This window comes from Vibrio sp. ZOR0018, assembly GCF_963865925.1.
GTDB classification, from domain to species: domain Bacteria; phylum Pseudomonadota; class Gammaproteobacteria; order Enterobacterales; family Vibrionaceae; genus Vibrio; species Vibrio anguillarum.
Map to the genome: position 1 here is coordinate 28,680 of NZ_CAWMCN010000121.1, position 55,920 is coordinate 84,599.

Genomic DNA, 55,920 nt, shown 5'->3' on the forward strand with positions numbered 1-55,920 from the left:
AGTGTCGTTATAAATAAAAAGCCACATCCTGTTAACGCGCGATATGGCTTTTTTATTTCCATTTTCAACGCCGTTCGTTACATCCGTTGGCACCAGTCTCCAGAATCAATCACAGCAGTAAGACGGCTGTGATCTTGATAGAGATAAATCCACGCACGGCCAAATGGGGTTTCGATCGTTTCACGGCGATATTCGATGGGAATATCTTCTAAAAGATCGAGCTTTGCTAGTGTCTGCTCATCCACTCGATATACCTCACCGACTATCGATTGCTGTCCCTGAACCAAGCCAGGATATGGACCTAGATCATACAGCGCATAGTCAGCTGGCGTGTAGAACGATCCTAACATTTCGCTTGTCTCAAGCAGATGCGCATTACTTTCACCACGGCGTAATGTGCCGTAGACAAAAACCAGATGTTGCATATGACTGTCCCTAGTTAAATTCAAACTGATACAAAAGATCCACCGCGCTATCTAAGCCGGATACCGCTTCAACGTACAAATCCCTCATCAAGCGGTAACGCACGGTAAATTCGCCCACCGAGCTGAAAATACCAACACCATATTTCACTTGTAGCCCCGGTAAAATATAGCCGCTTACCGTCACTTGTGAATCATCACCGGAACCGGCCGTATCCAATTGCAGATCTTGCACACCGAAGGCTTGACCAATTTCGCCCACCACCTTACCGCTTTGTGCCAAGCTCAAACCAATCAGTGCAGTGGTCATCGCATTGCCACCCGCCTCGCCATCAATATTCTGACCACGAAGTAGGTAAGAAAGTGCATTGGCTTGTGGCATCGCGGGTTCTGAAAAAATGGAGACTGTCGGTTCATCGGCAGAGCCGGTCACTTTTACCCCTGCAATCACGCCATCTTGTGTGTTATCCGGGTTGCGCACCGCTTTAATCGAAACATAAGGTTGATCAACCGGTCCATTCATTAAAATTTTGCCTTCTTGGATCAGCAAATCTTGTCCAAAGGATCGATACGAACCATTTTGGATATTTACTTCTCCAGTAATAAAAGGGCCTTTATCCTTTTGCGCCACATTGAGGCGGCCAATCAAGCCGCCTTGCAAACCAAAGGCACTGAGCCGGAAATCATCACCAATCGAGATGTTGACATTCGTTTCAACGTTAAATGGCATGGCGCTTTGCTCGCTCACAGGCTGTAAAGCAGCGTCCAATATCACTTGATCTTTGGAGACACCAATCGCGCTCGGAGGCAACTCTTCTACCACGATACGTCCCCAAGGCAGGTTAATATTCCCTGTCACAGTGGCCAGTTGAGGTTCTAGTGTGATGCTCATGTCTGGGATAACTTTAATCTTGACGATAGGCGGCAGATCCACCAATAGCTCATCGGCCAACACGCGCAGGTTGGCACGCCACTGCTCCATTTTCTGCCAGTCGGCATCCCCCTTGATACTCAACTCGCCATCCGCAGTTTGAATCGCTGCATTGAGCAAGGCTTGGTAACCATTAAAGTCCATCGCCACTCGGCCCGAGGTAACATCCAGCGGCGAAATATCGCCTTTGACGACAATGTCATCCACCACCACGCTGCCCATTACTTTCGGGTGCAACATCGGCCCACTGAAGGCAAGTTGACTGCTAATCTTCGATTTCGCTTGGCTATAATCCCCAAGCAGCGGCTGTAGAAAATCAATATTAAAGGTGGAAAGCGTTAATGCGCCATCCATCATTTTTTCTTTTGCCATTAGATCCGAAATGGTGATTTGCCCCGACAGATCGCCATTATCGGTCACATCCACTAGCCAACGAGCAAACAGCTTGTTCTGTTCAAGCGTACTTTCAATAGTGACGCTATCCCAACCTAAAGTAATGGCTTGGTCGATGTGCTGCGTGACTGCACCTTGGCTTAAGCTGAGTGACACTTTCGCTTGAGGCGCAGTATTGGGCGCCCATTGAGCTGTGAGACTGACATCGGCTTGGCCTTTAAGTTGAGTCTCTTGCGGTAAAAACATTGCGATTTGCTGAAAATCAAAATGGTTGAGAGAGAGCTCGGCCGCGCCACTTTGCCCCACAGTCGCGTCTTTATCTAAGCAGAGCGATGCTCCCTCTTGCTGCCAACAATGCGCGGCAATCGTAGCTTGTTGTTTCTCGATATTAACCGCAACAGGTGTCGCTTGGTTTAATAGCCACGGCCCTTGTTCTGTGGACAGTTGTACTCGTTCCAGCGCACCTTGCCACTGCATCGTCGGCTTATCTTCAAAAGATCCGCTGATCGCCAAGCTGGTTGAAATCAGATTTGAAATGACGTCTAAGCTCAGTTGATGCTGCGCCTGCGTACCTGAAAAACGCAAGTCCACACTATCAACTAACTGCTGCTGGTAGCCCAACTGGCTCGCCTGCAATTTCACTTCGGCTTGTGGCACAGGAAGTGGCGTAACATCACCAGTTAAAGTCACCTGCTTTAAGGTCGCTTGTTGCTGCCAAGCAAGATCATTTGCATTGAGGCGCAGCTTGATTTGTGGCTGCTGCAAATCACCACGCAGATAAATATCGCCAATCACTTTGCCGTGCAAATCAGGAACACTTTTCACCAGATCCGTAAAATCAACCGATAAGCCCATACGCCACTCTTTATCCAGCTCACCTTTGGCCGTAATCTGGTTGGGTCCATGGGCTAACGTTAAGCCGCTGGTCGACACAGTAAAAGCGCCTTTCCCTGTCATATCTGATGCGTTTAATTGACCTTCAATATTCAGTGGGTAGCCACGCAACACACCCTCAATATCCAAAATAGGCAGCGCAACGTTCCAACCGCCCTGCTCGGTCAGCTCACCCGTGGTTTCGAGCTTACCGCTGATCACGCCTTCGGCTTGCGGCCACTGTAATCCCGGCTGAATCTGTTCTAAATTCAGCGCCGCTTGCCAGTGAATTGGGGCTTGCCAGTTGGCCATCACTTGGCCAGCAATTTGCCCCCCTAAGGTATCGATTAGCAAAGAATCTAAGTTGATTTGCTGTAAAGTACCTTTACCAGCAACATCCAGCGTCACATCGGGCAGATCTTTACCTTGCAGTTGGCCATTGAGCGCCACGCTATATCCGTCGAGTGAACCTTGAGTTTTTAAACTCGGTACGCGAACAAAATAGTCTCCTTGCCCAATCAATGGCCACTGTGCTTGAACATCATCCAACGAAATATCAAACGGGATCTCAGGTTGCAGTAGCGCCAATTGCGCATTTAAGTTTGCTTGCGCAAGCCCGCCCAGTTTCGCGTTGAGTGTTAAATCACCCAAGCTACCCGAAGCCTCTAGTGCCAGTGTTTGCCCCTGAGCTTCGGCCATTTTGAGCGTGCTTTTTAAAGAGAGATTGAGCGGATAGTCTCCCTTCAGCTGCGCATCAGCTTTTAGGTTGGCAATCAATTGTGGCAGCTCAAGCTCAAGTGATTTTAATGAAACACTGCTCTGATAAGCATTGGCGACCAAACCAAGATGCTTGACAACCAAAGGCTCAGCTTGCTGAAGAGTAAACTGATTGATATCAAAACGCTCCACTTCCAATTGCAGCGGAATGATCACTTCTGGCAAGGTGATGGGCGTTTTCACCGCAGGTGCCACCGTCGATGATACGGTTGTGGATGGAGTGGATTTGGATTGTGCGCTTGAGGCTGAATCGACATCTTCATTGGTCGCAAGCTTCAGTTGAATATCGCTCCAACTGGTTTTGCCAATCCGTAAGCGATTACCTTGAAATGAGGCATGAGTAGAAAATTGCTTCCATGCCAGCGTATTACCCAAAATATCCAGCTGAATATCATTGAGCTCCACACGGCCAACCTTAATTGGCACCGGTGTAGAGATTGACGTAATGGGATCAGAGGCAGACGAAGGCTCACCTTGCGTCGAAGGGGGAAGCTCTGGCAGTGCCAGCCTTAATCCACTGATCGCAAGTTCATTTAAGCAAATTGAAGGCTCCAATAAGCAGCTAGCACTTATGGCTAATGTCACGCGCTGCACATCGAGATCGAGCTTTAATGCTTCATCGGAAAAGGTGACTTGGTTGAGCGTGAAACGTGGAAAAATTGCACCTTGAGCGCTGGCAACCTGGAGTTGTGGCAGCGCTTTTTGTGCTCCCCACAACAGACCGTTAAGCCCTGTATTGGTAAACAACAAGGCTGCGAGTGCAATAAATACCGCACCCAACAAGGTGAATAAAATCGCCGATGCCCATTTGGTTATCTTCAACATCACTTTGGTCATAGTTCAGGCCCCAAGGTGAAATGCAGCTGAAATTCATCGCCGGGATTGGCGTCAAGCCCCCATGCAAAATCTAAGCGGATCGGTCCAACCGGAGAAGCCCAGCGAATCCCGGCTCCCACACCAGTTTTCCAATCCGGCGAGTCATTAAAGGCATCGCCGTAATCGACAAACAGTGCACCCCACCAATTTCCAACCAAACGATATTGATACTCCAACGAACTGGTGGCGATGTATTTGGCCCCAGTCAGTGCGCCACTGGCATCTTTAGGTGAGATAGATTGATAGCTATACCCTCGTAAATTGTTATCGCCACCAGCAAAGAAGCGCAGAGAAGGCGAGAGTTTGTCAAACTCTTCACTGAAGTTTGCGCCGCCGTCTAAACGCAATAAACCACGGTGGTTTTGCCCAGCGCTGCGTATCCAAGCCGTGCCCGCCAACAACCGCACCACACGCGTTTCAGAGACGAAATTTGGATCGCCATACTCAAGTGTGATGCTCTGTTTATCGCCCCACATCGGCATTGAACCACCACGAACACGCGTACGAGAATAGGTCGCTCCCGGTAATACAAACTGGCCGACATCGCTTTGCAAACCTTGTTCGTAGTTTTCTATCAAATAACGAACGAATAGGGTTCGATGCCAACCACCATCACGCAGCCAGTGGCGTTCAAACGATAAGTTAGACTCCAAACTCTTCGTATCACGGTTATCGACATTCTTCATTCCATACTGAATTCGATAATATTCACGCCGCACATCTTCTAGCGGTATTTTGTAGCCAGCGGTAATGGTCTGCTCTGGGGCAGAAAGGGAGAAGCTGCTATCAAAACTGTGGCCGAGGCTGTTAACCCAAGGTTTCTTCCACTTGAATGAACCACGCACTCCCACATCCGTTGAGTAACCTAAACCGGTTTCAAGCTGATTTCGAGCTTGTGGTGCAAGGGAAACCTTCATTGGCAGTTCGCGACCGTTCTCCAGTTGGCTAAGATCGGGTTCAACAAAAACAGAGGAAAACCAATCGGTATTGGATAAGTTTTGGTTATATTCCCCTACCTTGGAAACAAGGTAAGGATCATTGGTTTTATAGGGCTGAAGTGAGCGAACTCGCTGATCTTCAATTTGGCTGCCAGTAATGAGCGAGGGACCAAAATGGTAACGAATACCACTGTTAAAATGAAGGCGTACGAAAGCTTCATTCAACTCTGGCGCAACTTCCAAACGGCTTAATTCAAAATTCCCGTTAAAATAACCTTTTTGCAACGCTAAGTTACGGATACCCGATTTCAAAGCATCGTACTGGCCATGGTTAACCGCCGCGCCCACTTTAAGGGCATTGCGGTTAATGAGATTGGCAAAATCAGCATCAGATTCAGCTTCCCCGCTAATCACCACATCCATCTCTTTAATGGTTGTTAGCGGTCCAGGATTGATATTGACCATCAGCTCTTGCTCATCGCTCACCACCACAAACTCAAATTGAGGATGGTAGTAACCCAGCGCGACAAGCGCTTCCGTCATGCTTTTCTCTAAACGAGATTGAAAACGAAGATGCGTTGAATAGTCGCTCTCTGGAATCGACGATAAATAGGCTTCAACGTTGTTTTCTAATTCACCCTCTAAACCATTAATGGTTAACGCCACCTTGGCATACGCCGAAGTGGAAATAAGTAGCATCGTGAATAGAACTGGTAATGATTTTCGTCTCATGCTTAATTAAAGGAACAGTTGAGTAAACAGATCGTTAATGGATGGAAATCATACCGCCAATAGCAAGCTCCGTCTGTATGAAATCAGTCAATTATTCGGGCTGAATGTGAAACAGTGGCTCAACAACAACAATAAATAAAGCCAAAAATCGGTACACAAAAGGAAAGCTCATGCTCAATAAACAAACAATGGTCAGCGCACAAACAGCACTGAAAGGACGAGAAACCCCTATGTCAGTGGAGGAAATTCATTACGTTAACCACAGCAACATCACTGAGCAGCCTAATGAGCATCAGCAACAAATAGTGATTGGTATGGGCTGTTTTTGGGGCGCTGAACGCTTATTTTGGCAACTCGATGGTGTGGTGTCGACTTCAGTAGGCTATGCCGACGGCTTTACCCCAAACCCAACTTACGAAGAAGTATGCAGTGGTGAAACTGGTCATACTGAAGTGGTACGCGTAATCTTTGATCCACAGCGCTTGCCATTAGAAAAGCTATTAAGTCATTTTTGGGAAAAGCACGATCCGACCCAAGGCATGCGTCAAGGTAACGATAAAGGCACTCAGTATCGCTCCGCCATCTATACCTATTCAGAACAACAACAGCAAATAGCACAAACCTCAAAGCAGCGATACCAGCAGGCGTTGTCAGCCAGTCAACGAGCCTTAATTACCACCGAAATTGCACCCGCTGGTCCTTACTACTACGCCGAAAGCTATCATCAACAATATTTAGCTAAAAATCCGAATGGTTATTGTGGGTTAGGAGGAACAGGCATCTGCTTCCCACCCCAGCTCAGCGAATAAAGCGTGTAGAATTGAGGCTTTGTTAGCATTTTGTTAACCGCTTAATGGCCTCTTTTCGTGGTTTTATTGATTCTATGCTATACCTTTGTTGCTCAACTAAAAGGGACCCCTACAATGAAAAGTAAACGAGTGATCGCCATTCTAATGGCCTGCTGTCCAGCGCTTGCCATGGCACACAACATTACCCAAGGTCAGCAAGTTGCTGATGTTTCAGTGGAAAAATATGGTGAAATCATCCTACAAGATGATAAAACGGCCTTTCAAACTTGGGATACCAGCAAACTGCTAGGCAAAGTGCGCGTCATTCAAGCCATTGCTGGTCGCAGCAGTGCTAAAGCGTTAAATGCACCATTGATGGCTGCCATTACGGCCGCACAATTTCCCGCAGAAAGTTATCAAACCACCTCGATCATCAACCAAGATGATGCGATTTGGGGCACAGGATCGTTTGTCAAATCTTCCGCTCAAGACAGCAAGAAAGAGTTTCCGTGGTCTTCCATGGTGCTAGATGAAGCGGGAAATGTAGCCAAAGCGTGGGATTTAAAAGAGGAATCATCAGCGATCATCGTTCAAGATAAGCAAGGTAAGGTACTGTTTGTTAAGGAAGGTGCATTGAGTGATGAGGAAATTCAAACGGTTTTAGGCTTGATCAAACAGAATTTATAATAACCTTAGGTGGCCGATAACACGGCTGCCTTTGCTAAACATATCGTGGTGAAAGGTGCTTTTATAAAAATAAGAGTACGCTTTATTCTCACAATATTGTTATATTATAACAATTATCATTTTACTACTGTATTGGTTTGATGTTTACCCGTCTACGTTGCCCCCATTACCGAGCTCAAAGCATTGCATTATGTGCCATGCTGCTGATGCTATGGTTGAATGTCGCTTATGTAGATCATCACCTCGATACTAATCCTGCGCATCACGCGCAGCATCATTGCCAACTTTTTTCTGGCTTTCAAAATGGTCTAAGCAGTGCGCTGCCTATCCTTCCTGCCGTTAGTGGCTGCGAAATTCGATCATCAGTAGAGAAAACTCAACGTCGCCCCTCAGTTCATTACGCTTATCTTGCTCGCTCACCTCCTCACTTTTAGACGTCTTATCTAGTTATTTATGATTTGTTACCCAAAGCCAACGCGCTAAGGGCTATTTTGATGTTTAAAAGGAATCACCCAATGTTTATCCAACGTAAACTCGCTCTCTCTATCGGCCTAATTTTAAGCATGCCAGCACTGGCAAATGAAGAGTTTCGCCAACATGAGGCTCATGTACATGGCCACGTCGAGTTCAATATTGCTCAAGATGGGCAAGATTTACTGATTGAAATCACCGCCCCCGGCGCTGATGTAGTCGGCTTTGAACATGCACCACAAAATGATGAACAACAACAGCGCTTAAATAAAGTCCTTGAGCAGTTCAGCCACGCCGATGGCATTTTCCAACTGCCCGCTCCGGCCAAGTGTCATTTAGAAGAAAGTCGTATCGCGCATACGTTAAATGGTGAGCACCACGACCACGACCACGACCACGACCACGACCACGACCACGACCACGACCACGACCATCATGAAAAACATGATGATAAACATCAAGATAAAGATGCTCAACACGCAAACCATGACCATAAAAAAGATGTGCATGATGAAGGCGAGCACAGTGGTCACGGTGAATTCACGGTTCAGTACCAATATCACTGCGATAACATGCCGCAATTGCAGTACCTCGACACGCAATGGTTTAACTTGTTCCCAAATACCCAAACTATCTCTGCCAATGTACTGACAGACAAAGCACAATCTGCCTCTGAGTTGAAAACAAACAGCACTCGCATTACGTTTTAAGGCGTATAAGCAACAACCTGGAGTAAGCACATACTTACTCTAGGTTCATTGTCGTTAAAGGAATTCACAATGAGTGATTTGCATATTCTATCGCTGACGTCTGTCATTGAATTGAAAGAGGTCGAATTTCGTTGGCCGAATAGCTCACAACCAGCCTTATCTATCCAGGATCTTTGTGTAAAACGTGGAGAGCACCTTTTTATTAAAGGGCCAAGTGGTTGTGGCAAATCGACCTTACTGAGCTTACTGACTGGGATCAACCAAGCACAACGAGGGGAGGTCTCTATTTTAGGCACCAACCTGTCGACGTTAACTTCCCGTCAACGGGATCGTTTTCGAGCCGATCACATTGGCTACATTTTCCAACAATTTAATTTATTGCCTTATCTCTCAGTGATTGAAAACGTTACGCTACCTTGCCATTTTTCCAGCACTCGCAAGCAGAATGTTGCAGGCGATCTGATTGAGAAAGCAAAACAGTTACTCACTCGCCTACATCTTGCACCTGAACTACTGACTAAACCGGTTATCGAACTGAGTATTGGCCAGCAGCAGCGTGTCGCGGCGGCGAGAGCACTGATTGGAGAACCCAAGCTGATCATCGCCGATGAGCCAACCTCGGCGCTGGATCACGACAATCGACTCGCGTTTATCGAACTGTTATTGGAAGAGGCGAATCGGGCAGGTTCAACGCTGGTGTTTGTGAGCCACGATCCCACCTTAGAAGCTTTATTTGACCGCGCAGTTTACCTCCCTCAATTGAATCAGGCAGGAGTGACAGCATGAATGTAATTACCAATCTGGCGTGGAAAAGCGTACTTAACCGCAAAACCACAGCACTACTCTCCATTCTGACGGTTGCCATTTCAGTCATTCTGTTAATGGGGGTTGAACGCATTCGAACTCAAGCTAAAGAGAGCTTTGCCAACACCATTTCAGGGACGGATCTAATCGTCGGCGGCCGCTCTGGACAAGTCAACTTGCTGCTCTATTCGGTATTTAGAATTGGCAATGCCACCAATAATATCGACTGGAAAAGCTACCAAGCCTTCAGTGAGCATCGCAGCGTCAAGTGGGCGATCCCCATTTCCTTGGGTGACTCACACCAAGGGTTTCGCGTTATGGGCACCAATCACCATTATTTCGAGCATTTCAAATATGGAAGTAAGCAACCACTCACATTCTCTCAAGGCACTGATTTTCATGGTTTATTTGAAACGGTATTGGGTTCTGATGTCGCCGAAACCTTAGGTTACCATATTGGCAGTGACATCATTATTGCGCATGGGATCAGCGATGTGGGTTTTAGCCGCCACGACAACCTCCCTTTCAAAGTAGTGGGTATTTTAGCGCCAACGGGAACGCCCGTAGACAAAACGGTGCATGTCTCATTAGAAGCAATTGAAGCCATTCACGTGGGTTGGGAATCGGGTGCGCATTTAGGCAATTCGCCATCCAAAGAGCAGCTTGAACAACACAACTTTCAACCCAAGCAGATCACCGCCATGTTGATCGGTTTAAAATCGAGAATTCAAACCTTTGCACTGCAACGTGAAATCAATAACTATCGCCAAGAACCCTTGAGCGCCATTATGCCCGGCGTCGCTCTGCAAGAACTGTGGGGTATGATGTCGATAGCAGAACAAGCTTTAATGGCGGTGTCGGTCTTTGTGGTAGCAGCCGGGTTAGTTGGCATGCTCAGCAGCTTACTGACAAGCTTGCAGGAAAGACGCCGTGAAATGGCGATTCTGCGCGCCATGGGCGCACAACCTAAACATATTTTTGCTCTGCTTATCAGCGAAGCGACGACGCTGACCTTCATTGGCATCTGCGTTGGATTAGCGGGGTTGTATTCACTGCTCGCACTGGCGCAACCTTTCATTGCGCAGCATTATGGCATTCAAATCACACTCAGCACCTTAAGCGGCTATGAGTGGCAATTATTAGCTTATGTACAGCTGGCTGGCATTATTATTGGTATAATTCCAGCTCTACGAGCCTATAGACAATCACTTAGCGATGGAATGACCATTCGAATTTAGGACTTAACGATGAAAAAACTACTGCTTATCAGCGCGCTGCTGCTATCAGGCTTGTTACCGATATACGCACAGAGTAATGAACAAGTACTGACGCTCGATTGGATCGATCTGATCCCGGAGAACGAACGTAACCAATTCAACGCCGATGGCATGCCAGCATTGAGCCATGACGGTGACATGACGGCTGCACAATCAAAAATCGGCGGGGTTAGAAAAGAGCTCAATGGCAGCGTGGTCAAAATACCCGGCTTTGTGATCCCACTGGAAGGTGACGCCAATAACGTTACTGAGTTTCTACTGGTGCCCTACTTTGGCGCATGCATTCACGTGCCACCACCGCCACCAAACCAAATTATTTATGTGAAATATCCGCAAGGTGCTCCAATCCAGCAGCTCTGGGATGTAATTTATCTGATTGGGACACTGAAAACCGAAAGTGTTAGCCACGATCTGGCCGAAACAGGGTATGTAATCGAAGGCACTGCGATCGAAGAATACGACGACATGTAGTTAACAAAATAGCAACCTATTGATTCATCTAAACTAAACGATATATTTAGATAAATACGCTAGCAAAGCGACATATATCAACAATAGTAAAGTAATCGATAGGTGCTTTTTCAGTCTATTTTCTTTCCAACACTTCATAAGCGCCCCACAAATTCCGATAACAATTTTAACAAGTTATTATCATTAGGGATAGCGCAAATTTATGATCTAGAACGAATGTTTTTCCTAGATGGAAAATGCGTTACACGTTACATTTTAATCTATGAATGAAATGGGTGATTGAAGCGGACATAAAATGGCAGATACCAACAACCCTGTAGTGATTGAACATCAAGCCAACTCAGGTCAAAGCCACGAAAAAAAATCGAGCTATATCAAAGACAGTGGTAGTCGCATTTTGAATATTGCTCAATATCACGGCTTAGATGCGCTGCTACAAACGGATCCACCAGAAAAAACCTCGCTTGATCGCGCCTTATTTAGAGAACAGCAACGTAAAGAGCAGCGACAAAAAAACCTAGAGCAGATCGTCAAACTGGCGCATGTCTCTTGTAAAAATGAGACCGCGGGAGAACCTGATCAAGATTGGTTACACCGTTTTTTCGATATGGCGCAAGACATCCACAACTCTTCGATGCAGCGACTTTGGGCGCAAGTACTCAAACGCGAGGTGACCAACCCCGGTTCAACCTCAATGAAAGCGCTGCAAGTATTACAAGACATGACACCAAAAGAGGCGCAGATACTCCAAAAAGCCTCAGCGTTAGCCTGCTGTTTTGGTAGCGATAATAGCCGCAAGCTGTTGGTCGGCATTCGTGCTACTAACGGTATTTTTAGTTTAGGAAAACGCATCAGCACATTTGTCATCAATATGGGTAGTTTCCAATTACCCTATTCGAGCCTGTTGGTACTGATCGAGCTTGGCTTACTGCATGCCACTGAACTGGAATCTGGAGAAATTGAACTTGAACCGGCACTGCTGTTGACCTATCAAGGCAAGAATCTGTCACTGCAATCGATGAGTAAAGGAGTCAGGCTGCTCTATTACCGTTTCAGTCCCACTGGCAATGAGCTGTGTAAGCTACTGGGTAATAAACCGAATATGCAATACTACGATCAAATGTTGGCGGTGCTTAGCCAGAAATTCACTGTCCACACCGAAGTTGCCAGCAGCTCTTTTCATCACGCCGTCTAGCCTCAAAAATAAAGGGCTCAAGCTGATGAGCCCTCTTCTACATTAGGCGATAATCGCTCGTACTTGCAGCGCTGTTAGGCAAATTTCCACCAGCTCATCAATGCTTTTTTCGCCAGCCGCAAGATCGATCTCAGGGTTTTGCGGCGACTCATACTCAGAGTCAATACCCGTAAAATTACTGATTTCACCAGCGCGCGCTTTTTTATACAGCCCCTTCGGGTCGCGCTGCTCGCACACGTCCAACTTGGTATTGACAAACACTTCGATGAATTCACCTTGTGGCAGCATATCGCGCACTAATTGACGCTCAGCGCGATGCGGTGAAATGAATGCTGATAACACGATTAACCCAGCATCGGCCATCAGCTTCGCGAGTTCACCAATACGGCGAATATTTTCTCGCCGATCTTGCTCTGAGAACCCAAGGTCGCTGCACAAGCCGTGGCGTACATTATCCCCATCGAGTAAATAGGTGTGATACCCGAGTTGAGCTAAACGCTGTTCCAACGCACCAGCAATGGTTGATTTTCCCGCCCCTGACAGCCCCGTAAACCACAATACTGCTGGCTGTTGTTGTTTTAAGTTGGCGCGGAACGACTTATCCACCGTATGCTGATGCCAGACAACATTTTCATCTTTATTGGCCAAATTCGTACTCATTACTCAATCCTTTGTTGCCTCAAACTAGCCAATAGAGGGACGCTGTAAGCGGCAATCCCTCCCACTGAATCACCACAGTTAAGCCTTGAGTAACTGACGAAGATCTTTGGCTTCCCAGTGTGGAAAGTGCTTGCGGATCAAGGCATTCAATTCAACTTCAAACGCAGAATGGGCGCTTTGAGCATGAGCGATGTTTTGCAAACTATCTCGAACTAAGCCCGCCCCCACCGTCACATTCGTCAGGCGATCGATGATGATAAAACCACCAGTATTAGCACTGTCTAAGTATTTATCCAGCGCGATCGACTCTGTTAGCGACCATTCACACAAGCCAATGCCATTGAGCGGCAACTCTTCACTGTGATAAGTCGATAAATTATTAATATCGTACTGGTGACGCACCGCTTGCAACTGACCGACGGTTTTCTTACCCGCAATTTTGATGTTGTATTCACGCCCGGCTTTGAGTGGTTGTTCTGTCATCCAGACCACATCGGCTAATAGATGGTTAGTTGATTCAACCTGCGCTCCTTGCAGCACAATAAGATCACCACGGCTGATGTCAATTTCATCGCTGAGCGTTAACGTCACCGCTTGGCCTGCTTGCGCTTGCGGCAAATCTCCATCGAAAGTAACAATACGTGCCACGGTGGATGTTTTTCCGGACGGAAGTGCAGTGATTGCATCTCCAACGCTGATGCTGCCCGCTGCAATCGTGCCAGCAAAACCGCGAAAATCGAGATTCGGTCGGTTCACATACTGCACAGGAAAACGAAACTCACCGGCTCCTTTTTGCTGATCAACGTCAACCGTTTCAAGCAGCTCCAGCAGTGATGGGCCTTGATACCAACGCATATGTTGGCTTGCTTCGACCACGTTGTCCCCTTCCAGAGCAGAAAGCGGGATGATCTGAATATCAGTATCACCTTGCAGATGCTTTGAAAATTCCACGTAGTCTTGACGGATCTGCTCAAAACGATCTTGTGAGTAATCGACCAGATCCATCTTATTCACCGCCACCACAAAATGCTTCAAACCTAACAGATTAGCAATGAATGAGTGGCGACGCGTTTGATCCAAAATGCCTTTACGGGCATCGATCAAAATCACCGCGAGATCGCAAGTGGATGCGCCTGTCGCCATATTGCGCGTGTACTGCTCATGCCCCGGAGTATCGGCAATGATGAATTTGCGTTTTTGAGTAGAGAAATAGCGATACGCCACGTCAATGGTGATCCCTTGCTCACGTTCCGCTTGCAGGCCATCAACTAACAGAGCTAAATCGGGGCGCTCGCCCGTCGTGCCAACACGCTGGCTATCGGAATGGACGGCGGCCAGTTGATCTTCATAAATCTGTTTTGTGTCATGAAGCAAACGACCAATCAAGGTACTTTTTCCATCATCAACTGAGCCACAAGTCAGAAATCTCAGTAACGATTTGTGCTGGTGTTGCGTGAGATAAGCTTCAATACCGATCTCAGAAAGCTGAGCCTGAACTGCACTATTCATAATCTTTCCTTAGAGGCTTAGAAATAACCTTGGCGTTTTTTCAATTCCATCGATCCTGATTGATCGTGGTCGATCGCGCGGCCTTGTCGTTCACTGGAAGTGGCCACCAGCATCTCTTCAATGATGCCCGTTAGCGTATTGGCCTCTGATTCAATTGCGCCAGTAAGTGGATAACAACCTAACGTGCGAAAACGCACACTCTTGTTCTGAACTTCTTCTCCAGGTTGCAGCTTCATCCGCTCATCATCAACCATGATCAGCATCCCATCGCGTTCGACAACTGGGCGAATGTCCGATAAATACAGCGGTACGATCTCGATGTTTTCCAAATAGATGTATTGCCAAATATCCAATTCAGTCCAGTTCGACAACGGGAAAACACGAATGCTCTCACCTTTATTGATTTGGCCGTTGTAGGTTTTCCATAGCTCCGGACGCTGGTTCTTCGGATCCCACGTGTGGTTCTTGTCACGAAAAGAATAAACACGCTCTTTCGCGCGTGATTTCTCTTCATCACGACGCGCACCACCAAAAGCGGCATCAAAACCATATTGGTTCAACGCTTGTTTTAAACCTTGGGTTTTCATGATGTCGGTATGCTTTGAAGAACCATGCTCAAAAGGGCTGATCCCCATCGCGATCCCTTCTGGGTTTTTGTGTACCAAAAGCTCAAAACCATACTTGTGCGCCATACGATCACGAAATTCGATCATTTCACGAAATTTCCAATCGGTGTCCACATGCAGTAGTGGGAAGGGAATTTTCCCCGGATAAAAAGCCTTGCGCGCTAAATGCAGCATCACCGAAGAGTCTTTACCAATCGAATACATCATTACTGGATTATCAAATTCAGCGGCCACTTCACGTAAAATATGAATACTTTCGGCTTCGAGCTGTTGTAAATGGGTTAAGCGTTGTTGATCCATCTGCATGCTTCCTTTTCGCTCGCATTGCGAGCCTTGTGCAATGAGAAATTGGTTTGAGTATTGAGTTGGAACTAACTGACTAGCCTTGCAATCAGGCGTAATTCACTTGGTTTTGCTGCGCGGGTTGTTCACCAAACCAATGCAGTTTTTCCGACAGCGCCACCACTTCGCCCACCACAATCAAGGCCGGAGCCTGCGCCCGCGCCGCCAGTTGTGATAAGTCACGGAGCTGCCCTTTGAAGACTTTTTGCGAACGCTGAGTACCGCGTTCAATAATCGCGATTGGTGTGTTGGCTTGGCGTCCATGTTCAATCAACTGCTGCTGGATATAACTCGACTTCATCAAGCCCATGTAAATGACTAAGGTTTGATTACCACGTGCCAGTGTTGACCAATCCATGTCATCGTTTTCCGCTTTAAGGTGACCGGTGACAAACAGAGCGGATTGCGCATAATCACGATGAGTCAGTGGAATTCCCGCATAGGCTGTTGCGCCTGCCGCCGCTGTAATACCGGGGATCACCTGAAATTTCACTCCCGCATCAAACAGCACTTCCAACTCTTCACCACCGCGGCCAAACATAAACGGATCGCCGCCTTTAATACGCACGACTTTGTAACCTTGCTGCGCAAAATCGATCAGCAATTGATTGGTTTTTTCTTGAGGAACACTGTGGTGTCCAGCGCGCTTACCCACGCAGACTAAGATGGTATCGCTCGGCACCAGCGCCATAATTTCATCAGACACTAGGTAGTCGTACAACACCACGTCGGCTTGTTGTAGAAAGCTCAACGCTTTGAGCGTCAGCAGTTCTGGGTCACCCGGCCCTGAACCAATCAAAGCCACTTCACCGCAGATCAATTGGCTTTTGACGTACGATGGAGCGCTACTTGCCAAAGCATCATTGTTGACCGCAACTAAGCGCGGCCCTTTGATTGGCAACTGAGAAATGGTTTCCGTCGTACTCATTGTTGTTATCCATAACTTAATTCATGGATGCATTATGGCGGGCTCTTCATATTACCTGAAATTCTAAAATTTCATTTTTTATATCAAAAGCTGATAAGGGAATGGATAATTCCGAATAAGAAGTGACTATCTCTCTGATTAAAAGCCAATCAATGATGAGATCTTGTCGACAGAATGCCGGTGAGTTAACGCGTAACATCACAAATTGATATTCATTGAAATCATCGTTTCATAAGATTTTGTTACATTAGACGAGTTATTTGTTCCCTACCCCTAACTGGAGTACACAATGAAAGTGGCAGTGAAACCTCTCTCCATCGCGATTTTGAGCGGTATGTTAGCAATGGCTGGCCCAGCAATGGCGGACACCATTAAACTGCGTATCGTCGAAACGACCGATATTCACACCAATGTGATGGATTACGATTACTACAAAGACAAACCATCGAACCAAATTGGTTTATCTCGTGCGGCGACGTTAGTGAAGCAAGCGCGCAGCGAAGTCGAAAACAGCATTTTGGTCGATAACGGTGATTTGCTCCAAGGTAGCCCAATGGGTGACTATATGGCCGCCAAAGGCATTAAGGTTGGTGAGGTTCACCCAGTTTACAAAGCGATGAATCAGCTCGGCTACGATGTGGGTAACATTGGTAATCATGAATTTAACTACGGTTTGTCCTTTTTAAAGGAGAGTATTAACGACGCCGCATTCCCGTATGTCAATGCCAACGTCTATGACCAACAAACGGGCAAACACCTCTTCAATCCCTATCTCATTAAAACGCACACGTTCAAAGATACCGATGGCAAAGAGCACCAAATTAAAGTGGGTTACATTGGTTTTGTCCCACCACAAATCATGGTGTGGGATAAGAAAAACCTGGATGGCAAAGTGTTTGCCAAAGACATCAAGCAAACAGCCGAGGAGCTGATCCCGCAGATGAAAAAAGAGGGTGCCGATGTGATCGTGGCAATCCCGCACTCTGGTGTCTCAGCTAACCCATATTCCGTTGGTGCAGAAAACTCGGTTTACTACCTCACCCAAGTAGAAGGCATTGACGCGATTGCTTTTGGTCACTCTCACGCGGTATTCCCTAGCCAAGATTTTGCCAAACTGCCAGGAGCAGATGTAACTAAAGGCACCATTAATGGCGTAACCGCTGTCATGCCGGGGCGCTGGGGTAGCCATGTTGGTGTGATGGATCTGACTTTGCAAAGCAAAGATGGCCAATGGTCAGTCGTGAATGGTCAATCCCAAGCTCGCCCAATCTTCGATAAAGCCAATAAGAAATCATTGGCAGCAGCCGATACAGGCATAGTGAAAGCCTTAGAGTCAGACCACAAAGGCACGCGAGATTTCGTGAATCAACCGATTGGCCAAGCAAATGATGTGATGTACAGCTTTTTAGCCTTGGTACAAGATGACCCAACCGTGCAAATCGTTAACCTTGCACAAAAAGATTATGTGGAACGCTTTATTCAAGGCGACCCTGATCTTGATGGTTTGCCCGTGTTATCGGCCGCAGCCCCTTTCAAAGTCGGTGGCCGTAAAGATGATCCTGCCGGTTTCACTGAAGTCGAAGCTGGCCAACTGACATTTCGTAACGCAGCGGATCTCTATCTTTACCCTAATACATTAGTCGCGCTGAAAATGACGGGTAAAGAAGTGAAGGAATGGTTGGAATGCAGTGCGGGGCAGTTTAATCAGATTGATCCGCACAGCACTCAACCACAATCCTTGATCAATTGGGCTGATTTCCGCACGTATAACTTTGATGTGATGGATGGGGTGAATTACCAAATCGATGTGACTCAACCCGCCAAATACGATGGTGATTGTAAAGTGGCGCATAAAGATGCTGAGCGCATTGTAGGCTTAACTTATCAAGGTAAACCTATCGATGTAAAACAGACCTTTATTGTCGCCACCAATAACTACCGCGCTTATAGTAATAAATTTGCAGGCACGGGCGCACAATTTGTTGCCTTTGACTCACCCGACGAAAACCGCACGGCCGTCGCCAACTACATTTCGCGCGTGAGTAAAGAAAAAGGTCAAGTTACGCCAAGTGCTGATAACAACTGGTCGTTTGCTCCGATTAAAACCAATACTGCATTAGATATTCGTTTTGAAACCTCTCCAAGCGAGAAAGCAGCACAGTTCATCAAAGAGAAAGGCCAATACCCAATGACTTTGGTGGAAAACGATGAGGTTGGTTTTGCGGTTTACAGGATTGACCTTACCCAATAACCCCGACTCAAATCGATTGAAAGAGGCCCATGAATTAAGGCGCTTTCACCTCACAAACGCAGCCTTTCGCTGCGTTTTTTATTTCCCGCTCGACAACCCTAACTCTGATCTTGATGGTTCTTGACTATCCACGCTTCATTTAAGGCTCGTTACAACCTCTGTTTAATTTTCAAACATTAGTTTGATTAAATTTAATTATAAAAAATCATCAAATATGCAATTTTTCTATTCTTTGGCAGGTCTTTGTCCTCGTAATGAGAATAAAAGCGCAATCAGCGCCTTATTCTATACTTGATCATAATTTGCTAAGGAGGAAGTGTGGGGCTTGCTATCGACATTCAAACCTTTCTAACAGCCGAAAGTCATTCACTGACTTTACTATTCATCGGCGTAATTTTGCTTTCCTATTTGTTAGAGGATGTCGCTATTGTCACCGCCGCCACACTGGCTTTGCAAAATCTCATGCCCCCCGGCTTGGCGTTGTTGGCTATTTTTGTCGGCATTGTCAGTGGCGATCTCGGTTTGTATTACTTAGGCCAAGTGGCACAACGCGTTCGTCCGCTTCGTTATCAAGCGCTGACCAATAAACATTTTCGAACCGTCCGTCGCAAACTGCACCATCATACTTTTTTAAATCTGTTTATTATTCGCTTTGTCCCCGGCCTAAGAACGGTGGGCTTTACTTTGAGCGGCTTTTTTTCTATTCCGTTGGCGCTATTTCTGTGCTCCGTACTGACGGCCACAGCACTGTGGACACTGATCGTTTTTTCAACGCTTTATTACCTAGGGAGTCAGGTTTGGCAACAGTCCTCTCATTATCAATGGATCATTATTCCTATCGCGGTTGGGCTATTAATGCTCACTAATCGTCTTCTCAACAAATCATTTTCTAAAGGATTGTCATGAACGCCAAATTAGAAATGCCTTGCATTGCACATGGCAAAATCAACGCGGGTATGCCGCTTTTAGAGCAAGACACCAAACGCAGCATTTCTCCTTATGAATTTCTGCCCAGTTGGTTTTTCTACACTCCGGTGGTGATTCAAAGCCTGCTGCAAGGGCTGCGTTATGGCAACTGGGGCTTACCCTTAATTGCAAACCCCGGCATCAAGCTCAGCGGCATGGTTGGAGAGTCAAAACACGACATTCTTAATCTAGCCGGTGAATACGCTCAGCAGTGGATATCGCCCTTTATCACCCGAACGAAAAGCCATCAGACTTTGGATCAGCAAACGGCGCAGGCTTTGTCTGCAATGCAACAAGCATCGTTGGATTTCCCTCTTGTCGCTAAACCAGATTTAGGCTGCCGCGGCGTTGGCGTCAAACTGCTGCAAAATGAACAACAACTGAGTGACTACATCCAATCATTCCCGATTAACGCCCGTTTTTTACTGCAACAAAAAGCGCCGTATCAGGCTGAAGCTGGCGTATTTTATGTGCGCTATCCCGGTGAGGCTCAAGGCAACATTATTTCCATCACACTTAAGTATGCCCCGTTTGTCACTGGGGATGGCATTCACACTTTAAAGCAGTTAATTGAACGCTGCCCACGCGCAGGGCAACTCCCTCACCTCTATTTTCCTCGCCACCTTGAGAAGCTCGATTGGGTTCTTGAAGCCGGGCAGGAGTTTCAACTCGCCTTTGCGGGCAGCCATAGTCGCGGATCGATTTTCCGCAATGGTAACCGTTACATTACTCGCGCTCTCACCAACAAGCTGGATGAGATTTTTAACAATGTTGACGGGTTTCATTATGGGCGGCTCGATATCAAGTTTGCCAATATTCACCAATTGATGGCTGGAGAACAGTTCACGATTTTGGAAATCAATGGCGCAAGCAGTGAAGCCGCTCATATTTGGGATAGAGAAACACCGCTGCGTGAGATCTTCTCAACCTTACTCAGACAGTACCGAATCTTATTCGACATTGGCGCGCAGCAGCGAAAGTTAGGCCATCAAACACCCAAAATGGCTGAACTGCTGAACGCTTGGCGCAAAGAAAAGGCCTTAACCGAACACTACCCAAGCACGGATTAACCTTATCCATAAGAACAATCATAGGGATAGAAATATGTTTGCAATCACCACAAGTTCACAACAAAGCGCATCGCAGCCTAATCATGCCCCCGTGATCCAAGGCGGCATTGAAACACTGGAACAAGCGCACCAGTTTCTCGAACAGTTAGAAGATAGGCACTACACCCACTTAGCCACGCCAATTGTCGCCAGTTCAGTGGGGCAACATTTTCGTCATTGGTTGGATCTGTTTCATGCGCTGGCTAACTCAACTAGCACTATTGATTACAACCAACGCCGTCGGGGCCACCTCGTTGAGACGTCCCGTGCTGCGGCCTTGGCCGAAATTGAGTATTTAATTCAATGGTTAACGCAGTGCTCGGCCTCACTCCAAAAATCCGTTACGGTACTTGTTGAAACCTCATTGCAGGAAACGCAAGTGTGCTCTCTCTCATCAACATGGGAGCGAGAGTTAAGCTTCGCCACTTTGCATGCACAGCACCATTTTGCGATGGCTAAAGTGGTTGCTCATTTGCTGCATGTAGAAACCGATGCCGCTTTCGGCTTAGCGCCAGCCACGGCCTCCTTCATTCGGGGGCAATAACATGTGCTCAGTTTCTTGGTTACTCGACAAACACGGCTATCATCTGTTTTTTAACCGTGATGAACAAAAAAACCGCCCATTAGCGTTGCCACCTAAACAATACACGCAAGCTGGTGTTGAAGTGTTGATGCCGATTGATCCTGCCGGTGGAGGCAGTTGGATCAGCCTTAATGAATGCGGTTTGGCTTTGTGCTTGCTCAATAATTACCAAGGTAAAATCCCCCAAGGAGCCGATGCCGAACGCTTAGTGAGCCGCGGTCAATTGCTTAAGCATTTATCCAGTCAAGTCAGTGTCGAGAAGGTTATCCAAGCGTTTACACAGCTTAATCTTCAGCAATTTGCACCATTCACTTTGCTTGCTTTCGACCCTAATTTAACTGATGTACAAGGCAATGTAATGGCTCTGGCGTGGAATGGTGAACAGAGCCAAATTGCGGTGACGCAATCGCCTCTATTTTCATCCAGTGCCGATTTAGAACAGGTGCAACACTACCGCTCACAGCTCTATCAAGCTTTAATCGCTGAGGAAGATAGTGTGCAACAGCGACTAAAGTTTCACACCCACCACCATGTCGCCCATCCACATTGGGCACCCTGTATGCATCGTCAAGATGCGCACACCGTTAGCTTTACCTATTTACGCGTCACACAACAGCAGCAGTATATGACCTATATCTCAGGTTCACCTTGCTTACAGCTCAGTGAGACATCACTCCACCAGCAGCGCGATGAGATCGACAAAACCACGCCTTGGGTCGCCAATTTATGAGGAATCAACAATGAAACGTTTACTAGGACTATTACTGCTGTTTGTCAGCAGCGTAAGCCTCGCTGAGGATGAAATTTACACCAGCTTTCTGAGCAATAAAGCGCTGAGTGGCTATGACACCGTCGCCTACTTCACCAAAGGAGAGCCAGTAAAAGGCTCCTCCGATTTTTCGACCCTTTATAAAAATGCGCAGTGGTATTTTTCTTCAAAAGAGAACCTTGAACTGTTTCTGAATAACCCTAACCAATATGCGCCGCAGTATGGCGGCTACTGCGCTTGGGCCGTCTCTGAAAAGAACGATTTTGCTCCGGGAGATCCCAATCAATGGGCGATTGTCGACGGCAAGCTCTATCTCAATTACGACAAAAAGATCAAAACATTATGGGATGCCAACCAAGCGGTGCACATCCAACAGGCCGATAAAAATTGGCCCAATTTAATTAAGTAGGAGCTACACCATGACGTTTAAAGCTAGCCAACATCTTCCCTCACTCTTGATTGCGTTTGTTTTTATTCAATCGCTTGTCTTTAAATTTTCCGGCTCTTACGAAACCCACTATATTTTTGGCATCTTAGGTGCGTGGTCTGGCCTCGGTTGGTTTGCTGTGTATGGCGGATATTTAATCGGAACGGCTGAACTGATAGCCTCTATTTTGCTGTTTAGCCGCTGGCATGGCCTTGGTGCACTGATGAGCGTCGGCATTATGAGTGGTGCGATTTTCTTTCATTTATTTACGCCTCTTGGCATTGTGATGCCAGAGTTTAACCAGGTAGGAGAAGTGGTCGGCAATGATAGCGGCCTGCTATTTGCGATGGCTTGTCTTGTTTGGTTGTGTGCGGCTTTTTTGGTACGGCGTGATCTCAAAAACGGTGATGGTTTATTGCACCAGTGGCTGAATAAAGGAGTGTAATTATATGCTAGCCAGTCCTTTTCGTTTACCACGACACACTCCATTTGGCGTCGCAGAATCGATTGTTGAATGGGCCTCTGGGCTTGCAACACTGGATAAACTGTATCAGCAGCGTCCTGCCAAACCCTCTTGCTTTGAGTTTATGCGCTACACGCTAGCAGCACTCAACATCGAATATCGCCTTGCTTTAGGCAGCATCGATAATATTCCACAAACAGGGTCGGTGGTGATCGTCGCTAACCACCCGCTGGGCGCAATTGAAGGGGTGATATTAGCCGATTTAATTGGTTCAGTACGCACCGATATTAAAGTGCTGGCGAATCAGTTGCTAAAGCGCCTGCCTGAAATTAGTGAACTCTTTATCGGTGTCGATGTGTTCAATAGCAAAAGTGCTCGCAGCACCAATGCGCAAGCCATTCGAGATGCGAATCTTCATTTGGCTCAAGGTGGCTTATTGATTATCTTCCCCGCTGGTGAGGTATCTACTTACCCCAAAGGATCGCAAACACTGTCGGATATCGAATGGAGTCAATCCGTCGCCAAATTTGTTAAACGCGCCCAAGCCACCACCGTCCCGATCTTTATTAATGGTAAAAATAGCACTCTGTTTTATCAAGCGGGGCGAATTCATCCACTACTGCGAACGGCATTGCTCGGCCGCGAGCTACTGAATAAGCAGGCGCACAACATTGAAATTTCCATCGGCAATCCCATCCCCTATTCCGAAGTAAAAGCATTTGAACAAGAACGAGACATTGTTCATTATCTGCGTCTCAATACCTATTTAATGAGTACAACACCTTCCTCAATGCCATCCTCACCAGAGTTAGTGACATCGCCCCTTCCTATTATTGATGCGCTTATTGTAGAGAAGCTTGAACAAGATCTCGCTACGCTGCCAAGCGAAAGCAAGCTCTTAGAGCAAGGTGATTGGATTGTCTATTGCGCCGCAAGCGAGCAGTTGCCCCACATACTGCAAGAGATTGGTCGAATTCGTGAAGAGAGTTTTCGCGCCGTAGGTGAAGGAAGCGGCTTAGCTTGTGATCTTGATGAGTATGATCGCCATTACTACCAGCTCTTTGTTTGGCACAAGAAAGACCGTCAAATTGTTGGAGCTTATCGATTGGGGCTAGTGGATGAACTGATAGCGAAGCAAGGGTTAGCAGGGCTCTATTCCCGTAGCTTATTTCAGTATGATAAAGCCTTCATCAACACACTAGATACCAGTATTGAGCTAGGCCGCTCGGTGGTTTCCTCGAAATACCAGCGCAACCTCAACTCACTGTTAATGCTGTGGAAAGGTATTGCTGCGTTTGTCGCGCGTCATCCACAATATACGCACTTGTTTGGCCCAGTAAGCATTAGCAACGATTACAGCCACACCGCACGACAATTAATGGCCGCCACACTCTCTATTCATCATTATGATCATGAAAAGGCAACCTTGGTTTTACCTTCCACTCTACTACGGAGCAATGGGAACACATTTTGGCAAACCAACTTGCTCTCCTCTTTGGCAAGCATTTCTCTGCTGTCGAAAGTGTTAGCAAAAATGGAAAATGGCAAGGGCCTTCCTGTATTGCTGCGCCAATATTTAGGGATGAATGGCAAGCTCGTCTGTTTTAATGTCGACCCCGCGTTTAACAATGCGTTAGATGGTTTAATTGTGGTGAACTTGAAACAAGTTCCACTGCATACACTGGCAAAATACATGGGTAAGGAGCAGGCCAGCGCTTATTTGAATTCGACACCTTTCAGTTCAAAGCCCTCATAAACGCAAAAGCCAGCGAGTTGTTCGCTGGCTTTAATTCTAAATGAAGGGGCTTATTTTAGAAGGCGTGCTCTAAATTGGCGTCCTTTCATCTTGCCGCTTTCCATTTTCTTCAGTGCTTTTTTCGCCACCGATTTATGGACTGCAACGTAGCTGCGCATCGGTAACATGTTAATTTTACCGACATATTGACCGTCAATACCGTCGTTACTGGTCAACGCCCCTAGAATATCCCCCGGGCGTACTTTCTGCTTTTTACCGCCATCAATCTGGATAGTGACCATATTGGCTTGATAAGGCGCGTTGTTTAACGCACTGGCATCAGGCAATTTAGCAGGTTCGATGGGCATATCCATATATTCATCAATCATCGCCACTCGGTGCATTTCACTGTCACTGAAGAAGCTAAAAGCTAAACCTTTACTGCCAGCTCGGCCAGTACGCCCAATGCGGTGCACGTGCACTTCAGGATCACGTGATAACTCAAAGTTAAATACCGCATCTAAGTTATCCACATCAAGGCCACGTGCCGCCACATCGGTTGCAACTAAAATGGAGATACTTTTATTAGCAAACTGCACCAAAGCTTGGTCACGGTCACGCTGCTCTAAATCACCATGCAGTTCCACCACACTAAAGCCCTTGTGATGTAGATCTTCAGCAACACTTTGTACTTCTTTCTTTGTATTACAGAACACCACGGCAGATTCAGGCTGATGGTGTAAAAGCAGCAGTTCTAACGCGCGATCACGCGCCTCTGTTCCCTCTACTTTATAAAAATATTGCTGAATGCTGGACGTATCATGGGTGGATTCAACTTTGACCATTTCAGGCTCACGCATAATCCGCTGCGCAATTTGTTTGATTTGATTTGGGAACGTCGCACTAAACAGCAATGTTTGACGGCTGGTTGGCGTTTCATTGATGATCGCATCCAACGCTTCTTGGAAACCCATTTCAAGCATTCGGTCCGCTTCATCAAGCACTAACGTATTGAGTTCAGAGAGATCGATACGACCTTTGTCTAAATGGTCAAGAATACGCCCCGGAGTACCAACCAAAATATGTGCGCCGTGCTCTAACGAACCAATTTGTGGCCCCATTGGCATGCCGCCACACAAGGTTAGCACTTTAATATTATGAATGGCGCGGCCGAGTGTGCGAATATCCGTTGCGACTTGATCGGCTAACTCCCGCGTTGGGCATAGCACCAAAGCTTGAACGCGAAAACGCTTAACGTTGAGGTTAGATAATACGCCTAAACCAAACGCTGCTGTTTTTCCTGAGCCTGTTTTTCCTTGGCCAATCACATCCTTACCCGCCAAAATGGTTGGCAAGCTTAACGCCTGAATCGGCGTCATCTTGGTGTATCCCAAAGTATCGAGGTTAGAAAGAAGTTCTGGTTGTAGATTTACCGTTGAAAAAGAGAGATTACTCAAGAGACCGTCCTTTCGTTAGACGAAAATTAAACGCCTATTATCGTTATTTAACCTCGTGTGGCTAGTGAATCTTTATTTATCATTCATCAAGTTTGTAGCTTACTCTTAACCTTTGTTAATGAATCATGCACTTAAGCTTGATAGAGTAACGACATCCATTTTTAAAGGGGCACTACGATGATTACTTGGCACTGTCTTTCATTCTCACAATTAACCACTCATCAACTTTATGCGCTACTTAAACTGCGCGTCGATGTCTTTGTGGTCGAACAAACCTGTCCTTACCCTGAATTGGATAATAAGGATATTCAGCCGGGTGTTTTTCATTTAATTGGTGAACAGGATCAGCAGATTGTTGCCTGCGCGCGCTTACTCCCTGCGGGGATTAGCTATCCAAGTGTCAGCATTGGTCGCATTGCAACCCAAAAAGAAGCGAGAGGAAATGGCCTTGGACACCAATTAATGCAGCAAGCATTAGCCGAATGCCAGAAGCTGTGGCCCAATCAAGATATTGAAATTGGTGCACAGCACTATCTTGCTAGCTTCTATCAAAGTTATGGTTTTCAACAAACGTCGGCGATGTATCTAGAAGATGATATCCCGCATATCGACATGCAGCTCAGCAAGTAAATAACTCCCTTGATCAAAACGTGTTATTTACTACGGCCAAATCCGCCATCTGAGCGCCTGAAAAACATCACTGATTGATCGTTTTTCTCAAGTTGTAGGATATCGAGCTGCCCATCAGCCGCGAGTTTGAAGCGAACTAATTGGCCTTGGGTAATTTGGCTGAGCGGTTTGTCACTGCCTTCAATTTTGACTAAGGCATTAAGATCAGACATCGGTAAATCATTTGCCCGAAAAACCTGCGACAAAGTGTCCCCGTTTTTAACCGTGTACTCTCGCCAGAACTCAGATTTACGGTCGGTTTGTTGAGGCATTTTTTGTTCACTCAACCCAACCGTATTAATGCTGATTTCCACACGCTCACTACTTTTCGGTAGAGCGGCCTGCTCTGTTCGCTCAGGAAAAGGAATAATAATGAGCAAACACACTACTGGAACGATCGCTAATAAAGCGCGCTGGTGAAGCTTAGGCAGCGCTAGCCAAACTGTGCGAACACGTAAAATAAGGCCACGCCAATCGAATGCATGCCACTTCTGTTGGATAAACGCTAAATAATCAGTTTGCGGTTTCTTCTTGTGACGACGATTCATCTTAACCCGTCTCCTTTTCTGTCGAGCTACAGTATAAAAACTCAAGAGGGATCAGTATAGAGCCAAGGTGGCGATAACGTAAACGTTGACACAATCTTGAACATTTTTCTTTGGGATCTGCGATTTGTCACAACCTGAAGGTTCAATATTGGATATTTCCCATTAGCATTTCATCCCATGCTTGAAACTGATATCCTTTGGCACTTGTTTATTTACATAAAAAGAGTGACTGTTTATGTCTGAAGTAAAATTTGACACTGTAGAGCAAAAAGCAAGCTACGGTATCGGTCTACAAATGGGCCAACAACTTGCGGGTAGTGGTCTAGAAGGACTTAACGTTGACGCCATCGCCGCAGGTATCGCAACCGCATTAGTAGGCGACATGCCATCAATTGAAATTGATGAAATCAATAATGCACTGCAAGAGTTGCACATGCGTGCAGAATCTCTACGCCAAGAAGCTGCCAAAGCAGCCGCAGCCGACGGTGAAGTATTCTTAACAGATAACGCACTACGCCCTGAAGTGACCGTTCTTGAATCTGGTCTACAGTACGAAATTCTTACAGAAGGTACGGGGGATATCCCGACATCTGACAAGCAAGTACGTGTTCATTACCACGGTGAATTGACTGACGGTACAGTATTTGATAGCTCTGTATCTCGCGGTCAACCAGCTGAATTCCCAGTAACAGGTGTAATCAAAGGTTGGGTAGAAGCACTACAACTGATGCCTGTGGGTTCAAAATGGAAACTCTATATTCCACAAGATCTTGCCTACGGTGAGCGTGGCGCTGGCGCTGCAATTCCTCCTTTTGCAGCTCTAGTATTTGAAGTAGAGCTACTCGACATTCTATAAATAGAATTGATATAGAATTGATAATGAGAAGGTTGGCATTCGCTGACCTTTTTTTATTAGTATTGCTTACTTAGCATCTATCAAAAACGACACTACGCATACTTATCTGGTTAGCCCGTGTTCAAAGATAAAATCTACGCATACAAAAAAGCCGAGTATTACTACTCGGCTTTTTTAATTATACGAACTGATTACTCAGCAGCAGCTTCTACAGCTACTTCTGGGCGATCGACAAGCTCAATGTATGCCATTGGAGCTTTATCACCAGTACGGAAACCGCACTTTAGGATACGTGTGTAGCCGCCTTGGCGAGCTGCAAAACGTGGACCTAGTTCGTTAAATAGTTTTGCCACAACTTCGTTATCACGAGTGCGAGCAAATGCTAGACGACGGTTTGCAACACTGTCAGTCTTAGCTAGTGTAATCAAAGGCTCAACGACGCGACGTAGCTCTTTTGCTTTTGGCAAAGTAGTCTTGATAACTTCATGACGTACTAGAGAGCTAGCCATGTTGCTGAACATCGCTTTGCGATGACTGCTGTTGCGGTTGAGTTGACGACCACTCTTACGATGGCGCATGACCTAATCCTTCTAACTAGTATCGATTAATCTTCAGCGATAGACGCTGGCGGCCAGTTCTCTAGGCGCATACCCAAAGATAGACCACGTGATGCAAGCACGTCTTTAATCTCTGTAAGAGATTTCTTACCAAGGTTTGGCGTTTTAAGTAGCTCAACCTCAGTGCGCTGTACTAGATCACCGATGTAGTGAATCGCTTCTGCTTTCAAACAGTTAGCAGAGCGAACTGTTAGTTCAAGATCGTCTACAGGACGCAGTAGGATTGGATCGAATTCTGGCTTCTCTTCCTTCTCCTCAGGTACACGTACATCACGAAGATCTACGAACGCATCCAATTGTTCAGCAAGAATAGTTGCTGCACGACGGATTGCTTCCTCAGGTTCTAGAGTACCGTTCGTTTCCATATCGATAACGAGCTTATCTAAATCAGTACGTTGTTCTACGCGAGCGGCTTCCACAGAGTAGGCAATTTTGTCTACTGGGCTGTAAGTAGCATCTACAAGTAGACGACCGATTGGACGCTCATCTTCTTCAGTATGGATACGAGCTGAAGCTGGAACATAACCACGACCACGTTCTACTTTGATACGCATAGCGATCTCAGCGTTGTCATCCGTTAGATGACAAATCACGTGCTCAGGGTTAGTGATCTCTACATCACCATCATGGGTGATGTCACCTGCAACAACAGGGCCCGAGCCTGATTTGTTCAGCGTAATGAACACTTCATCTTTGCCTTCGGCAACGCGAACAGCCAAACCTTTTAGGTTCAGAAGGATCTCAAGGATATCTTCTTGAATGCCTTCTTTGGTGCTGTACTCGTGTAGTACGCCTTCAATCTCCACTTCAGTTACAGCACAACCTGGCATTGAAGATAGAAGAATACGGCGAAGTGCATTACCCAGAGTATGGCCGAAACCACGCTCTAACGGCTCAAGAGTTACTTTTGCGTGTGTCGTGCTAATCTGTTCGATATCAACAAGACGTGGCTTAAGAAATTCTGTTACAGAACCCTGCATTGTGTCCTCTCTTTAGTTTAACCTTACTTAGAGTAAAGCTCGACGATCAATTGTTCGTTGATGTCAGCTGACAGGTCAGAACGCTCAGGCATACGCTTGAATGTACCTTCCATTTGGCCGCCATCTACTTCAATCCAAGTTGGTTTTTCGCGTTGTTCAGCAACTTCTAGAGCTGCTTTAATGCGAGATTGCTTTTTAGCTTTCTCACGGATTGCAACAACGTCGTTAACCGCAACATTGAAAGAAGGAACGTTTACAACTTTACCGTTAACTAGGATAGCTTTGTGGCTTACTAGCTGACGTGCTTCTGCGCGAGTAGCGCCAAAGCCCATGCGGTAAACTACGTTATCAAGACGACCTTCAAGAAGCTGAAGTAGGTTTTCACCAGTATTGCCTTTAAGACGTGCAGCTTCTTTGTAGTAGTTACGGAATTGTTTTTCTAGAACGCCATAAATACGACGAACTTTTTGCTTCTCACGAAGCTGAACACCGTACTCAGATAGACGACCGCGACGAGCGCCGTGTACACCTGGTGCGTTGTCAATTTTACACTTGGTATCAATCGCACGAATGCCTGACTTAAGGAACAAGTCAGTACCTTCGCGGCGGCTAAGCTTCAGCTTAGGACCCAAATATCTTGCCATGATCTTTCTCCAATCTTCCTAGAAACGTTATACGCGGCGTTTCTTAGGTGGACGACAACCGTTATGAGGGATTGGTGTCGCATCAACAATGTTAGTGATACGGAAACCAGCAGCGTTCAGTGCGCGAACAGTTGATTCACGACCTGGACCTGGACCCTTAACCATAACCTCTAGGTTCTTAAGGCCGTATTCTTTAGCCATTTCAGCACAACGCTCAGCAGCAACCTGTGCAGCGAACGGAGTAGACTTACGAGAACCGCGGAAACCAGAACCACCAGCAGTTGCCCAAGCTAGAGCATTACCTTGACGGTCTGTGATAGTTACGATTGTGTTATTGAAAGATGCATGGATGTGCGCTACGCCATCAGCAACTTGCTTGCGTACACGCTTACGTGCGCGAGTTGGTTGTTTTGCCATTGTACTCTATACCCTTCCGACTATTTCTTGATCGGTTTACGCGGACCCTTACGGGTACGAGCGTTGGTTTTAGTACGCTGTCCACGTAGTGGTAGACTGCGACGATGACGAAGACCACGGTAACAGCCAAGGTCCATAAGACGCTTGATGTTCATGGAAACTTCACGACGAAGATCACCCTCTACAGTGTATTTAGCTACACCATCACGCAGTAGATCGATCTGCTCTTCAGTTAGTTCACTGATCTTAACACTTTCAGCAATACCCAAATCAGCTAAGATAGCTTTCGAACGGGTCTTACCGATGCCGTAGATTGCAGTTAATGCAATTACAGCATGCTTCTGATCAGGAATGTTAATGCCTGCTATACGGGCCACTATTCACTCCTAGTACTTATATAAGAAATTATCCGCAGCAAAGCCCGTCGAGGATACGCTGCGGCATACTACTTCTTTTGCACACAAAAGGTAGGCCGAGGAATATACTCGACCGACCTTTATATTTCAAGTAAAAATTTCTGCTAATTAGCCTTGGCGCTGCTTGTGCTTTGGCTCACTGCAAATCACGCGAACGACGCCGTTACGCTTGATTACTTTACAGTTACGACAGATTTTTTTAACGGAAGCACGAACTTTCATTGCTAAACTCCGTAAGTGAAATCTGAATTAACGGCCGTAGCCCTTCAGATTTGCTTTTTTCAACACAGAATCATACTGTTGGGACATCATATGAGTCTGTACCTGTGCCATAAAGTCCATAATCACAACCACTACGATAAGTAGTGATGTGCCGCCGAAGTAGAAACGTACGTTCCACGCGACCATCATGAACTCGGGAATCAGACAGATAAAGGTAATGTAGAGAGCACCCGCTAAGGTTAGTCTGGTCATTACTTTATCAATGTATCTCGCTGTCTGCTCACCTGGGCGGATGCCGGGTACGAACGCACCGGACTTCTTCAAGTTATCCGCTGTTTCACGAGGGTTAAACACCAACGCTGTGTAAAAGAAACAGAAGAAAATAATCGCTGCTGCATAAAGCATAACGTACAGAGGTTGACCAGGGCTAAGAGCCAAAGACACATCAGTTAACCAACCGAATGTGCTGCTCTCACCATTTTGACCAAACCACTGAGCTAATGTTCCTGGGAACAAAATAATACTCGATGCAAAAATTGCAGGTATTACACCCGCCATATTAATTTTCAATGGCAAGTGAGTACTTTGCGCTGCAAACACTTTACGACCTTGTTGACGCTTTGCATAGTTAACGACAATACGACGCTGACCACGCTCCATGAAAACAACGAAATAAATTACAGCAAAAGAAAGTACCGCAATTAACAACAGAAGAAGCACATGCAATTCACCTTGACGCGCTTGCTCAATCGTTTGTCCGATTGCCGAAGGCAATCCAGCAACAATACCTGCAAAAATCAAAATGGAAATACCATTTCCTATTCCACGCTCAGTAATTTGTTCACCTAACCACATTAAGAACATGGTGCCAGTTACTAAACTCACGGTAGCAATCAGGGTAAACATGGTTTGGTCGATAACAACCAGATTGTTGACCATGTTTGGTAAGCCTGTTGCGATACCAATAGCTTGGAATATTGCAAGTACAAGCGTGCCATAACGCGTATATTGGCTAATCTTACGACGCCCTGCCTCACCCTCTTTCTTGAGTTCGGCTAACGCTGGATGAACTACAGTTAGCAATTGGACAACAATTGATGCCGAAATATACGGCATGATGCCCAATGCTAAGATAGATGCACGCGAAAGAGCACCACCGGAGAACATGTTAAACATTTCAACGATGGTACCTTTTTGCTGTTCGAACAAATCGGCAAGTACAGCTGCGTCAATACCAGGAATCGGCACAAAAGAACCGGCTCGGAATACTAAAAGTGCACCAATTACGAATAATAAGCGCGACTTTAGCTCACTTAAGCCGCTCTGAGCACTACGAAAATCTTGTCCTGGTTTCTTAGCCATCTGTACCTCGTTCCTCGAGATTATTCCTCGATTTTACCGCCTGCAGCTTCGATTGCAGCTTTAGCGCCTTTAGTCACGCGAAGACCTTTCACAGTCACTGCTTTGCTAATCTCACCAGAAAGAACAACTTTAACATTTTCGATGTTCTTAGTGATTAGGTTAGCTGCTTTCAAGCTGTTTAGATCGACCACGTCACCCGTAACTTTCGCTAGCTCAGCTAGACGAATTTCAGCAGACACTAGGCTCTTACGAGAAGTGAAACCGAATTTAGGTAGACGTTGTTTTAGAGGCATTTGACCGCCTTCAAAACCTGGACGAACTGTACCGCCAGAACGTGACTTTTGACCTTTGTGACCGCGGCCACCTGTTTTACCAAGGCCAGAACCGATACCACGGCCTAGACGCTTAGGAGCGTGCTTAGAACCAGCAGCCGGTGATAGAGTATTCAAACGCATTCTGATTACTCCTCAACTTTAACCATGTAGTAAACCTTGTTGATCATACCGCGTACACACGGTGTATCTTCAAGTTCTACTGTATGGTTGATACGACGAAGGCCTAGACCACGCAAAGTAGCTTTGTGCTTTGGTAGACGACCAATTGAGCTTTTAGTTTGAGTTACTTTAATAGTTGCCATGGTGCTTACTCCGAAATCGCTTCAACAGTGAGACCACGTTTAGCTGCAACCATTTCTGGTGACTTCACATCTACTAGACCAGCAACTGTTGCACGAACAACGTTGATTGGGTTAGTAGAACCGTACGCTTTCGCAAGTACGTTATGTACACCGGCAACTTCTAGTACAGCACGCATCGCACCACCGGCGATAACACCTGTACCTTCTGCAGCTGGCTGCATGTAAACTTTAGAGCCCGAGTGACGACCTTTCACCGCGTGGTGAAGAGTGCCTTCGTTAAGAGCGATAGTAACCATGTTACGACGCGCTTTTTCCATTGCTTTTTGAATCGCTGCAGGTACTTCACGAGCTTTGCCGTATCCGAAACCTACGCGACCATTACCGTCACCAACTACAGTTAGTGCAGTAAAGCTCATGATTCGACCACCTTTAACCGTTTTAGAAACACGGTTAACTGCGATTAATTTTTCTTGCAAATCACTAGCTTGTTGTTGTTCTTTAGCCATCTTCCAACCCTACCTTAGAATTTCAGACCAGCTTCGCGAGCAGATTCTGCTAGCGCCGCTACTCGACCGTGGTATTGGAAACCAGAACGATCAAACGCAACAGCTGATACGCCTTTTTCAAGAGCGCGTTCTGCAATAGCTTTACCTACCGCTTTAGCTGCGTCTACGTTACCGGTGTTCTTAACTAGCTCACGGATCGCTTTTTCTACAGTAGAAGCTGCTGCGATAACCTCAGAGCCGTTTGATGCGATAACCTGAGCGTACACGTGACGAGGAGTACGGTGTACTACTAGGCGAGTTGCACCCAGTTCAGCAATCTTACGACGTGCGCGTGTAGCACGACGGATGCGAGATGCTTTCTTATCCATAGTGTTACCTTACTTCTTCTTAGCTTCTTTACTACGCACATTTTCATCTGCGTAACGGACGCCTTTACCTTTATAAGGTTCTGGCTCACGGTAAGAACGGATGTCAGCCGCAACTTGACCCACTACTTGCTTATCGCAACCAGTTAGGACAATTTCAGTTTGGCTAGGACATTCAGCATTGATACCCGCTGGTAGTTCATGCTCTACAGGGTGTGAGAAGCCTAAAGTAAGACTTACTGAGTTGCCTTTAATAGCAGCACGGTAACCAACACCTTTAAGAACAAGCTTCTTAGTAAAGCCTGCAGTAACACCAACAACCATGTTGTTTACTAGTGCACGAGCAGTACCTGCTTGTGCCCAAGCGTTAGCAACACCTTCACGAGGACCGAAAGTAAGGTTGTTTTCTTCCTGTGCAATAACTACGCCTTTATTCAGGACGCGAGTCAGCTCACCTTTACCACCTTTTACAGTGATTTCTTGGCCGTTTAGTTTCACCTCTACGCCAGCTGGAATAGCGACAGGTGCTTTAGCAACACGAGACATATCCTACTCCTTACGCTACGTAGCAAATGATTTCACCGCCAAGACCTGCTTTGCGAGCAGCACGGTCAGACATCAGACCCTTGGAAGTGGACACCACAGCAACACCCATACCGCCCATCACTGTTGGTAACGCGTCTTTTTTCTTATAAACGCGTAGACCAGGACGTGAAACACGTTGGATTTGCTCGATTACTGGTTTAGCTTGGAAGTACTTAAGAGTAACTTCTAGCTCAGGTTTTACTTCGCCTTCAACAGCGAAATCTGCGATATAACCTTCAGCTTTTAGCAGTGCAGCAATTGCAACTTTAAGCTTTGAAGAAGGCATTTTTACAGCAACTTTATTTGCTGCCTGACCGTTACGAATGCGGGTCAGCATATCCGAAATCGGATCTTGCATGCTCATAAGATTTACTCCAAATGATTAAGTGGCAATTACCAGCTAGCCTTACGAAGTCCAGGAATCTCGCCTTTCATGCAAGCTTCGCGAACTTTGATGCGGCTTAGACCGAACTTACGTAGGAAACCGTGTGGACGACCAGTTTGGTTGCAACGGTTGCGCTGACGTGAAGCACTTGAATCACGTGGAAGAGCTTGCAGTTTAAGAACTGCGTTCCAACGATCTTCTTCAGATGCGTTTACATCGCTGATGGTAGCTTTTAGCATTGCACGCTTTTCTGCGAACTTAGCTACTAGCTTTGCACGTTTTACTTCACGTGCTTTCATTGATTGTTTAGCCATAACAGTAACCCTTCACCTTACTTACGGAATGGGAAGTTAAAGGCAGCCAGCAGAGCACGGCCTTCCTCATCGGTACCAGCAGAAGTCGTGATAGTGATATCAAGACCGCGTACACGATCGACTTTATCGTAGTCGATTTCTGGGAAGATGATTTGCTCGCGAACGCCCATGCTGTAGTTACCGCGTCCGTCAAAAGACTTAGCGCTAACACCACGGAAGTCACGTACACGTGGAAGTGCAATAGAGATTAAACGCTCTAAAAAATCCCACATACGTTCGCCACGCAAGGTTACTTTACAACCAATTGGGTAGCCTTCACGAATTTTGAAACCTGCAACAGATTTACGAGCTTTAGTGATCAGTGGTTTTTGACCAGAGATCGTAGCCATATCAGCTGCTGCATTTTCTAATAGTTTCTTATCGTTGATAGCTTCACCAACGCCCATGTTTAGGGTGATTTTATCAATCCTAGGGACTTGCATGACGCTTGTGTAACCGAACTGTTTGGTCAGTTCAGTCACTACAGACGACTTGTAGTAATCATGCAGTTTCGCCATAGTAGAACTCCAAATTACTTCTAATTAGTTAGAAACGATTTCACCGTTAGATTTGAAGAAACGAACTTTTTTGCCGTCTTCAAAACGGAAACCGATACGGTCCGCTTTACCAGTTGCTGCGTTAAAGATTGCAACGTTAGAAGCATCAATAGCTGCTTCTTGTTCAACGATGCCACCTTGTTGACCTAGAGCCGGAACCGGCTTTTGGTGTTTCTTAACAAGGTTGATACCTTCAACGATAACTTTACCAGTTACGAGAACCTTAGTTACTTTACCTTTCTTGCCTTTATCTTTACCAGCAAGAACGATTACTTCGTCATTACGACGGATTTTAGCTGCCATGTGTGCCGCTCCTTACAGAACTTCAGGTGCTAGTGACACGATTTTCATAAATTTCGCATTGCGAAGTTCACGAGTCACTGGACCAAAGATACGTGTACCGATAGGTTGCTCTGTATTATTGTTCAACAATACGCAAGCATTACGGTCGAAGCGAATGACAGAACCGTCTGGACGACGTACGCCTTTACGGGTGCGAACTACCACCGCCTTCAGTACATCACCTTTTTTAACTTTACCGCGAGGAATTGCTTCCTTCACTGTAACTTTGATGATGTCACCGATATGTGCATAACGGCGGTGAGAGCCACCCAGAACCTTAATACACATTACCTTGCGCGCGCCTGAGTTATCAGCTGCATCAAGTGTACTTTGCATTTGGATCATTGTTAGTGCTCCGCTAAATATTAAAACTAGACCCTCTCGGGTCGGGCTGCCTCTTTAAAAGGGACGCGAATTGTACCACCCTTTCCTAAGATTGGGTAGACAAAAAATAAACGGCTCCAAAAAAACTTTGGAGCCGTTTAAAATCATAGAATAACGATGATTACATCTTCGCTTTTTCTATAACTTTAACCAATGTCCAAGACTTAGTCTTAGACAGAGGACGACACTCACGAATCTCAACGGTATCGCCTAGGCCACACTCGTTGTTTTCGTCATGTGCGTGTACTTTAGTCGTACGCTTTACGAATTTACCGTAAATTGGGTGTTTCACCATGCGCTCGATAGCAACAGTGATAGATTTATCCATCTTGTCACTAATAACACGACCTAGTTGAGTACGAATTTTGTCGCTCATTATTCGCCTGCCTTCTCAGTCAAAACAGTTTTAACGCGTGCGATATCACGGCGTACAGCTTTCAAAGTATGAGTTTGCTGTAGTTGACCAGTTGCAGCTTGCATGCGCAAGTTGAACTGTTCACGTAGCAAATTCAGTAGCTCAGCGTTAAGCTCTTCAGCGCTTTTTGCGCGTAGATCTAGTGCTTTCATCACATCACCTGTTTAATTACGAATGTAGTTTTGAATGGCAGTTTACGAGCCGCTAGGCGGAACGCTTCACGTGCCAATTCTTCAGGTACACCGTCCATTTCGTACATAACCTTACCAGGTTGGATTTGGGCTACCCAGTACTCAACGTTACCTTTACCCTTACCTTGACGAACTTCTAGTGGTTTTTCAGTGATTGGCTTATCTGGGAACACACGGATCCAGATTTTACCTTGACGCTTAACGTGACGTGTCATTGCACGACGTGCCGCTTCGATCTGACGAGCAGTTAGACGACCACGTCCAACGGCTTTAAGACCAAATGTACCGAAGCTTACGTCAGTACCTTTAGCTAGACCGCGGTTGCGACCAGTATGAACCTTACGGAACTTAGTGCGTTTAGGTTGTAGCATCAGTCGACTCCTTACTTACGGCCTTTACGCTGCTTCTTAGGCTTGTCAGCCTTTGGCTCAACAGCGTTTGCAGCTGGCATACCACCAAGGATTTCACCCTTGAAGATCCAAACTTTAACGCCGATCACACCGTATTGAGTGTGAGCCGAAGAAGTTGCGTAATCAATGTCAGCACGTAGAGTGTGTAGAGGCACACGGCCTTCACGGTACCACTCAGAACGTGCAATTTCAGCGCCGCCAAGACGACCGCTTACTTCCACTTTGATACCTTTAGCGCCTAGACGCATAGCATTTTGTACCGCACGCTTCATAGCACGACGGAACATAACGCGACGCTCTAGTTGAGACGCGATGCTATCAGCCACTAATTGGCCGTCTAGCTCAGGCTTACGTACTTCAGCGATGTTAATTTGCGCTGGTACACCTGCAATTTTAGCTACAGCTGCGCGTAGCTTCTCAACGTCTTCACCTTTCTTACCGATAACAACGCCTGGGCGAGCAGTGTGGATAGTCACACGAATGCTCTTAGCAGGACGCTCGATAACGATGCGTGATAGAGACGCTTTTGAAAGTTCCTTAGTAAGGAACTGACGTACCTTGAAGTCGCCGTCTAGGTTGTCAGCGAAATCTTTGGTGTTAGCAAACCATGTAGCATTCCAAGGCTTAACGATGCCAAGACGAATACCATTAGGATGTACTTTCTGACCCATTGCTTACTCTCCTAGTCTCTTAGCGGTCTGCTACAACAACAGTGATGTGGCTTGAACGCTTCAAGATACGATCCGCACGGCCTTTTGCACGAGGCATAATACGCTTCATGACCGGGCCCTCATCTACGAAGATTTTAGCGACATTAAGATCGTCGATATCTGCACCTTCGTTGTGTTCTGCGTTAGCGATAGCTGACTCTAGAACTTTCTTAACTAATACAGCCGCTTTTTTGTTGCTGAAAGTTAGGATTTCAAGAGCCTGATCCACAGATTTACCACGGATTAGATCTGCAACTAAGCGAGCTTTCTGAGGAGAAATGCGAGCAAAGTTATGTTTAGCAATAGCTTCCATCATTTACTCCTTAGCGCTTCTTAGCTTTCTTATCCGCAGCGTGACCACGGTAAGTACGAGTTGGTGCGAATTCGCCCAGTTTGTGACCGATCATTTCATCAGTGACAAATACTGGAACGTGCTGACGACCATTATGGACAGCGATGGTCAAACCAATCATTGATGGAATGATCATTGAACGACGGGACCAAGTCTTAATAGGCTTTTTGTCTCCGCTTTCCACCGCTTTCTCTACCTTCTTCAGCAAGTGTAGGTCAATAAATGGACCTTTCTTGAGAGAACGTGGCATGGCTTATCCTCTTATATAGATTACTTATTACGACGACGTACGATGTACTTGTCGGTGCGTTTGTTGCTACGAGTCTTGAAGCCCTTAGTAGGCATACCCCAAGGAGATACTGGGTGACGACCACCAGAAGTGCGGCCTTCACCACCACCGTGTGGGTGGTCAACCGGGTTCATTACTACACCACGTACAGTTGGACGTACGCCGCGCCAGCGTGAAGCACCAGCTTTACCTAGTTCACGTAGCATGTGCTCAGAGTTACCAACTTCACCGATTGTTGCACGGCCTTCAGAAAGTACTTTGCGCATTTCACCAGAACGTAGGCGGATAGTTGCATAAGTACCGTCGCGAGCGACAAGTTGAGCATATGCACCAGCCGAACGAGCTAGCTGTGCACCTTTACCAGGCTTAAGTTCAACACAGTGAATAGTAGAACCCACTGGGATGTTGCGCATTGGCAGAGTGTTACCTGCTTTAATTGGCGCATCAACACCAGACTGGATTGTATCACCAGCTTGAACACCTTTAGGTGCGATAATGTAACGACGCTCGCCGTCTGCGTACAGAACTAGAGCGATATTTGCGCTACGGTTTGGATCGTATTCTAGACGCTCAACTTTCGCTGGGATGCCATCTTTAGTACGTTTGAAGTCAACCAAACGATAGTGTTGCTTATGACCACCACCGATATGACGTACTGTGATACGACCGTTGTTGTTACGACCACCATTCTTAGAGTTTTTCTCTAGAAGAGGTGCGTATGGCTTACCCTTGTGTAGGTCAGCGTTAACAACTTTAACGACGTGACGACGACCAGGGGAAGTCGGCTTACATTTAACAATAGCCATTATTCAACTACTCCTGTTATTCCGCGCCGCCAACAAAGTCAAGATCTTGACCTTCTTTCAAAGTCACATACGCTTTTTTAACGTCGCTGCGGCGACCTTGGCGTAGACCTTGACGTTTGGTCTTACCCTTAGTGATAAGAGTATTTACAGACTTAACTTCAACTTCAAATAGCTTTTCTACAGCTGCTTTGATCTCTTTCTTAGTTGCATCTTTTGCTACTTTGAAAACGATAGTGTTCGCTTTCTCAGCAGTCATAGTTGCTTTTTCAGAGATGTGCGGTGCACGTAGAACTTTTAGTAGACGCTCTTCACTGATCATGCCAGCATCTCCTCAACTTGCTTAACTGCTTCTGCAGTCATTAGAACCTTGTCAAACGCAATTAGGCTAACTGGGTCAAGACCCGCTACGTCACGTGCGTCAACTTTATATAGGTTGCGAGCAGCTAAGAATAGATTCTCGTCTACTTCGCCAGTAACGATGAGTACATCGTTAAGCTCAAGTTCTTTAAGCTTAGCTAATAGCTCTTTAGTTTTTGGTGCTTCTACTGAGAAGTTATCAACAACGATTAAACGCTCTTGACGAACTAGTTCAGAAAGAATGCTCTTCATAGCACCGCGGTACATTTTTTTGTTTACTTTTTGGCTGTGATCTTGTGGTTTCGCAGCAAAAGTAACACCACCTGTACGCCAGATTGGGCTACGAATTGTACCAGCACGTGCACGGCCAGTACCTTTTTGACGCCATGGCTTAGCGCCACCGCCAGAAACTTCTGAACGTGTCTTTTGAGCACGAGTACCTTGACGAGCACCTGCTGCATACGCAACAACTACTTGGTGTACAAGGGCTTCGTTGAACTCACGTCCGAAAGTAGTTTCGGAAACAGTTAGTGCGTTAGCACCTTTAACCATCAATTCCATTACTTACTCCTAGACGTTATGCTTTAATAGCTGGTTTGACGATCACGTTAGCGCCAGTTGCACCTGGTACTGCACCTTTAATAAGAAGCAGATTGCGCTCAGCGTCAACACGTACGATCTCTAGGTTTTGAGTCGTTACACGCTCAGCACCCATGTGACCTGCCATTTTTTTGCCTTTGAACACGCGACCTGGAGTTTGACATTGGCCAATTGAACCCGGTGCACGGTGAGACAAAGAGTTACCGTGAGTCATATCTTGGGTACGGAAATTCCAGCGCTTAACAGCACCTTGGAAACCTTTACCTTTAGATGTACCAGTAACGTCTACTTTTTTAACTTCGTTGAAAAGTTCTACATTTAGCTCAGTGCCAACTTCAAACTCTTCGCCGTTTTCTAAACGGAATTCCCAAAGACCGCGACCAGCTTCTACACCTGCTTTCGCAAAGTGACCAGCTTCTGGTTTAGTTACACGGTTGGCTTTCTTAGTACCAGTAGTTACCTGGATTGCTGCATAGCCGTCAGTCTCAAGAGTTTTCACTTGAGAAATACGGTTTGCTTCAACCTCAACAACAGTTACTGGGATAGAAACGCCTTCTTCAGTAAATACGCGGGTCATACCCACTTTACGTCCGACTAGACCAATCATTCTTCTAATCTCCCTTAACCTAGGCTGATTTGTACGTCAACGCCAGCAGCTAGATCTAGGCGCATCAGTGCATCAACAGTTTTATCTGTTGGCTCAACGATGTCGATTAGACGTTTGTGAGTACGGATTTCGTACTGATCACGAGCATCTTTGTTGACGTGTGGAGAGATAAGAACAGTGAAACGCTCTTTACGAGTAGGAAGTGGAATAGGACCACGAACCTGTGCGCCGGTACGCTTAGCTGTTTCAACGATTTCCGCTGTAGAAGCATCGATTAGTTTGTAATCGAACGCTTTTAGGCGGATACGGATACGTTGGTTCTGCATGAGACAGAGCTCCAATAATTAAAAATTACACAAACAATATCGCCACTCAAACTCGTTAAAACGAGAGAATGCCGATTGATTTATGTGAAACCGTAGTGCCAAAATTAGGCACATTGTCAGTTAATTTTCGATTAACTTTAATCTATTACTAAACGCAACAGAGCTAATTGTATTAACTGCGAACATAAGCTGAGTATACGTTACTAAACTAACAGCTAGGTCAGTTTACTCCTCACTGCTCATTGGTTCACAACTGGATTTAACCAGTGCGGTGCATTATACAGATCACCATTACACATGCAAGCGCTGTGTAGAAATTAAACTTATAAACTATCTATTTCTTCTTTCACTGAGGAAGTAATAGAAAGGGATAGAAAGATGAGTTGAGCACTCACGACCCTATCCTTTTATCCCTGATGCATAATTATACAGCTTGGCGCTGTCTCACTGCTTCAAACAGACAGATCCCAGCCGCTACTGATACGTTTAGGCTAGAAACGGTGCCCGCCATCGGTATTTTGATCAGATCATCGCAGGTTTCGCGCGTTAAACGGCGCATACCATCCCCTTCAGCGCCCATAACAATCGCAAGGGGCCCTGTCAGTTTGGCTTGGTAAATGTCATGCGTCGCCTCACCGGCAGTGCCAACAAACCATACGCCTTGTTCTTGAAGGGCGCGCATGGTACGTGCAAGATTTGTCACTCGTACTAAAGGCACAGTTTCAGCAGCGCCACAAGCGACTTTGCTGACCGTTGCTGTCATTGGTGCTGACTTATCTTTTGGTACGATCACTGCAGCGACCCCGGCAGCATCGGCGTTACGTAGGCATGCGCCGAGATTATGCGGGTCGGTAACACCATCCAAAACAAGTAATAGCGGTTGCTCATGCTGTGCGATGATTGCTTCTAAATCATGCTCATTAAGCTGTTTTGCTGGTTTTACACGAGCAATGATGCCCTGATGATTCGCCCCTTGAGCCTTGTCATCCAATGTTTTACGTCCCATCTGTTGAATAGAGACACCGCAATGTTGCAGTTCATTTAACAGTGGAAGCAGGCGATCATCTTGTCGCCCTTTTAGTACAAACGCTTCTATCAATCGCGCTGGATCTTTTTCAAGTACAGCGCTGACCGCGTGAATACCATAAATACATTCGTTACTCATGATTTACCCATTGATCGTTATTTACTAGCACGCGCTTTATTTGCTTTGGCCGCGGGTTTCTTTTTGCGTGCTTTTGTTGTTTTGCTTTTTTTTCGTTCAGGTTTTGAGCCTTCACTACTTTTTTCATCTGGGCGTTTAGTCGCTTCAACTAAAGGAGTTGCCTTTCCTTTACTTGACGTCACCTTCTTGCCACGTGCTTTCTCTCGTGCATCCGTTGCACGTTTCTTCGCTGTCTTGCCTTCTCCGCGCAGCTTACGGCTAGTGCCCACGATTTCAAAGTCAATTTGACGATCATCCAAGTTGACGGATAACACTTTGACTTTAACGGCGTCACCTAAGCGATAGATGTTGCCAAAACTTTCGCCGATCAATCGTTGTCCCACGGGATCAAATTGATAGTAGTCATTCGCTAGCGTTGAAATATGGACCAATCCATCAATGTGCAACTCAGTTAACCGAACGAAGAAACCGAAACCTGTCACGTTGGCTATGACTCCATCAAGCTCTTCGCCTACATGATCTTGCATGTATTCACACTTGAGCCAATCGGATACTTCACGCGTCGCATCATCAGCACGGCGTTCTGTCATTGAACATTGCTGACCATAGAAGTCCATGTCATCAAAAGAGTAGTGATAACCACCTGTGGTTGTCCAACGGTCGGTGTGATTGCCCGATTCTTTGGCAATCAAATATTTAATTGCGCGGTGCAATAGGAGATCAGGGTAGCGACGAATAGGTGAAGTAAAGTGCGCATAGCGTTTGAGCGCTAAACCAAAGTGACCACAGTTATCCGCGTTATACACAGCCTGCTTCATGGAACGCAGTAACATGGTTTGGATCAACTCTTTGTCTTGGCGCTCACCAATCTGTTTCATTAAGTTAGCGTAATCGGTTGGCGAAGGCTCTAGCCCACCCGCTAAGTTCAAACCAAGCTCGCCTAAGAAATCCCTAAAACCGGTCAAACGCTCTTCTCCCGGTGATTCATGGATACGGTACAGAGCGGGCTCTTTCGCTTTTTCCACCAGTGATGCTGAAGCAATATTAGCGAGGATCATGCACTCTTCGATTATTTTGTGCGCATCATTACGGACAACAGGTTCAATGCTGTCGATTTTACGCTCAGCATTAAAAATAAACTTAGTTTCAATCGTTTCAAATTCAATACCGCCACGCTCATCACGCGCTGCTTTTAGCACCTTATACATCGAATAGAGTTCTTCAAGATGAGGAACCACGGCTTGATAACGTTCGCGTAGCTCTTCATCCCCTTCAAGAATGGCGTGTACTTTGTTGTAAGTTAAACGGGCATGAGAGTTCATCACGGCTTCGTAATGTTTGTAACCCGAAATTTTGCCCGTTGCAGAGACTGTCATCTCGCACACCATGCATAGACGGTCGACTTGTGGATTAAGTGAACAAAGACCGTTCGACAGTACTTCCGGTAGCATAGGGACGACTTGCGATGGGAAGTAAACTGAGTTACCACGGTTGATCGCTTCTTTATCAAGAGCCGTATCGGGGCGTACATAATAACTTACGTCAGCAATCGCAACCCAGAGACGCCAGCCACCACCTTTTTTGGCTTCGCAATAAACCGCGTCATCAAAGTCACGCGCGTCTTCACCATCAATAGTCACTAAAGGTAATTGACGCAAATCCACGCGCCCTTGCTTCGCCTCTTCTGGAACTTCTTCTCTCAGGTTTTCGACTTGCTTTAATACTTCTTGCGGCCACTCATGAGGGATCTGGTGAGTGCGAATCGCTATTTGTGTCTCCATACCGGGAGCCATATTTTCCCCAAGTACTTCAACAACCCTGCCTGTCATTCCTCTTGCTCTGGCACCACGATCGGTAATTTCAATCACCACCACGTTCCCCATGCGAGCTCCGCCTTTGTGCTCATTAGGGATCAAGATGTCTTGAGTGATGCGTGAATCATCGGGCACGACATAAGAGTAGCCATTTTCGAGGAAGAAACGTCCAACAAGTTGGGTTTTACGTTCTTCCAAAACTCGGACCAAACGTCCTTCTTTACGGCCTCTTTTATCCGTGCCTGTCGGTTGTACCAGCACGTAGTCGCCATGAATAATGGTACGCATTTGGTGATGAGGTAGCAAAACATCGTTATCTTTGCCAACGCTGCCATCAGGACGAACCCACCCATGACCATCTTTATGTCCGATTACGTGACCTTTGATCATTTCCAGTTTTTCTGGCAATGCATAGCATTGGCGACGAGTAAATACCAATTGGCCATCTCGCTCCATCGCACGCAAACGACGGCGTAGCCCTTCGTATTGCTCTTCACCAGACAAACCCAATGCCTCAAAAAGATCATTACGATTCATCGGTACATTGGCTTCGGTTAGAAATTCGAGGATGAATTCTCGGCTTGGAATTGGATTTTCGTAATTGCTAGATTCTCGATCCGCAAAAGGATCGTTATTGATAATTTCAGACATAGGCAGACCTGCTAAAGCAAGGAGAGATAGCCAGAGTATAACTGACTCACGGCAGAAGCTACAGCAGCGTATTGATTATTATAGGCTAATGCGTTAGACGAAAAGCGCAGAAATGACTTCGCCCAACCGTGTGGGCGAAATAAGAAAAGCAATAATGAAGGCTACCAAAACGTATCTCTGCGCTTGGCTCGCGCAACCACATTTTGTGGCATTCGCTGCTCTAACCCCTGCCGGAGCATAGAGATCCGAGAATGTATTCTTTGATCGATAGTCACCGAATTATAAAGCCAGCGATAAGCATCTTCATAATCAAGCGGGCTGCCATAATCACGCAGCAGAAGCTCAGCTAGATGGATACGAGCATTAATATTGCCCATCGCAGCGGCTTCACGCAGATAGGGAATAGCTCGCTCTTTATCCTGCTGTACTAAAGTACCACGCGAATAATAACGCCCAAGCTGCTCTAACGCAGCGGGTAAACCTTGATGAGCTGCATTTTCCATATAGTACAAGCCAAGTTCGACATCTTGATCTACACAGACCCCCCACGCTAGCATATCTCCATACAAAAACTCGTAGGAAGGCAGGCTGATGCGAGTAGCACGCGCAACAATATCTTCTACCAATTGGCAGTTGTCGGCCTTGACTTGCTCTAAATGTTTATTTTGCTCAATTAACTTGATTAGTTCAGCTTCGGTGTAAATAGGGACTGGTTCACCCACTTCCGCCACGTTGGCATGACTCAAGGATGAGGTCAGCGCTAAAAACAATGAAGCTGCTACCGTTCGTAGCTTCATACCTGCACTCTTTATGTCTATCGATAGCCTTAAAATTATAGCCTCAGTTTCATCTAGGGCTGGGCTTGATAACTTTATCGACCAGTGCGGCAAACTCTTTAGACAAAATTTGCCGTTATTCGGCCATTTATTGCCACACCAAGGACAAAATATCATCAATACAGGTATAAAAAAACCGGCTCTGAAAGCCGGTTTTAAAAACGTTTATCAATCAACCATTAAACTGAAAATGGGTGAACCTTGATAATGGTTTCGTTACGATCTGGACCTGTAGAAACGATGTCAACAGGTACACCAGTCAACTCTTCAATACGTTTGATGTAATCAAGCGCCGCTTGTGGCAGGGCATCAATTGATTTAGCACCGAAGGTATTTTCAGACCAACCAGGCATAGTTTCGTAAATAGGTGTTACCGCTTCAAAAGCGTCAGCTGCCATTGGTGATACTTGAGCAATTGAGCCATCTGGCATTTGGTAACCCGTACAGATTTTTAGCTCTTCTAGACCATCAAGTACGTCAAGTTTAGTCAAGCAGAAGCCTGTGACTGAGTTAATTTGAATGGCGCGACGCATCGCTACCGCATCAAACCAACCACAACGGCGCTTACGGCCTGTTGTAGCACCAAACTCATGGCCTTTCGTGCCTAGGTGATTACCGATTTCATCATCCAATTCGGTTGGGAATGGACCTGCACCAACGCGAGTACAGTAAGCTTTCGCGATACCTAGAATATAACCTAGATGACGAGGGCCGAAACCAGAACCTGCAGCAACACCACCAGCAGTCGTGTTAGAAGACGTTACGTATGGGTATGTACCGTGGTCAATATCAAGCATAGTACCTTGCGCACCTTCGAACATGATTTTGTCGCCACGCTTACGCGCTGCATCAAGTTCATCGGTCACGTCGATCACCATCGAAGTCAGCAAATCAGCATAGCCTTGTGCTTGCTCAAGTACGGATTCGTAGCTTACTGGTTCAGCTTTGTAGAAATGCTCAAGTTGGAAGTTATGGAACTCCATCACTTCTTTTAGCTTTTCTGCAAATGAAGCCATATCGAACAAGTCACCAACGCGTAAACCACGACGAGCCACTTTGTCTTCATAAGCAGGACCGATACCACGACCTGTCGTACCAATTGCTTTTTTACCACGAGCCGTTTCACGAGCTTGGTCAAGCGCAATGTGGTAAGGAAGAATAAGTGGGCAAGCTTCAGAAATGAAAAGACGTTCGCGGACTGGAATACCACGCTCTTCTAGAGGCTTCATTTCATTGATTAGTGCGTCAGGTGAAAGCACAACACCGTTGCCGATGATGCATTTCACTTTATTGCGAAGAATGCCGGATGGAATTAAATGAAGAACGGTTTTTTCACCGTCAATGACCAAAGTGTGGCCTGCATTATGGCCGCCTTGGTAGCGAACCACGTATTTTGCATCTTCAGTTAAAAGGTCTACGATTTTACCTTTGCCTTCGTCACCCCATTGGGTGCCTAGAACGACTACGTTATTTCCCATCTTTCCAAGTCTGATTGCTAGTTAAAAAAGGATTCTAGCACCGAATCCTTTTCCTTGCAGTCCTTTTTTAAACACGAAAATGTCATAAAAATATAACTTAATAAATGATTCAGTTATTAGGCACGTAAGTTACTCATCCGAATATATTTTTACGATTAGCTCTCCTTGACGATCAACACAAGCACGGTACATACCGGAACTGTTCATTGCAAAATGAATGTCGCCTTGCGCATCAATGGCGATCAATCCACCCTCACCACCGAGCTTTTTAAGTTCACCCTGAATAATGGTTTCACATGCGGTATGAACATCTTCTTTTAAATAACGCATGCGAGCGGCAACGTCACTGGCAACCATTTTACGAATGAAATATTCCCCCATGCCCGTTGTCGATACCGCCACATTACCATTTTCAGCCACCGTTCCTGCACCGATGATGGGAGAATCGCCGACGCGACCAAATTTTTTATTCGTGATGCCACCGGTACTAGTAGCAGACGCAAGGTTGCCTTGTTTATCCAATGCAACTGCGCCAACAGTGCCAAATTTCTTGTCATCTGGGAATTTTGCTTCCGACAAAGCAAATTGATTGCTGCTTTTCATCGCTAGCAACTGTTCATAACGACGCTCAGTAAAAAAGTAATCTTGTTCTGTATATTGATGCCCTTGAGTAAAAGCAAACGCTTCTGCGCCCTCACCAATCAACAACACATGATCACTGTGCTTCATTACATCACGCGCGAGCTGCACCGGATTTTTAATGTGCCGAACCCCAGCGACCGCGCCTGCGTCCATCATTTTGCCATGCATGACAGAAGCGTCCATCTCCACCATCTCTTGATGCGTTAACACCGAACCTTTTCCTGCGTTAAACAACGGAGAGTCCTCAAGTATTTTCACAGCCTCAACCACCGCATCCAGTGCATCACCACCTTGTGCCAGTACTTGATGCCCCGCTCGAACAGCACTTTCTAGCGTGTTCAAAATATCGCGCTTTAATGATTCGCTCATTTGTTGACGAATGATGGTTCCGGCGCCGCCATGAATTGCTATAGCAAAAGGTTGTGACATGAGAATTCCTTAACTTAATAAATTGAGAGGCAATACACTTCTGTTCTACACATTAACTATACCCAAATAACTTGAAGTTGCAGGTAGGCGGCAAGTGAGTACTGTAATAATTAACAAGCAACAAAAAAGCGCTAATCGCATGACGATTAACGCTTTCCATTTCATTGTATCAGTCGGTTATTACTGCCTACTTTGACACTACCAACCAAAAAATGATTAATGTGAACCGCAGCTGCCGCCACCGCAACAACCTTCTTTTTTCTCACCATGGTCATGGCCTTCACCACCACAGCAACCGCCTTCATGATCATGATCGTGGTCATGGTCGTGGCCATGTCCATGTCCACAGCCACCAGCTTGGTGAATGTGACCATGTTGGATCTCTTCTTCAGTTGCAGCGCGAATCGCAACGACTTCTACATCAAACGTTAATGTTTGGCCAGCCAACATGTGATTACCATCAACTACTACTTCGTCACCATCCACTTCCGTGATTTCAACTGGAATTTGGCCTTGGTCAGTATCCGCTAGAAAACGCATACCCACTTCAATTTCATCAACGCCTTGGAAAACTTCAGCAGGTACACGTTGTACAAGCTCATCGTTGTATTCACCGTACGCTTCTTCAGGAGCGATAGTTGCTGTGAACTTATCGCCCACAACTTTTCCTTCTAACTCATTTTCAAGGCCAGTGATTAGATTGTTGTGACCGTGAAGGTAATCTAGTGGTGCATCAACTGTTGATTGGTCTACGACTGCACCATCTTCCAATACTAATTGGTAGGCTAGGCTTACAACCACGTTCTTTTCAATTTTCATAACAACTCCAAGGAGGTTTGTTCCTAGGTTGTCATCTTCAAACCTAAGAAATCGATCGGTATGGGACGTATTATGAAGATCTATTCCAGAAACTCAATTATTCTGGTTTAAAAATCCCGATCATCTCTTGCCGAGCATGTTCACTTTTTTCTACAGATTTGGGCTTTCGCTGTTCATGGTAGTCGCACTCGACACACTCAACGAGCTCTATGTTATTTTCTACCCACCAGCGCAGAGTATCTTGTGACTGACAACTTGGGCACTTTGCACCGGCAATAAAGCGTTTTTTCTGTTTCACGTTACATCCTACAACTGAATATTGATTGGCGTTATTTTTCCCAATAATGACGAGATTGGCGATCATTATCCATTTCACGCCCAAATATTTCTTCCAGCTCTTTACGTGCCTCTTTGGCGCGCAGTGCGAGTTGTTTGTCTTGGTTATGTTGCGGTAGCAGCTCTTTCAGCATCGCATTATCGAGTTTTCTAAAATGTGCTTCGGCGCGCTTGGCTTGGTAAGGGTGCATGCCCAATTCGACCAGTACTTGTCGGCCGAGGTCCAAAGCGCCTAAGAAAGTTTCCCGCGAGTATTTATCGACCCCATGGCTGAGTAACTGATACGCCTCTACCCGGCTACGAGCGCGAGCTAAGATCTTTAACTGCGGGAAATGGTGCTGACAAAGCTCGACAATTTTCATCACTTCATCGGGCGCATCAGTACAGATGACAATCGCCTCAGCTTCTTCTGCACCCGCGGCGCGCAACAGTTCAAGTTGAGTTGCATCACCATAAAAAACGTTATAACCGTACTCTCTCAATAATTTAATTTGACTGGCATCGCTTTCTAATACGGTAATTTTAATCTTATTGGCGTACATCAAACGCCCTACAATTTGCCCAAAACGGCCAAAACCCGCAATGATGATTTGCGGCTGTTTATTAACGACATCGGAATGCATCTCATCGTCACTGCTGAGGTTCAATTTTCGCGCAAACCATTTGTCCTGAATCGTCAGTAATAAAGGTGTGGTGACCATCGACAGACTGACCACAACGAGCAAAAAGGCCACTTGATCCGGTGATAGCACACCCTGTGCGCTTGCCGCAGTGAAAATCACGAACGCGAACTCGCCGCCTTGGCTGAGGATCGCCGCCATTTTGCTGCGTGCTTTAGAACGCGTACCCGATAAACGTGCGAGGAGATAAAGGATTCCTCCTTTCAGCACCACTAGACCTAATACAGCCGCCAACACTTGCAGCGGCGCTTGCGCCAATAAGCCCAAATTAACCGCCATTCCAACGGCAATAAAAAATAGCCCGAGCAATAACCCTTTAAACGGTTCAATCGCGATCTCAAGTTCATGGCGAAATTCACTTTCTGCCAGCAACACGCCAGCAAGGAAAGTACCGAGCGCCATTGACAAGCCAAGCTGCTGCATTAACAGTGCAATCCCAATCACCAACAATAAGGCGGCAACGGTAAAAAGTTCACGCACACCACTGGTCACAATATAACGAAACAGCGGGCTCAATAGAAAATGCCCCCCCACCAGCAAAGCGGTAATGCCACCCAACATCCAAATCACATCTAACCAGCTTCCACCCGCGTTGCCTGCCAGCAAAGGCAAAAAGGCCAACATTGGGATGACAGCGATATCTTGAAAAAGCAGTACCGCAAAACCAGACTGGCCAGCTTCACTGCGCGTTAGCCCTTGCTCTTCAATTACGCGTAATGCGATTGCTGTCGAAGAGAGCGCAAGGCCCATACCAATCACTAAACTACTTTGCCAGTTAACGCCTAATAGATAAGCAATACTGGCGATGACTAAGGTACTTACCACCACCTGCGCGCCACCCAAACCAAGGATCGGCCCACGCATCTGCCATAATTTTTTGGGGTTTAATTCCAGCCCAATCAGAAACAGCAGCAGCACCACGCCAAATTCAGCAAAGTGTAATATGGCTTGCACATCACTGATTAAACCCAGCCCCCAAGGACCTATGGCTACACCCGCTAACAAATAGCCGAGCACCGAACCCAGCCCTGCACGCTGAGCAATCGGTACGGCCACCACAGCCGCAGTTAAAAACACCACGCTGCTTTGTAAAAAATCACCGCTTAACGCCATCAAGCTCTCCTTGTGTGGAAAGTGGGTGTTGTAACCAGTGCCGATAATGCTCAGCGTGTTGATAGCGCTCCATATCACTCACATTACGTGACCAGTAGAGGACTAACGGTTCCATCCAATTCATACAACACAGAGCCGCGGTTAATTCAAATGGTTGGAGAATTTGATCCAGTGGGTATTTGTTGTAGCCCCGCTCATCAAACGCTTCTTTTTTTCCGCCCGTGGTGATGACGCTACGCCAGTATTTACCATGCAACGCCGTCTGTCCGCCGAAGGCAAACCCTTTGGCAAGCACGCGATCAAACCACTCTTTGAGTAGCGCTGGGCAGGAATACATATAAAGAGGGTGTTGAAACACAATCACATCATGCTCAAGTAGTTTTTGCTGCTCTGCGTGCACATCGATAAAAAAATCGGGATAGGTTGCATACAAGTCATGCACTGTGACGTGGGAAAGTGACGCAATATTGAGCAGCATGGTTTGATTGGCGATGGAGTTTAATGGCTCAGGATGCGCATAAATCACCAATATTTTAGGTGTAATTTGGTCAGGCATGACGGTGGTGGACATTTTTGTCTGCGCTCCCAATAGTTATCAATATGTTATTAAGCATAATAACGCAATTTGCATAATGATCGACATTTATCCTTATTGCCCCTACTATTCCACGCGATAACGTCTCGATATGAAAAATAGATTTTTATGATTACCTTCTCTGATATTCAATTACTGCGCGGCGGTAAACCGCTCCTTGAAAAGGCCTCTGCAACTATCCAGCCGGGCGATAAAGTTGGCCTAGTAGGCAAAAATGGCTGTGGCAAATCAACGCTCTTTGCCCTACTCAAAGATGAGCTATCTATTGACGCTGGCTCCTTCAGTAAACCAGCTCACTGGGAACTGGCTTGGGTTGCCCAAGAAACTCCGGCTCTTGATCGCAATGCGATTGAATATGTCATCGATGGCGATCGTGAATATCGTGAATTAGAACGACGCCTCAGCGTTGCTGAAGAGGCAGACCAAGGAACCTTGGTTGCAGAGCTGCATGGAAAAATTGAAACCATCGGCGGATACAGTATTCGCGCCCGCGCTTCTGAACTGCTTGATGGTTTGGGGTTTAGCCAAGAACAGATGGGATGGAGTTTAACGCAATTTTCGGGTGGTTGGCGGATGCGCTTAAACTTAGCGCAAGCGCTGTTGTGCCGCTCGGATTTACTGCTGCTTGATGAACCAACCAACCACTTGGATTTGGACGCCGTCATGTGGCTTGAACGTTGGTTACAAAACTATCCCGGCACCTTGATCTTGATTTCCCATGACCGCGATTTTCTTGATCCGATCGTCGGACGCATCATCCATATCGAAAATCAAACCATGAATGAATACACCGGAAACTACTCATCGTTTGAAAATCAACGGGCGCAAAAACTGATCTTGCAGCAAGCCATGTACCAGAAGCAGCAAAAGCAGATGGTGCACATGCAAAGCTACATCGACCGTTTCCGCTACAAGGCCTCCAAAGCTCGCCAAGCACAAAGTCGTATCAAAGCGTTGGAACGAATGGAAAAAGTGCTGCCAGCTCAATTTGATAACCCATTTAATTTCGAATTTCGAGAGCCTTCAGCACTGCCTAACCCAATCATGATGATGGACGAAGTCTACGCCGGGTATGGTGAACGTTTAATTTTAGAAAAAATTCGCCTCAACCTTGTACCGGGAAGCCGTATTGGATTACTCGGGCGTAACGGTGCGGGTAAATCAACATTAATTAAATTGCTCTCCGGTGAGTTAAAACCGCAAGGCGGCGATCTCACTTATTCGCAAGGTGTAAAAATTGGTTACTTTGCCCAGCATCAGTTAGAAACACTGCATCCAGAAGAGACCCCTCTGCAGCACATGATGCAAATCGCCCCAGATAAAAACGAACTTGAGCTGCGTAATTATCTGGGTAGCTTTGGTTTCCAAGGCGACAAAGCGCTAGAGAAAATCGCTCCGTTTTCCGGGGGTGAAAAGGCTCGCTTAGTGCTTGCGCTAATTGTGTGGCAAAAACCGAACTTGCTGCTGCTTGATGAACCCACCAACCACTTAGACTTGGATATGCGTCAAGCCCTAACGTTTGCCCTGCAAACCTTTGAAGGCGCGATGGTCATCGTCAGCCATGATCGCTATCTACTGCGCGCAACCACCGATGACTTGTACTTGGTGCACGATCGTCAAGTCGCGCCTTTCGATGGGGATTTGACCGACTACTACAAGTGGCTGACAGAACAACAGAAAGCGGAACGTAGAGAAGTTCAATCTCAGCAACCCGCCAAAGACAGCAGCAACAGTGCCGCTGCCAAAAAAGATCAAAAGCGCCGAGAAGCGGAATTTCGTATCCAAACCGCACCAATTCGCAAAAAACTGACACAACTCGAAGCGAAAATGGACACATTGAACGCGGCACTGGCGCAAACTGAAGCGCAATTGTCTGATAATTCGCTGTATGAAGCCGAAAACAAAGCTAAACTTACCGAAGTGATTGCGCTTCAAGCTCGCAGCAAATCGGCACTTGAAGCAATCGAAATGGAATGGATGTCGGAACAAGAGACACTCGAACAACTAGAGCAGGAATTCAGTCGCTAAGATGAGCCAAGAGCACGTACGATTATCACTGACCTTAGAACGCTTATGGCAATTCAGTTTGCAATACTACAGCGTGCGAGAAGTGAAAGAGGCGTGCTTAAGTTTACAAAATAACTTCCACGGCAACGTCAACTTATTGCTGCTACTCAAATGGCTTGATGAGCAACAAGTGACGGTTGCCGATGCTGACTGGCAAAATGTCACTCAATGCATCGGTCGTTCAGAAGCGCTGTTGCACAGTTACCGAGAGTTAAGACGACGTTTGAAAAGCATGGTGCCAGATACGCTGTACCGCGAGGCGCTGCAATTTGAGCTGCAACTTGAAAAGCAGCAGCAAGCTGACCTTGTTGAATGTATCAACGCATTGGCATTGCAGAATAACCATGGTGAACAATTAACGCTGCGTTACTGTCGCCAGCTTGGCTGTGAGCATTTGCATCTCGCCTTTAAAAGCCCGGCACCTCATTCTCAAAAACCGTAACTACATCAATTGCTCGCTCAGTGTATACTGGTCGCAATTCATAAAAATAATACGCTATGGTTATGACTCCATTTATCGCTGCTACTGGACTAACAAATCCACACCTTCAGACTCTGCTTCCTCGTTTATTGCGCAAACGCGCACGTTTTGAGCCGCTGTGGCAAACGCTGTTTACACCTGATAGTGATTTTTTAGACCTTGCTTGGAGTGATGATTGGCGCTCAGAGCGAGTACAAAATAAACCCCTATTTATCTTGTTTCATGGCTTAGAAGGCAGTTTTCATAGCCCGTATGCCAATGGCTTAATGTACGCCTTCGCACAGCAGGGGTGGTTATCGGTCATGATGCATTTTCGCGGCTGTAGCGGCAAACCGAACCATTTGGCACGCGCTTACCATTCTGGTGAGGTTGAAGATGCACGCTTTGTGCTCGAATACATACGCAAGCAATGCCCGAATAGGCCTGTCGTGGCGGTGGGCATTTCTCTTGGCGGCAATATGTTGGTTAATTATTTAGCGCAATATAATCACGACCCGATCGTTAGCGCGGCAACCGTTGTCTCTGCTCCACTCGATCTGGCAGCGTGTTCCACACGTATTGAACAGGGATTTTCAAAGGTTTATCGCGCTTACTTACTGACATCATTGAAAAAAAATGCACTAAAGAAACAGCATCTTTTACATAATGAGTTAGGTATTTCTCACCATCAAATTAAACACATCAAAAAACTTTACGAATTTGACAATCTCATCACCGCGCCTTTGCATGGTTTTCA

Annotated in this window: 67 protein-coding genes (1 of these 67 cut by a window edge); 21 read left to right on the forward strand and 46 right to left on the reverse strand. The window is 46.2% G+C overall.

The annotated features are described in order from the left end of the window. Window positions 1–77: 77 nt before the first annotated feature. The 3 genes from AACR75_RS13420 to tamA are packed head-to-tail and all read right to left on the reverse strand — an operon-like array spanning window position 78 to window position 5,942. Complete coding sequence (locus AACR75_RS13420) at window positions 78–425, reverse strand: gamma-glutamylcyclotransferase family protein (RefSeq protein WP_047690483.1); 348 nt, start codon at window positions 423–425, stop codon at window positions 78–80. A 10-nt stretch (window positions 426–435) separates the two neighbouring features. Continuing rightward, on the reverse strand, window positions 436–4,233 hold the full coding sequence (tamB, locus tag AACR75_RS13425) for an autotransporter assembly complex protein TamB (protein WP_047690486.1): 3,798 nt from the start codon (window positions 4,231–4,233) through the stop codon (window positions 436–438). Next, complete coding sequence (gene tamA, locus AACR75_RS13430; protein ID WP_013855954.1) at window positions 4,230–5,942, reverse strand: autotransporter assembly complex protein TamA; 1,713 nt, start codon at window positions 5,940–5,942, stop codon at window positions 4,230–4,232. Before tamA ends, tamB begins: the two co-directional genes overlap by 4 nt. 170 nt (window positions 5,943–6,112) lie before the next feature. Here tamA and msrA point away from each other — a divergent pair, with 170 nt between their 5' ends. The 8 genes from msrA (at window position 6,113) to AACR75_RS13470 (ending at window position 12,345) form a co-directional block, all read left to right on the forward strand. After that, window positions 6,113–6,751 carry a peptide-methionine (S)-S-oxide reductase MsrA gene (gene msrA, locus AACR75_RS13435; RefSeq protein ID WP_047690489.1) on the forward strand — a complete coding sequence of 213 codons (639 nt, stop codon included), beginning with the start codon at window positions 6,113–6,115 and terminating at the stop codon, window positions 6,749–6,751. Window positions 6,752–6,865: 114 nt separating this feature from the next. Beyond that, complete coding sequence (locus tag AACR75_RS13440; RefSeq protein WP_047690491.1) at window positions 6,866–7,417, forward strand: YtfJ family protein; 552 nt, start codon at window positions 6,866–6,868, stop codon at window positions 7,415–7,417. 140 nt (window positions 7,418–7,557) lie between these two features. Then, window positions 7,558–7,851 carry a DUF2607 family protein gene (locus AACR75_RS13445; RefSeq protein WP_081989810.1) on the forward strand — a complete coding sequence of 98 codons (294 nt, stop codon included), beginning with the start codon at window positions 7,558–7,560 and terminating at the stop codon, window positions 7,849–7,851. Window positions 7,852–7,932: 81 nt separating this feature from the next. Then, window positions 7,933–8,598: a zinc uptake protein ZrgA gene (gene zrgA, locus AACR75_RS13450; protein WP_047690493.1), complete on the forward strand. Its 666-nt coding sequence runs from the start codon at window positions 7,933–7,935 to the stop codon at window positions 8,596–8,598. Window positions 8,599–8,667: 69 nt separating this feature from the next. Continuing rightward, window positions 8,668–9,384, forward strand: coding sequence for an ABC transporter ATP-binding protein (locus AACR75_RS13455; RefSeq protein ID WP_013855948.1), 717 nt, complete (start codon window positions 8,668–8,670; stop codon window positions 9,382–9,384). Then, the gene (locus AACR75_RS13460; protein ID WP_047690496.1) at window positions 9,381–10,640 is read left to right on the forward strand and encodes an ABC transporter permease; all 1,260 of its coding nucleotides are present in this window, start codon (window positions 9,381–9,383) and stop codon (window positions 10,638–10,640) included. The genes AACR75_RS13455 and AACR75_RS13460 overlap by 4 nt, the downstream gene beginning before the upstream one ends. Window positions 10,641–10,649: 9 nt before the next feature. Further along, window positions 10,650–11,150, forward strand: coding sequence for a DUF3299 domain-containing protein (locus AACR75_RS13465; RefSeq protein ID WP_047690499.1), 501 nt, complete (start codon window positions 10,650–10,652; stop codon window positions 11,148–11,150). A gap of 295 nt (window positions 11,151–11,445) precedes the next feature. Then, complete coding sequence (locus tag AACR75_RS13470) at window positions 11,446–12,345, forward strand: TIGR03899 family protein (protein WP_017042869.1); 900 nt, start codon at window positions 11,446–11,448, stop codon at window positions 12,343–12,345. Window positions 12,346–12,387: 42 nt separating this feature from the next. On the opposite strand, the gene cysC is transcribed toward AACR75_RS13470, so the two are convergent. The 4 genes from cysC to cobA all read right to left on the reverse strand — a co-directional run bounded on the left by cysC (window position 12,388) and on the right by cobA (window position 16,410). Then, entirely contained in the window at window positions 12,388–13,005 is a 618-nt protein-coding gene (gene cysC / locus AACR75_RS13475; RefSeq protein WP_047690501.1) for an adenylyl-sulfate kinase, read from the reverse strand. Between the two features lie 78 nt (window positions 13,006–13,083). After that, window positions 13,084–14,514, reverse strand: coding sequence for a sulfate adenylyltransferase subunit CysN (cysN, locus tag AACR75_RS13480; protein ID WP_017049184.1), 1,431 nt, complete (start codon window positions 14,512–14,514; stop codon window positions 13,084–13,086). A gap of 17 nt (window positions 14,515–14,531) precedes the next feature. Beyond that, a complete protein-coding gene (gene cysD, locus AACR75_RS13485; RefSeq protein WP_047690502.1) occupies window positions 14,532–15,440 on the reverse strand; it encodes a sulfate adenylyltransferase subunit CysD in 909 nt (302 codons plus the stop codon). A gap of 91 nt (window positions 15,441–15,531) precedes the next feature. Continuing rightward, window positions 15,532–16,410 carry a uroporphyrinogen-III C-methyltransferase gene (gene cobA / locus AACR75_RS13490; protein WP_047690506.1) on the reverse strand — a complete coding sequence of 293 codons (879 nt, stop codon included), beginning with the start codon at window positions 16,408–16,410 and terminating at the stop codon, window positions 15,532–15,534. Between the two features lie 289 nt (window positions 16,411–16,699). Between cobA and cpdB the strand changes: the two genes are divergently transcribed. The 8 genes from cpdB to AACR75_RS13530 all read left to right on the forward strand — a co-directional run bounded on the left by cpdB (window position 16,700) and on the right by AACR75_RS13530 (window position 24,734). Beyond that, window positions 16,700–18,661 carry a 2',3'-cyclic-nucleotide 2'-phosphodiesterase gene (gene cpdB / locus AACR75_RS13495; protein ID WP_013855940.1) on the forward strand — a complete coding sequence of 654 codons (1,962 nt, stop codon included), beginning with the start codon at window positions 16,700–16,702 and terminating at the stop codon, window positions 18,659–18,661. Between the two features lie 318 nt (window positions 18,662–18,979). Then, window positions 18,980–19,567 carry a DedA family protein gene (locus AACR75_RS13500; protein ID WP_047690508.1) on the forward strand — a complete coding sequence of 196 codons (588 nt, stop codon included), beginning with the start codon at window positions 18,980–18,982 and terminating at the stop codon, window positions 19,565–19,567. Beyond that, entirely contained in the window at window positions 19,564–20,697 is a 1,134-nt protein-coding gene (locus tag AACR75_RS13505) for a hypothetical protein (protein WP_020977711.1), read from the forward strand. Before AACR75_RS13500 ends, AACR75_RS13505 begins: the two co-directional genes overlap by 4 nt. 34 nt (window positions 20,698–20,731) lie before the next feature. Continuing rightward, the gene (locus AACR75_RS13510; RefSeq protein WP_013855937.1) at window positions 20,732–21,280 is read left to right on the forward strand and encodes a hypothetical protein; all 549 of its coding nucleotides are present in this window, start codon (window positions 20,732–20,734) and stop codon (window positions 21,278–21,280) included. 1 nt (window position 21,281) lies between these two features. Further along, on the forward strand, window positions 21,282–22,049 hold the full coding sequence (locus AACR75_RS13515; RefSeq protein WP_047690513.1) for an NRDE family protein: 768 nt from the start codon (window positions 21,282–21,284) through the stop codon (window positions 22,047–22,049). Between the two features lie 10 nt (window positions 22,050–22,059). Then, entirely contained in the window at window positions 22,060–22,497 is a 438-nt protein-coding gene (locus tag AACR75_RS13520; RefSeq protein ID WP_019282416.1) for a YHS domain-containing (seleno)protein, read from the forward strand. A 10-nt stretch (window positions 22,498–22,507) separates the two neighbouring features. Continuing rightward, entirely contained in the window at window positions 22,508–22,960 is a 453-nt protein-coding gene (locus tag AACR75_RS13525) for a hypothetical protein (RefSeq protein WP_047690516.1), read from the forward strand. A gap of 4 nt (window positions 22,961–22,964) precedes the next feature. Next, window positions 22,965–24,734 carry a lysophospholipid acyltransferase family protein gene (locus AACR75_RS13530; RefSeq protein ID WP_047690517.1) on the forward strand — a complete coding sequence of 590 codons (1,770 nt, stop codon included), beginning with the start codon at window positions 22,965–22,967 and terminating at the stop codon, window positions 24,732–24,734. A 50-nt stretch (window positions 24,735–24,784) separates the two neighbouring features. Here the strand turns inward: AACR75_RS13530 and dbpA are convergent, their stop codons facing one another. Beyond that, on the reverse strand, window positions 24,785–26,170 hold the full coding sequence (gene dbpA, locus AACR75_RS13535; protein WP_017042859.1) for an ATP-dependent RNA helicase DbpA: 1,386 nt from the start codon (window positions 26,168–26,170) through the stop codon (window positions 24,785–24,787). A gap of 177 nt (window positions 26,171–26,347) precedes the next feature. Between dbpA and AACR75_RS13540 the strand changes: the two genes are divergently transcribed. Next, window positions 26,348–26,800 carry a GNAT family N-acetyltransferase gene (locus AACR75_RS13540; RefSeq protein WP_013855931.1) on the forward strand — a complete coding sequence of 151 codons (453 nt, stop codon included), beginning with the start codon at window positions 26,348–26,350 and terminating at the stop codon, window positions 26,798–26,800. 23 nt (window positions 26,801–26,823) lie between these two features. Here the strand turns inward: AACR75_RS13540 and AACR75_RS13545 are convergent, their stop codons facing one another. Further along, entirely contained in the window at window positions 26,824–27,387 is a 564-nt protein-coding gene (locus tag AACR75_RS13545; protein WP_047690519.1) for a LysM-like peptidoglycan-binding domain-containing protein, read from the reverse strand. 235 nt (window positions 27,388–27,622) lie between these two features. Between AACR75_RS13545 and AACR75_RS13550 the strand changes: the two genes are divergently transcribed. Further along, complete coding sequence (locus tag AACR75_RS13550) at window positions 27,623–28,243, forward strand: FKBP-type peptidyl-prolyl cis-trans isomerase (protein WP_010318783.1); 621 nt, start codon at window positions 27,623–27,625, stop codon at window positions 28,241–28,243. A gap of 191 nt (window positions 28,244–28,434) precedes the next feature. Here AACR75_RS13550 and rplQ read toward each other — a convergent pair whose 3' ends face one another. The 37 genes from rplQ to kefG form a co-directional block, all read right to left on the reverse strand. Next, window positions 28,435–28,821, reverse strand: coding sequence for a 50S ribosomal protein L17 (gene rplQ / locus AACR75_RS13555; RefSeq protein WP_017042856.1), 387 nt, complete (start codon window positions 28,819–28,821; stop codon window positions 28,435–28,437). 26 nt (window positions 28,822–28,847) lie between these two features. Continuing rightward, on the reverse strand, window positions 28,848–29,840 hold the full coding sequence (locus AACR75_RS13560; RefSeq protein WP_010318781.1) for a DNA-directed RNA polymerase subunit alpha: 993 nt from the start codon (window positions 29,838–29,840) through the stop codon (window positions 28,848–28,850). Window positions 29,841–29,863: 23 nt separating this feature from the next. Then, the gene (rpsD, locus tag AACR75_RS13565) at window positions 29,864–30,484 is read right to left on the reverse strand and encodes a 30S ribosomal protein S4 (RefSeq protein WP_013855928.1); all 621 of its coding nucleotides are present in this window, start codon (window positions 30,482–30,484) and stop codon (window positions 29,864–29,866) included. A 27-nt stretch (window positions 30,485–30,511) separates the two neighbouring features. Beyond that, on the reverse strand, window positions 30,512–30,901 hold the full coding sequence (rpsK, locus tag AACR75_RS13570; protein WP_001118870.1) for a 30S ribosomal protein S11: 390 nt from the start codon (window positions 30,899–30,901) through the stop codon (window positions 30,512–30,514). A 20-nt stretch (window positions 30,902–30,921) separates the two neighbouring features. Next, complete coding sequence (gene rpsM / locus AACR75_RS13575) at window positions 30,922–31,278, reverse strand: 30S ribosomal protein S13 (protein WP_010318779.1); 357 nt, start codon at window positions 31,276–31,278, stop codon at window positions 30,922–30,924. Between the two features lie 147 nt (window positions 31,279–31,425). Then, on the reverse strand, window positions 31,426–31,539 hold the full coding sequence (rpmJ, locus tag AACR75_RS13580; RefSeq protein ID WP_000868186.1) for a 50S ribosomal protein L36: 114 nt from the start codon (window positions 31,537–31,539) through the stop codon (window positions 31,426–31,428). Between the two features lie 27 nt (window positions 31,540–31,566). Next, entirely contained in the window at window positions 31,567–32,901 is a 1,335-nt protein-coding gene (gene secY / locus AACR75_RS13585) for a preprotein translocase subunit SecY (protein ID WP_017046739.1), read from the reverse strand. A gap of 20 nt (window positions 32,902–32,921) precedes the next feature. Next, window positions 32,922–33,356 carry a 50S ribosomal protein L15 gene (rplO, locus tag AACR75_RS13590; protein WP_010318777.1) on the reverse strand — a complete coding sequence of 145 codons (435 nt, stop codon included), beginning with the start codon at window positions 33,354–33,356 and terminating at the stop codon, window positions 32,922–32,924. Window positions 33,357–33,361: 5 nt separating this feature from the next. Continuing rightward, window positions 33,362–33,538 (reverse strand): 50S ribosomal protein L30, encoded by a 177-nt coding sequence (rpmD, locus tag AACR75_RS13595; protein WP_004398455.1) that lies wholly within the window; start codon window positions 33,536–33,538, stop codon window positions 33,362–33,364. 5 nt (window positions 33,539–33,543) lie between these two features. Then, window positions 33,544–34,044 carry a 30S ribosomal protein S5 gene (rpsE, locus tag AACR75_RS13600; protein ID WP_010318775.1) on the reverse strand — a complete coding sequence of 167 codons (501 nt, stop codon included), beginning with the start codon at window positions 34,042–34,044 and terminating at the stop codon, window positions 33,544–33,546. Between the two features lie 14 nt (window positions 34,045–34,058). Then, window positions 34,059–34,412 carry a 50S ribosomal protein L18 gene (gene rplR, locus AACR75_RS13605; protein ID WP_013855926.1) on the reverse strand — a complete coding sequence of 118 codons (354 nt, stop codon included), beginning with the start codon at window positions 34,410–34,412 and terminating at the stop codon, window positions 34,059–34,061. A 9-nt stretch (window positions 34,413–34,421) separates the two neighbouring features. Then, window positions 34,422–34,955 carry a 50S ribosomal protein L6 gene (rplF, locus tag AACR75_RS13610; RefSeq protein WP_010318773.1) on the reverse strand — a complete coding sequence of 178 codons (534 nt, stop codon included), beginning with the start codon at window positions 34,953–34,955 and terminating at the stop codon, window positions 34,422–34,424. Window positions 34,956–34,965: 10 nt separating this feature from the next. Next, the gene (gene rpsH, locus AACR75_RS13615; protein WP_010318772.1) at window positions 34,966–35,358 is read right to left on the reverse strand and encodes a 30S ribosomal protein S8; all 393 of its coding nucleotides are present in this window, start codon (window positions 35,356–35,358) and stop codon (window positions 34,966–34,968) included. A 29-nt stretch (window positions 35,359–35,387) separates the two neighbouring features. Beyond that, on the reverse strand, window positions 35,388–35,693 hold the full coding sequence (gene rpsN, locus AACR75_RS13620) for a 30S ribosomal protein S14 (RefSeq protein ID WP_010318771.1): 306 nt from the start codon (window positions 35,691–35,693) through the stop codon (window positions 35,388–35,390). 17 nt (window positions 35,694–35,710) lie between these two features. Next, on the reverse strand, window positions 35,711–36,250 hold the full coding sequence (gene rplE / locus AACR75_RS13625; protein WP_010318770.1) for a 50S ribosomal protein L5: 540 nt from the start codon (window positions 36,248–36,250) through the stop codon (window positions 35,711–35,713). A 24-nt stretch (window positions 36,251–36,274) separates the two neighbouring features. Next, entirely contained in the window at window positions 36,275–36,592 is a 318-nt protein-coding gene (gene rplX, locus AACR75_RS13630) for a 50S ribosomal protein L24 (protein ID WP_010318769.1), read from the reverse strand. 12 nt (window positions 36,593–36,604) lie between these two features. Next, window positions 36,605–36,976 carry a 50S ribosomal protein L14 gene (rplN, locus tag AACR75_RS13635; protein WP_010318768.1) on the reverse strand — a complete coding sequence of 124 codons (372 nt, stop codon included), beginning with the start codon at window positions 36,974–36,976 and terminating at the stop codon, window positions 36,605–36,607. A 160-nt stretch (window positions 36,977–37,136) separates the two neighbouring features. After that, on the reverse strand, window positions 37,137–37,391 hold the full coding sequence (gene rpsQ, locus AACR75_RS13640) for a 30S ribosomal protein S17 (protein WP_013855925.1): 255 nt from the start codon (window positions 37,389–37,391) through the stop codon (window positions 37,137–37,139). Beyond that, window positions 37,391–37,582 (reverse strand): 50S ribosomal protein L29, encoded by a 192-nt coding sequence (gene rpmC / locus AACR75_RS13645; protein ID WP_010318766.1) that lies wholly within the window; start codon window positions 37,580–37,582, stop codon window positions 37,391–37,393. The genes rpsQ and rpmC overlap by 1 nt, the downstream gene beginning before the upstream one ends. Further along, entirely contained in the window at window positions 37,582–37,992 is a 411-nt protein-coding gene (gene rplP / locus AACR75_RS13650) for a 50S ribosomal protein L16 (protein WP_010318765.1), read from the reverse strand. Before rplP ends, rpmC begins: the two co-directional genes overlap by 1 nt. An 11-nt stretch (window positions 37,993–38,003) precedes the next feature. Next, window positions 38,004–38,702 (reverse strand): 30S ribosomal protein S3, encoded by a 699-nt coding sequence (gene rpsC / locus AACR75_RS13655; protein ID WP_010318764.1) that lies wholly within the window; start codon window positions 38,700–38,702, stop codon window positions 38,004–38,006. A 19-nt stretch (window positions 38,703–38,721) separates the two neighbouring features. After that, complete coding sequence (gene rplV / locus AACR75_RS13660) at window positions 38,722–39,054, reverse strand: 50S ribosomal protein L22 (protein WP_026027327.1); 333 nt, start codon at window positions 39,052–39,054, stop codon at window positions 38,722–38,724. 10 nt (window positions 39,055–39,064) lie between these two features. Continuing rightward, entirely contained in the window at window positions 39,065–39,343 is a 279-nt protein-coding gene (rpsS, locus tag AACR75_RS13665; protein WP_010318762.1) for a 30S ribosomal protein S19, read from the reverse strand. A 20-nt stretch (window positions 39,344–39,363) separates the two neighbouring features. Further along, window positions 39,364–40,188 (reverse strand): 50S ribosomal protein L2, encoded by an 825-nt coding sequence (gene rplB / locus AACR75_RS13670; protein WP_013855922.1) that lies wholly within the window; start codon window positions 40,186–40,188, stop codon window positions 39,364–39,366. Window positions 40,189–40,204: 16 nt separating this feature from the next. Next, a complete protein-coding gene (gene rplW, locus AACR75_RS13675; protein ID WP_010318760.1) occupies window positions 40,205–40,507 on the reverse strand; it encodes a 50S ribosomal protein L23 in 303 nt (100 codons plus the stop codon). Next, window positions 40,504–41,106: a 50S ribosomal protein L4 gene (gene rplD / locus AACR75_RS13680; RefSeq protein WP_010318759.1), complete on the reverse strand. Its 603-nt coding sequence runs from the start codon at window positions 41,104–41,106 to the stop codon at window positions 40,504–40,506. Before rplD ends, rplW begins: the two co-directional genes overlap by 4 nt. Window positions 41,107–41,122: 16 nt before the next feature. Continuing rightward, window positions 41,123–41,752, reverse strand: a complete 630-nt coding sequence (rplC, locus tag AACR75_RS13685) for a 50S ribosomal protein L3 (RefSeq protein WP_013855921.1) — start codon at window positions 41,750–41,752, stop codon at window positions 41,123–41,125. A gap of 14 nt (window positions 41,753–41,766) precedes the next feature. Beyond that, window positions 41,767–42,078 (reverse strand): 30S ribosomal protein S10, encoded by a 312-nt coding sequence (gene rpsJ / locus AACR75_RS13690; RefSeq protein WP_001181007.1) that lies wholly within the window; start codon window positions 42,076–42,078, stop codon window positions 41,767–41,769. A gap of 424 nt (window positions 42,079–42,502) precedes the next feature. Next, a complete protein-coding gene (rlmB, locus tag AACR75_RS13695; RefSeq protein ID WP_017042851.1) occupies window positions 42,503–43,243 on the reverse strand; it encodes a 23S rRNA (guanosine(2251)-2'-O)-methyltransferase RlmB in 741 nt (246 codons plus the stop codon). 17 nt (window positions 43,244–43,260) lie between these two features. After that, window positions 43,261–45,708: a ribonuclease R gene (gene rnr / locus AACR75_RS13700; protein WP_017046740.1), complete on the reverse strand. Its 2,448-nt coding sequence runs from the start codon at window positions 45,706–45,708 to the stop codon at window positions 43,261–43,263. A 161-nt stretch (window positions 45,709–45,869) separates the two neighbouring features. Further along, window positions 45,870–46,505 carry a flagellar protein MotX gene (gene motX, locus AACR75_RS13705; protein ID WP_013855917.1) on the reverse strand — a complete coding sequence of 212 codons (636 nt, stop codon included), beginning with the start codon at window positions 46,503–46,505 and terminating at the stop codon, window positions 45,870–45,872. A 218-nt stretch (window positions 46,506–46,723) separates the two neighbouring features. Further along, the gene (locus AACR75_RS13710; protein WP_013855915.1) at window positions 46,724–48,022 is read right to left on the reverse strand and encodes an adenylosuccinate synthase; all 1,299 of its coding nucleotides are present in this window, start codon (window positions 48,020–48,022) and stop codon (window positions 46,724–46,726) included. A gap of 129 nt (window positions 48,023–48,151) precedes the next feature. Then, a complete protein-coding gene (locus tag AACR75_RS13715; protein ID WP_047690525.1) occupies window positions 48,152–49,093 on the reverse strand; it encodes an isoaspartyl peptidase/L-asparaginase family protein in 942 nt (313 codons plus the stop codon). A gap of 216 nt (window positions 49,094–49,309) precedes the next feature. Further along, on the reverse strand, window positions 49,310–49,912 hold the full coding sequence (gene slyD / locus AACR75_RS13720; RefSeq protein WP_047690529.1) for a peptidylprolyl isomerase: 603 nt from the start codon (window positions 49,910–49,912) through the stop codon (window positions 49,310–49,312). Window positions 49,913–50,009: 97 nt separating this feature from the next. After that, window positions 50,010–50,210, reverse strand: coding sequence for a YheV family putative zinc ribbon protein (locus AACR75_RS13725; RefSeq protein ID WP_010318749.1), 201 nt, complete (start codon window positions 50,208–50,210; stop codon window positions 50,010–50,012). A gap of 31 nt (window positions 50,211–50,241) precedes the next feature. Beyond that, the gene (gene kefB / locus AACR75_RS13730) at window positions 50,242–52,041 is read right to left on the reverse strand and encodes a glutathione-regulated potassium-efflux system protein KefB (RefSeq protein ID WP_013855911.1); all 1,800 of its coding nucleotides are present in this window, start codon (window positions 52,039–52,041) and stop codon (window positions 50,242–50,244) included. Further along, window positions 52,025–52,612 carry a glutathione-regulated potassium-efflux system ancillary protein KefG gene (gene kefG, locus AACR75_RS13735; protein WP_197056809.1) on the reverse strand — a complete coding sequence of 196 codons (588 nt, stop codon included), beginning with the start codon at window positions 52,610–52,612 and terminating at the stop codon, window positions 52,025–52,027. The genes kefB and kefG overlap by 17 nt, the downstream gene beginning before the upstream one ends. Before the next feature lie 132 nt (window positions 52,613–52,744). On the opposite strand from kefG, the gene AACR75_RS13740 reads away from it, so the two are divergent. The 3 genes in view from AACR75_RS13740 to AACR75_RS13750 are tightly spaced (at most 56 nt apart) and all read left to right on the forward strand, a layout consistent with a single transcriptional unit that may run on beyond the window. After that, window positions 52,745–54,664, forward strand: a complete 1,920-nt coding sequence (locus AACR75_RS13740) for an ABC transporter ATP-binding protein (protein ID WP_047690534.1) — start codon at window positions 52,745–52,747, stop codon at window positions 54,662–54,664. Window position 54,665: 1 nt separating this feature from the next. Then, entirely contained in the window at window positions 54,666–55,145 is a 480-nt protein-coding gene (locus tag AACR75_RS13745) for a TIGR02444 family protein (RefSeq protein WP_047690537.1), read from the forward strand. Window positions 55,146–55,201: 56 nt separating this feature from the next. Continuing rightward, window positions 55,202–55,920, forward strand: the 5' portion of a protein-coding gene (locus AACR75_RS13750; RefSeq protein WP_047690538.1) for a hydrolase. It continues 289 nt past the right edge of the window; 719 of the gene's 1,008 nt are visible here — the first part of the coding sequence; the start codon lies at window positions 55,202–55,204; its stop codon lies beyond the right edge, outside the window.

Coding starts and splice junctions, on each gene's coding strand:
- rplN (WP_010318768.1), bottom strand. CDS start 36,976: ATGATCCAAATGCAAAGTACACTTGATGCAGCTGATAACTCAGGCGCG.
- rplE (WP_010318770.1), bottom strand. CDS start 36,250: ATGGCGAAACTGCATGATTACTACAAGTCGTCTGTAGTGACTGAACTG.
- rpsQ (WP_013855925.1), bottom strand. CDS start 37,391: ATGAGCGACAAAATTCGTACTCAACTAGGTCGTGTTATTAGTGACAAG.
- msrA (WP_047690489.1), top strand. CDS start 6,113: ATGCTCAATAAACAAACAATGGTCAGCGCACAAACAGCACTGAAAGGA.
- kefB (WP_013855911.1), bottom strand. CDS start 52,041: ATGGCGTTAAGCGGTGATTTTTTACAAAGCAGCGTGGTGTTTTTAACT.
- AACR75_RS13510 (WP_013855937.1), top strand. CDS start 20,732: ATGTTTGCAATCACCACAAGTTCACAACAAAGCGCATCGCAGCCTAAT.
- rplD (WP_010318759.1), bottom strand. CDS start 41,106: ATGGAATTGATGGTTAAAGGTGCTAACGCACTAACTGTTTCCGAAACT.
- AACR75_RS13520 (WP_019282416.1), top strand. CDS start 22,060: ATGAAACGTTTACTAGGACTATTACTGCTGTTTGTCAGCAGCGTAAGC.
- secY (WP_017046739.1), bottom strand. CDS start 32,901: ATGGCTAAGAAACCAGGACAAGATTTTCGTAGTGCTCAGAGCGGCTTA.
- rpsC (WP_010318764.1), bottom strand. CDS start 38,702: ATGGGTCAGAAAGTACATCCTAATGGTATTCGTCTTGGCATCGTTAAG.
- AACR75_RS13550 (WP_010318783.1), top strand. CDS start 27,623: ATGTCTGAAGTAAAATTTGACACTGTAGAGCAAAAAGCAAGCTACGGT.
- AACR75_RS13470 (WP_017042869.1), top strand. CDS start 11,446: ATGGCAGATACCAACAACCCTGTAGTGATTGAACATCAAGCCAACTCA.
- rlmB (WP_017042851.1), bottom strand. CDS start 43,243: ATGAGTAACGAATGTATTTATGGTATTCACGCGGTCAGCGCTGTACTT.
- AACR75_RS13465 (WP_047690499.1), top strand. CDS start 10,650: ATGAAAAAACTACTGCTTATCAGCGCGCTGCTGCTATCAGGCTTGTTA.
- AACR75_RS13740 (WP_047690534.1), top strand. CDS start 52,745: ATGATTACCTTCTCTGATATTCAATTACTGCGCGGCGGTAAACCGCTC.
- AACR75_RS13560 (WP_010318781.1), bottom strand. CDS start 29,840: ATGCAGGGTTCTGTAACAGAATTTCTTAAGCCACGTCTTGTTGATATC.
- rpmJ (WP_000868186.1), bottom strand. CDS start 31,539: ATGAAAGTTCGTGCTTCCGTTAAAAAAATCTGTCGTAACTGTAAAGTA.
- AACR75_RS13505 (WP_020977711.1), top strand. CDS start 19,564: ATGAACGCCAAATTAGAAATGCCTTGCATTGCACATGGCAAAATCAAC.
- rplC (WP_013855921.1), bottom strand. CDS start 41,752: ATGATTGGTCTAGTCGGACGTAAAGTGGGTATGACCCGCGTATTTACT.
- AACR75_RS13440 (WP_047690491.1), top strand. CDS start 6,866: ATGAAAAGTAAACGAGTGATCGCCATTCTAATGGCCTGCTGTCCAGCG.
- tamB (WP_047690486.1), bottom strand. CDS start 4,233: ATGACCAAAGTGATGTTGAAGATAACCAAATGGGCATCGGCGATTTTA.
- AACR75_RS13445 (WP_081989810.1), top strand. CDS start 7,558: ATGTTTACCCGTCTACGTTGCCCCCATTACCGAGCTCAAAGCATTGCA.
- rpsS (WP_010318762.1), bottom strand. CDS start 39,343: ATGCCACGTTCTCTCAAGAAAGGTCCATTTATTGACCTACACTTGCTG.
- AACR75_RS13545 (WP_047690519.1), bottom strand. CDS start 27,387: ATGAATCGTCGTCACAAGAAGAAACCGCAAACTGATTATTTAGCGTTT.
- rpsJ (WP_001181007.1), bottom strand. CDS start 42,078: ATGCAGAACCAACGTATCCGTATCCGCCTAAAAGCGTTCGATTACAAA.
- AACR75_RS13710 (WP_013855915.1), bottom strand. CDS start 48,022: ATGGGAAATAACGTAGTCGTTCTAGGCACCCAATGGGGTGACGAAGGC.
- AACR75_RS13525 (WP_047690516.1), top strand. CDS start 22,508: ATGACGTTTAAAGCTAGCCAACATCTTCCCTCACTCTTGATTGCGTTT.
- cobA (WP_047690506.1), bottom strand. CDS start 16,410: ATGAGTACGACGGAAACCATTTCTCAGTTGCCAATCAAAGGGCCGCGC.
- AACR75_RS13745 (WP_047690537.1), top strand. CDS start 54,666: ATGAGCCAAGAGCACGTACGATTATCACTGACCTTAGAACGCTTATGG.
- AACR75_RS13540 (WP_013855931.1), top strand. CDS start 26,348: ATGATTACTTGGCACTGTCTTTCATTCTCACAATTAACCACTCATCAA.
- cysC (WP_047690501.1), bottom strand. CDS start 13,005: ATGAGTACGAATTTGGCCAATAAAGATGAAAATGTTGTCTGGCATCAG.
- rplQ (WP_017042856.1), bottom strand. CDS start 28,821: ATGCGCCATCGTAAGAGTGGTCGTCAACTCAACCGCAACAGCAGTCAT.
- rpmD (WP_004398455.1), bottom strand. CDS start 33,538: ATGGCAACTATTAAAGTAACTCAAACTAAAAGCTCAATTGGTCGTCTA.
- rplO (WP_010318777.1), bottom strand. CDS start 33,356: ATGCGTTTGAATACTCTATCACCGGCTGCTGGTTCTAAGCACGCTCCT.
- rplX (WP_010318769.1), bottom strand. CDS start 36,592: ATGGCAGCTAAAATCCGTCGTAATGACGAAGTAATCGTTCTTGCTGGT.
- tamA (WP_013855954.1), bottom strand. CDS start 5,942: ATGAGACGAAAATCATTACCAGTTCTATTCACGATGCTACTTATTTCC.
- cysN (WP_017049184.1), bottom strand. CDS start 14,514: ATGAATAGTGCAGTTCAGGCTCAGCTTTCTGAGATCGGTATTGAAGCT.
- cysD (WP_047690502.1), bottom strand. CDS start 15,440: ATGGATCAACAACGCTTAACCCATTTACAACAGCTCGAAGCCGAAAGT.
- AACR75_RS13515 (WP_047690513.1), top strand. CDS start 21,282: ATGTGCTCAGTTTCTTGGTTACTCGACAAACACGGCTATCATCTGTTT.
- motX (WP_013855917.1), bottom strand. CDS start 46,505: ATGAAGCTACGAACGGTAGCAGCTTCATTGTTTTTAGCGCTGACCTCA.
- rplW (WP_010318760.1), bottom strand. CDS start 40,507: ATGATCAGTGAAGAGCGTCTACTAAAAGTTCTACGTGCACCGCACATC.
- rpsE (WP_010318775.1), bottom strand. CDS start 34,044: ATGGCTAAAGAACAACAACAAGCTAGTGATTTGCAAGAAAAATTAATC.
- AACR75_RS13455 (WP_013855948.1), top strand. CDS start 8,668: ATGAGTGATTTGCATATTCTATCGCTGACGTCTGTCATTGAATTGAAA.
- rplR (WP_013855926.1), bottom strand. CDS start 34,412: ATGGATAAGAAAGCATCTCGCATCCGTCGTGCTACACGCGCACGTCGT.
- rpsK (WP_001118870.1), bottom strand. CDS start 30,901: ATGGCAAAACAACCAACTCGCGCACGTAAGCGTGTACGCAAGCAAGTT.
- slyD (WP_047690529.1), bottom strand. CDS start 49,912: ATGAAAATTGAAAAGAACGTGGTTGTAAGCCTAGCCTACCAATTAGTA.
- rnr (WP_017046740.1), bottom strand. CDS start 45,708: ATGTCTGAAATTATCAATAACGATCCTTTTGCGGATCGAGAATCTAGC.
- rplF (WP_010318773.1), bottom strand. CDS start 34,955: ATGTCTCGTGTTGCTAAAGCACCTGTCGCTATTCCAGCTGGCGTAGAG.
- rplV (WP_026027327.1), bottom strand. CDS start 39,054: ATGGAAGCTATTGCTAAACATAACTTTGCTCGCATTTCTCCTCAGAAA.
- rpmC (WP_010318766.1), bottom strand. CDS start 37,582: ATGAAAGCACTAGATCTACGCGCAAAAAGCGCTGAAGAGCTTAACGCT.
- rpsD (WP_013855928.1), bottom strand. CDS start 30,484: ATGGCAAGATATTTGGGTCCTAAGCTGAAGCTTAGCCGCCGCGAAGGT.
- rplP (WP_010318765.1), bottom strand. CDS start 37,992: ATGCTACAACCTAAACGCACTAAGTTCCGTAAGGTTCATACTGGTCGC.
- AACR75_RS13530 (WP_047690517.1), top strand. CDS start 22,965: ATGCTAGCCAGTCCTTTTCGTTTACCACGACACACTCCATTTGGCGTC.
- zrgA (WP_047690493.1), top strand. CDS start 7,933: ATGTTTATCCAACGTAAACTCGCTCTCTCTATCGGCCTAATTTTAAGC.
- cpdB (WP_013855940.1), top strand. CDS start 16,700: ATGAAAGTGGCAGTGAAACCTCTCTCCATCGCGATTTTGAGCGGTATG.
- rpsN (WP_010318771.1), bottom strand. CDS start 35,693: ATGGCTAAACAATCAATGAAAGCACGTGAAGTAAAACGTGCAAAGCTA.
- rplB (WP_013855922.1), bottom strand. CDS start 40,188: ATGGCTATTGTTAAATGTAAGCCGACTTCCCCTGGTCGTCGTCACGTC.
- AACR75_RS13460 (WP_047690496.1), top strand. CDS start 9,381: ATGAATGTAATTACCAATCTGGCGTGGAAAAGCGTACTTAACCGCAAA.
- AACR75_RS13420 (WP_047690483.1), bottom strand. CDS start 425: ATGCAACATCTGGTTTTTGTCTACGGCACATTACGCCGTGGTGAAAGT.
- kefG (WP_197056809.1), bottom strand. CDS start 52,612: ATGTCCACCACCGTCATGCCTGACCAAATTACACCTAAAATATTGGTG.
- rpsH (WP_010318772.1), bottom strand. CDS start 35,358: ATGAGCATGCAAGATCCGATTTCGGATATGCTGACCCGCATTCGTAAC.
- AACR75_RS13715 (WP_047690525.1), bottom strand. CDS start 49,093: ATGTCACAACCTTTTGCTATAGCAATTCATGGCGGCGCCGGAACCATC.